Annotated in this window: 55 protein-coding genes and 2 tRNA genes (1 of these 57 only partly in view); 38 read left to right on the top strand and 19 right to left on the bottom strand. The window is 66.9% G+C overall.

The genetic code is table 11. The features are described from left to right. From mdcA to E9536_RS13575, 9 genes are all read left to right on the top strand, one after another. On the top strand, positions 1-71 hold the 3' portion of the coding sequence (mdcA, locus tag E9536_RS13535) for a malonate decarboxylase subunit alpha (protein WP_027787897.1). It extends 1,576 nt beyond the left edge of the window; the window shows 71 of its 1,647 coding nt (coding positions 1,577-1,647); the start codon falls outside the window, past its left edge; its stop codon occupies positions 69-71. A 10-nt stretch (positions 72-81) separates the two neighbouring features. Next, on the top strand, positions 82-396 hold the full coding sequence (gene mdcC, locus E9536_RS13540) for a malonate decarboxylase acyl carrier protein (protein ID WP_021162697.1): 315 nt from the start codon (positions 82-84) through the stop codon (positions 394-396). Then, entirely contained in the window at positions 393-1,328 is a 936-nt protein-coding gene (locus E9536_RS13545) for a biotin-independent malonate decarboxylase subunit beta (RefSeq protein WP_124840035.1), read from the top strand. Before mdcC ends, E9536_RS13545 begins: the two co-directional genes overlap by 4 nt. Beyond that, a complete protein-coding gene (gene mdcE / locus E9536_RS13550; protein ID WP_059681974.1) occupies positions 1,315-2,022 on the top strand; it encodes a biotin-independent malonate decarboxylase subunit gamma in 708 nt (235 codons plus the stop codon). The genes E9536_RS13545 and mdcE overlap by 14 nt, the downstream gene beginning before the upstream one ends. Continuing rightward, positions 2,009-2,677 carry a malonate decarboxylase holo-[acyl-carrier-protein] synthase gene (gene mdcG, locus E9536_RS13555; RefSeq protein WP_136469975.1) on the top strand — a complete coding sequence of 223 codons (669 nt, stop codon included), beginning with the start codon at positions 2,009-2,011 and terminating at the stop codon, positions 2,675-2,677. Before mdcE ends, mdcG begins: the two co-directional genes overlap by 14 nt. Next, the gene (gene mdcB / locus E9536_RS13560) at positions 2,674-3,540 is read left to right on the top strand and encodes a triphosphoribosyl-dephospho-CoA synthase MdcB (protein WP_136469976.1); all 867 of its coding nucleotides are present in this window, start codon (positions 2,674-2,676) and stop codon (positions 3,538-3,540) included. The genes mdcG and mdcB overlap by 4 nt, the downstream gene beginning before the upstream one ends. Continuing rightward, positions 3,537-4,469, top strand: a complete 933-nt coding sequence (gene mdcH, locus E9536_RS13565; protein WP_060357353.1) for a malonate decarboxylase subunit epsilon — start codon at positions 3,537-3,539, stop codon at positions 4,467-4,469. Before mdcB ends, mdcH begins: the two co-directional genes overlap by 4 nt. 105 nt (positions 4,470-4,574) lie before the next feature. Continuing rightward, positions 4,575-5,096, top strand: coding sequence for a phospholipase D-like domain-containing protein (locus tag E9536_RS13570; RefSeq protein WP_136469977.1), 522 nt, complete (start codon positions 4,575-4,577; stop codon positions 5,094-5,096). 125 nt (positions 5,097-5,221) lie between these two features. Then, a complete protein-coding gene (locus E9536_RS13575; RefSeq protein ID WP_060196205.1) occupies positions 5,222-5,866 on the top strand; it encodes a phosphoribosyltransferase family protein in 645 nt (214 codons plus the stop codon). A 7-nt stretch (positions 5,867-5,873) separates the two neighbouring features. Here the strand turns inward: E9536_RS13575 and phaZ are convergent, their stop codons facing one another. Next, the gene (phaZ, locus tag E9536_RS13580; RefSeq protein WP_136469978.1) at positions 5,874-7,091 is read right to left on the bottom strand and encodes a polyhydroxyalkanoate depolymerase; all 1,218 of its coding nucleotides are present in this window, start codon (positions 7,089-7,091) and stop codon (positions 5,874-5,876) included. 171 nt (positions 7,092-7,262) lie between these two features. Here phaZ and E9536_RS13585 point away from each other — a divergent pair, with 171 nt between their 5' ends. Beyond that, complete coding sequence (locus E9536_RS13585; protein ID WP_059695575.1) at positions 7,263-7,892, top strand: glutathione S-transferase; 630 nt, start codon at positions 7,263-7,265, stop codon at positions 7,890-7,892. A gap of 163 nt (positions 7,893-8,055) precedes the next feature. Further along, positions 8,056-8,262 carry a hypothetical protein gene (locus tag E9536_RS13590; RefSeq protein ID WP_080982016.1) on the top strand — a complete coding sequence of 69 codons (207 nt, stop codon included), beginning with the start codon at positions 8,056-8,058 and terminating at the stop codon, positions 8,260-8,262. 108 nt (positions 8,263-8,370) lie between these two features. Here E9536_RS13590 and proP read toward each other — a convergent pair whose 3' ends face one another. Next, on the bottom strand, positions 8,371-9,858 hold the full coding sequence (proP, locus tag E9536_RS13595) for a glycine betaine/L-proline transporter ProP (RefSeq protein ID WP_027787885.1): 1,488 nt from the start codon (positions 9,856-9,858) through the stop codon (positions 8,371-8,373). A gap of 539 nt (positions 9,859-10,397) precedes the next feature. On the opposite strand from proP, the gene E9536_RS13605 reads away from it, so the two are divergent. Then, positions 10,398-10,730: a YnfA family protein gene (locus E9536_RS13605; RefSeq protein WP_059527239.1), complete on the top strand. Its 333-nt coding sequence runs from the start codon at positions 10,398-10,400 to the stop codon at positions 10,728-10,730. 34 nt (positions 10,731-10,764) lie between these two features. On the opposite strand, the gene dnaQ is transcribed toward E9536_RS13605, so the two are convergent. From dnaQ to E9536_RS13620, 3 genes are read right to left on the bottom strand one after another with little or no spacing between them, the layout of a single operon-like run. After that, entirely contained in the window at positions 10,765-11,499 is a 735-nt protein-coding gene (dnaQ, locus tag E9536_RS13610; RefSeq protein WP_027787883.1) for a DNA polymerase III subunit epsilon, read from the bottom strand. 39 nt (positions 11,500-11,538) lie between these two features. Further along, positions 11,539-11,982 (bottom strand): ribonuclease HI, encoded by a 444-nt coding sequence (rnhA, locus tag E9536_RS13615; protein ID WP_021163370.1) that lies wholly within the window; start codon positions 11,980-11,982, stop codon positions 11,539-11,541. After that, positions 11,979-12,791, bottom strand: coding sequence for a class I SAM-dependent methyltransferase (locus E9536_RS13620; protein ID WP_027787882.1), 813 nt, complete (start codon positions 12,789-12,791; stop codon positions 11,979-11,981). The genes rnhA and E9536_RS13620 overlap by 4 nt, the downstream gene beginning before the upstream one ends. A gap of 18 nt (positions 12,792-12,809) precedes the next feature. Between E9536_RS13620 and gloB the strand changes: the two genes are divergently transcribed. The 8 genes from gloB to E9536_RS13665 all read left to right on the top strand — a co-directional run bounded on the left by gloB (position 12,810) and on the right by E9536_RS13665 (position 23,291). Further along, entirely contained in the window at positions 12,810-13,616 is an 807-nt protein-coding gene (gene gloB / locus E9536_RS13625) for a hydroxyacylglutathione hydrolase (protein ID WP_027787881.1), read from the top strand. A 151-nt stretch (positions 13,617-13,767) separates the two neighbouring features. Beyond that, on the top strand, positions 13,768-15,336 hold the full coding sequence (locus E9536_RS13630; protein WP_027787880.1) for a transglycosylase SLT domain-containing protein: 1,569 nt from the start codon (positions 13,768-13,770) through the stop codon (positions 15,334-15,336). A 157-nt stretch (positions 15,337-15,493) separates the two neighbouring features. Beyond that, positions 15,494-16,711 carry an MFS transporter gene (locus E9536_RS13635; RefSeq protein ID WP_136469979.1) on the top strand — a complete coding sequence of 406 codons (1,218 nt, stop codon included), beginning with the start codon at positions 15,494-15,496 and terminating at the stop codon, positions 16,709-16,711. 365 nt (positions 16,712-17,076) lie between these two features. Then, a complete protein-coding gene (carA, locus tag E9536_RS13645) occupies positions 17,077-18,222 on the top strand; it encodes a glutamine-hydrolyzing carbamoyl-phosphate synthase small subunit (protein WP_027787879.1) in 1,146 nt (381 codons plus the stop codon). A 37-nt stretch (positions 18,223-18,259) separates the two neighbouring features. Further along, positions 18,260-18,919: a leucine efflux protein LeuE gene (gene leuE, locus E9536_RS13650; protein ID WP_060196216.1), complete on the top strand. Its 660-nt coding sequence runs from the start codon at positions 18,260-18,262 to the stop codon at positions 18,917-18,919. A gap of 49 nt (positions 18,920-18,968) precedes the next feature. After that, complete coding sequence (gene carB, locus E9536_RS13655; protein WP_027787877.1) at positions 18,969-22,223, top strand: carbamoyl-phosphate synthase large subunit; 3,255 nt, start codon at positions 18,969-18,971, stop codon at positions 22,221-22,223. 118 nt (positions 22,224-22,341) lie between these two features. Then, positions 22,342-22,818, top strand: a complete 477-nt coding sequence (gene greA, locus E9536_RS13660) for a transcription elongation factor GreA (protein WP_021163362.1) — start codon at positions 22,342-22,344, stop codon at positions 22,816-22,818. A gap of 14 nt (positions 22,819-22,832) precedes the next feature. Beyond that, entirely contained in the window at positions 22,833-23,291 is a 459-nt protein-coding gene (locus E9536_RS13665; RefSeq protein WP_021163361.1) for a DUF4149 domain-containing protein, read from the top strand. Between the two features lie 79 nt (positions 23,292-23,370). Here E9536_RS13665 and E9536_RS13670 read toward each other — a convergent pair whose 3' ends face one another. Next, a complete protein-coding gene (locus E9536_RS13670; RefSeq protein ID WP_027787876.1) occupies positions 23,371-23,898 on the bottom strand; it encodes a YhbY family RNA-binding protein in 528 nt (175 codons plus the stop codon). A 193-nt stretch (positions 23,899-24,091) separates the two neighbouring features. Between E9536_RS13670 and E9536_RS13675 the strand changes: the two genes are divergently transcribed. From E9536_RS13675 to phoR, 11 genes are all read left to right on the top strand, one after another. Further along, positions 24,092-24,754, top strand: a complete 663-nt coding sequence (locus E9536_RS13675; RefSeq protein WP_091922295.1) for an RlmE family RNA methyltransferase — start codon at positions 24,092-24,094, stop codon at positions 24,752-24,754. A 166-nt stretch (positions 24,755-24,920) separates the two neighbouring features. Beyond that, positions 24,921-26,819, top strand: coding sequence for an ATP-dependent zinc metalloprotease FtsH (gene ftsH / locus E9536_RS13680; RefSeq protein WP_021163358.1), 1,899 nt, complete (start codon positions 24,921-24,923; stop codon positions 26,817-26,819). Between the two features lie 72 nt (positions 26,820-26,891). Continuing rightward, positions 26,892-27,791, top strand: a complete 900-nt coding sequence (folP, locus tag E9536_RS13685; RefSeq protein WP_136469980.1) for a dihydropteroate synthase — start codon at positions 26,892-26,894, stop codon at positions 27,789-27,791. 28 nt (positions 27,792-27,819) lie between these two features. Further along, positions 27,820-29,175, top strand: a complete 1,356-nt coding sequence (gene glmM / locus E9536_RS13690) for a phosphoglucosamine mutase (protein ID WP_021163356.1) — start codon at positions 27,820-27,822, stop codon at positions 29,173-29,175. 452 nt (positions 29,176-29,627) lie between these two features. Beyond that, complete coding sequence (gene pstS, locus E9536_RS13700; RefSeq protein ID WP_059681994.1) at positions 29,628-30,662, top strand: phosphate ABC transporter substrate-binding protein PstS; 1,035 nt, start codon at positions 29,628-29,630, stop codon at positions 30,660-30,662. Positions 30,663-30,756: 94 nt separating this feature from the next. Beyond that, the gene (gene pstC, locus E9536_RS13705; RefSeq protein WP_027787873.1) at positions 30,757-31,743 is read left to right on the top strand and encodes a phosphate ABC transporter permease PstC; all 987 of its coding nucleotides are present in this window, start codon (positions 30,757-30,759) and stop codon (positions 31,741-31,743) included. Next, positions 31,740-32,633 carry a phosphate ABC transporter permease PstA gene (pstA, locus tag E9536_RS13710; RefSeq protein ID WP_027787872.1) on the top strand — a complete coding sequence of 298 codons (894 nt, stop codon included), beginning with the start codon at positions 31,740-31,742 and terminating at the stop codon, positions 32,631-32,633. Before pstC ends, pstA begins: the two co-directional genes overlap by 4 nt. 15 nt (positions 32,634-32,648) lie before the next feature. Further along, positions 32,649-33,497: a phosphate ABC transporter ATP-binding protein PstB gene (gene pstB / locus E9536_RS13715; protein ID WP_027787871.1), complete on the top strand. Its 849-nt coding sequence runs from the start codon at positions 32,649-32,651 to the stop codon at positions 33,495-33,497. An 18-nt stretch (positions 33,498-33,515) separates the two neighbouring features. Next, entirely contained in the window at positions 33,516-34,220 is a 705-nt protein-coding gene (gene phoU, locus E9536_RS13720) for a phosphate signaling complex protein PhoU (RefSeq protein ID WP_027787870.1), read from the top strand. Between the two features lie 32 nt (positions 34,221-34,252). Next, positions 34,253-34,954 carry a phosphate regulon transcriptional regulator PhoB gene (gene phoB, locus E9536_RS13725; protein ID WP_027787869.1) on the top strand — a complete coding sequence of 234 codons (702 nt, stop codon included), beginning with the start codon at positions 34,253-34,255 and terminating at the stop codon, positions 34,952-34,954. A gap of 57 nt (positions 34,955-35,011) precedes the next feature. Continuing rightward, a complete protein-coding gene (gene phoR, locus E9536_RS13730; protein WP_027787868.1) occupies positions 35,012-36,331 on the top strand; it encodes a phosphate regulon sensor histidine kinase PhoR in 1,320 nt (439 codons plus the stop codon). Between the two features lie 135 nt (positions 36,332-36,466). On the opposite strand, the gene ppk1 is transcribed toward phoR, so the two are convergent. Continuing rightward, a complete protein-coding gene (gene ppk1 / locus E9536_RS13735; protein WP_027787867.1) occupies positions 36,467-38,530 on the bottom strand; it encodes a polyphosphate kinase 1 in 2,064 nt (687 codons plus the stop codon). 277 nt (positions 38,531-38,807) lie between these two features. Between ppk1 and ppx the strand changes: the two genes are divergently transcribed. Next, on the top strand, positions 38,808-40,322 hold the full coding sequence (ppx, locus tag E9536_RS13740) for an exopolyphosphatase (protein WP_027787866.1): 1,515 nt from the start codon (positions 38,808-38,810) through the stop codon (positions 40,320-40,322). Between the two features lie 80 nt (positions 40,323-40,402). On the opposite strand, the gene E9536_RS13745 is transcribed toward ppx, so the two are convergent. The 3 genes from E9536_RS13745 to E9536_RS13755 form a co-directional block, all read right to left on the bottom strand. Beyond that, on the bottom strand, positions 40,403-40,837 hold the full coding sequence (locus E9536_RS13745; protein ID WP_027787865.1) for a hypothetical protein: 435 nt from the start codon (positions 40,835-40,837) through the stop codon (positions 40,403-40,405). A gap of 178 nt (positions 40,838-41,015) precedes the next feature. Next, complete coding sequence (locus tag E9536_RS13750) at positions 41,016-41,453, bottom strand: DUF3592 domain-containing protein (RefSeq protein WP_081078976.1); 438 nt, start codon at positions 41,451-41,453, stop codon at positions 41,016-41,018. A gap of 40 nt (positions 41,454-41,493) precedes the next feature. Beyond that, positions 41,494-41,817 carry a hypothetical protein gene (locus E9536_RS13755; RefSeq protein WP_124815585.1) on the bottom strand — a complete coding sequence of 108 codons (324 nt, stop codon included), beginning with the start codon at positions 41,815-41,817 and terminating at the stop codon, positions 41,494-41,496. Positions 41,818-41,965: 148 nt separating this feature from the next. On the opposite strand from E9536_RS13755, the gene E9536_RS13760 reads away from it, so the two are divergent. Then, positions 41,966-42,556: a hypothetical protein gene (locus E9536_RS13760; protein ID WP_247873437.1), complete on the top strand. Its 591-nt coding sequence runs from the start codon at positions 41,966-41,968 to the stop codon at positions 42,554-42,556. A 97-nt stretch (positions 42,557-42,653) separates the two neighbouring features. Here the strand turns inward: E9536_RS13760 and E9536_RS13765 are convergent. Next, positions 42,654-42,730 (bottom strand) — tRNA-Pro (locus tag E9536_RS13765). 161 nt (positions 42,731-42,891) lie between these two features. Here E9536_RS13765 and sixA point away from each other — a divergent pair. Beyond that, complete coding sequence (gene sixA, locus E9536_RS13770) at positions 42,892-43,353, top strand: phosphohistidine phosphatase SixA (RefSeq protein ID WP_027787862.1); 462 nt, start codon at positions 42,892-42,894, stop codon at positions 43,351-43,353. A gap of 170 nt (positions 43,354-43,523) precedes the next feature. Continuing rightward, positions 43,524-44,330, top strand: a complete 807-nt coding sequence (locus E9536_RS13775; RefSeq protein ID WP_021157266.1) for a GNAT family N-acyltransferase — start codon at positions 43,524-43,526, stop codon at positions 44,328-44,330. A gap of 209 nt (positions 44,331-44,539) precedes the next feature. Here the strand turns inward: E9536_RS13775 and E9536_RS41405 are convergent, their stop codons facing one another. Beyond that, a complete protein-coding gene (locus E9536_RS41405) occupies positions 44,540-44,710 on the bottom strand; it encodes a hypothetical protein (protein WP_162922944.1) in 171 nt (56 codons plus the stop codon). Between the two features lie 136 nt (positions 44,711-44,846). Between E9536_RS41405 and E9536_RS41410 the strand changes: the two genes are divergently transcribed. Beyond that, positions 44,847-45,023 carry a hypothetical protein gene (locus E9536_RS41410; protein WP_091922310.1) on the top strand — a complete coding sequence of 59 codons (177 nt, stop codon included), beginning with the start codon at positions 44,847-44,849 and terminating at the stop codon, positions 45,021-45,023. A gap of 49 nt (positions 45,024-45,072) precedes the next feature. Here the strand turns inward: E9536_RS41410 and E9536_RS13780 are convergent, their stop codons facing one another. From E9536_RS13780 to E9536_RS13800, 5 genes are all read right to left on the bottom strand, one after another. Continuing rightward, a complete protein-coding gene (locus tag E9536_RS13780; protein WP_136469981.1) occupies positions 45,073-46,443 on the bottom strand; it encodes an MATE family efflux transporter in 1,371 nt (456 codons plus the stop codon). Positions 46,444-46,453: 10 nt separating this feature from the next. Continuing rightward, entirely contained in the window at positions 46,454-46,777 is a 324-nt protein-coding gene (locus E9536_RS13785) for a DUF2288 domain-containing protein (protein ID WP_059695605.1), read from the bottom strand. Positions 46,778-46,853: 76 nt separating this feature from the next. Then, positions 46,854-48,473, bottom strand: a complete 1,620-nt coding sequence (locus E9536_RS13790) for an acyl-CoA synthetase (RefSeq protein ID WP_136469982.1) — start codon at positions 48,471-48,473, stop codon at positions 46,854-46,856. Between the two features lie 368 nt (positions 48,474-48,841). Further along, on the bottom strand, positions 48,842-49,543 hold the full coding sequence (locus tag E9536_RS13795) for a peptidoglycan DD-metalloendopeptidase family protein (protein ID WP_027787858.1): 702 nt from the start codon (positions 49,541-49,543) through the stop codon (positions 48,842-48,844). 163 nt (positions 49,544-49,706) lie between these two features. Continuing rightward, positions 49,707-50,618, bottom strand: a complete 912-nt coding sequence (locus E9536_RS13800; RefSeq protein ID WP_136469983.1) for an aldose epimerase — start codon at positions 50,616-50,618, stop codon at positions 49,707-49,709. A gap of 477 nt (positions 50,619-51,095) precedes the next feature. Here E9536_RS13800 and E9536_RS13805 point away from each other — a divergent pair, with 477 nt between their 5' ends. Together E9536_RS13805 and E9536_RS13810 are read left to right on the top strand one after the other, a co-directional pair. Beyond that, positions 51,096-51,926 (top strand): undecaprenyl-diphosphate phosphatase, encoded by an 831-nt coding sequence (locus tag E9536_RS13805; RefSeq protein ID WP_021157259.1) that lies wholly within the window; start codon positions 51,096-51,098, stop codon positions 51,924-51,926. A 180-nt stretch (positions 51,927-52,106) separates the two neighbouring features. Then, positions 52,107-52,183 (top strand) — tRNA-Arg (locus tag E9536_RS13810). 45 nt (positions 52,184-52,228) lie between these two features. Here the strand turns inward: E9536_RS13810 and glmS are convergent. Both glmS and E9536_RS13820 read right to left on the bottom strand, forming a co-directional pair. After that, positions 52,229-54,046: a glutamine--fructose-6-phosphate transaminase (isomerizing) gene (gene glmS / locus E9536_RS13815; RefSeq protein WP_059695619.1), complete on the bottom strand. Its 1,818-nt coding sequence runs from the start codon at positions 54,044-54,046 to the stop codon at positions 52,229-52,231. Positions 54,047-54,095: 49 nt separating this feature from the next. Further along, on the bottom strand, positions 54,096-55,184 hold the full coding sequence (locus E9536_RS13820) for a hypothetical protein (protein WP_124535621.1): 1,089 nt from the start codon (positions 55,182-55,184) through the stop codon (positions 54,096-54,098). Between the last annotated feature and the right edge of the window lie 704 nt (positions 55,185-55,888).

Here is a 55,888-nt window from a genome sequence, read left to right on the forward strand (position 1 = left end):
GCTCGATCAAGGATCTCGTGCACTGGTCGGGCGGGCTTTATGCGCCGCCGGCCCGGTTCCGCAACTGGTGAGGAAGAGGGCATGGAACAGTTGAACTATCGCTTCACCGCGCGCGAGCGCGCGAAGGGCGAGCTGGCCGCAGCGCTCGTCGGCGTGGTGGCATCCGGCAATCTCGAGGTGCTCGTCGAGCGCGTGCTGCCGGGCAACGAATGCGAGATCGACATCCGCACCGCGGCGGTCGGTTTCGGTGCGGTGTGGCAGGCCGTCGTCACGGATTTCGTCGAGCGGCGCACGCCGGGCGGCCTGAAGCTGTCGATCAACGACGGCGGTGCGCGGCCCGACATGGTGTCGCTGCGGCTCGCGCAGGCCGTGCGCGCGATCGAGGGGGACGCATGATGAACGACGCGATCCACGATGCGCCCGCGTTCGTCGCGAATGGGGCGAGCTGGTACGAAGCGTCGGCGCGGCAGCGCGTCGACGGGCTGCTCGACGCGGGCAGCTTCGACGAATTCCTCGGGCCGGCCGAACGCGTGACGAGCCCGCACTTGCCGCTGTTCGACCTGCCGCAGCAGTTCGACGACGGGATGGTGGTCGGCCACGGCCGGCTCGACGGGCAGCCGGTGTTCGTCGCCGCGCAGGAAGGCCGCTTCATGGGCGGGGCGTTCGGCGAAGTGCACGGCGCGAAGCTCACCGGGCTGCTGCGTGCCGCGCGCGAAGTCGGCAAGCCGGTGCTGATCCTGTTCGATACGGGGGGCGTGCGGCTGCAGGAGGCGAACGCGGGCGAACTCGCGATTGCCGAGATCATGCGTGCGCTCGTCGAAGCGCGTGCGGCCGGCGTGCCGGTGATCGGGCTGATCGGCGGGCGCGCGGGCTGCTACGGCGGCGGCGGGTTGCTCGCCGCATGCTGCTCGGCGCTTGCGGTGTCGGAGCAGGGCCGTATCAGCGTGTCGGGCCCCGAGGTGATCGAAACCAATCGCGGCGTCGAGGAGTTCGATTCGAAGGACCGCGCGCTGATCTGGCGCACGATGGGCGGCAAGCACCGGCGGCTGATCGGCGGCGCGGACCGCTACGTGGCCGATACGCCGGACGCATTCCGCGCGGCGGCGCTCGAGCTGATCGGGCGCGCGCCGACGTTCGATGCGGCGATGCTGCGTGCCGAGCAGGCGCGTCTCGAGGCGCGTGTCGAACGGTTCGGCGCATGCAACGATGCGCTCGACGTCTGGCGCACGCTCGGGGCCGACGAGCCGGAAGCGATTCCGGGCATGCCGGACGACACGTTCGCGTCGCTCGCGGATCAATTGCAGGAGAGCACGCATGACGCTCGATGAAGTGCTGAACGCCTTGTTTCCCCAGGGCCATTCGATCGCCCGCACCGGCGGCCTGTTGACGGGGCATGCGGAACTGGCCGGTACACGCGTCGACGTGATCGGCGTCGCCGACCGCTTGCCGTTCGGCATCGACGAGGCGCTGACGCTCGCGGCCCGCGTGCTCGACACGATCGCGCGCGGCGGCGACACGCCGATCCTCGTGCTCGTCGACAGCGACAGCCAGCGGATGAGCAAGCGCGACGAACTGCTCGGCCTGAACGAGGGGCTGTCGCATCTCGCGAAGTGCCTGATGCACGCGGATCTCGCCGGGCACCGGACGATCGGCGTGCTGTACGGCCACACGGCCGCCGGCGCGTTCATCGCGACCGCGCTCGCGACGCGCACGCTGCTTGCGGTGCCGGGCGCCGAACCGGAAGTGATGGACCTGCCGTCGATGTCGCGCGTGACCAAGCTGCCGATCGACGTGCTGAAGGAGATGGCGCGCTCGACGCCGGTGTTCGCGCCGGGGCTCGACAATCTCGTGAAGATGGGCGCCGTCGACGCCGTGCTCGATCCGGCCCGCGCGCTCGACGCGCAGGTCGGTGAATGGCTCGGCAAGCCGGCCGAGCGCGTCGACCGGCGCGCTGCGCGCGGCCGGCCGGTGGCTGCCGATGTCGCGCGGCGCGTCGAGGCGCTCGCGCGTGCCGCGCGCTGAGATGCCGCTGCGCCGCCACACGCTCGTCACGTTGACGGCGGCGGGGTGGGGCGCGGCATTCGCGCGCGATCCCGCGCTCGCCGCCGATCCGCTCGTGCAGGCGTGGGCCGCGCGCGGCTGGCCGCTGATCGTGCGCCGCGCGTCGCCCGACGAGGCCGATGCCGGCCGCGTGCCGCTCGGCCTGCCGCTGCCGCCGTCCGCGGGCAAGCGGCGCATCGCGCTGAACGCAGCGGCCGATGCGCTCGCGACGGTCGGCCCGCTGCCCACGTTGTCCGACGTGCTCGCGGCCGCGCCCGACGCGTGGCGCACGCCGTTGCGCGAGCTCGATGCGCTCGGCGCGCGGTGCGGCGTGCAGGGCCGCGTGTTCGGCAGCCTCGCATGGCAGGCGCTGACGGGCGAGCCGTACCTGGGCGAGTCGTCCGACCTCGACATCGTGTTCCCGCTACCGGAAGCTGCATCGATCGCGACACTGCTCGACAGCCTCGCGGCGATCGACGGGCGCGCGCCCATGCGCATCGACGGCGAACTGCTGCGCAACGACGGCGCGGGCGTCAACTGGCGCGAACTGCATGCGCGGCAGCCTGAAGTCGCGGTCAAGACGGCGATCGCCGTCGAACTGATGCCGGTCGACGCCTTCACCGGGGGCGCGCGATGAGTGCATGGGCCGCCTGCCGCATACCGGCGCCGTCCGAAGCCGGGCGCATCGCCGAACTGGCCGAGCGCAGCCTCGTGCTCGAGATCGAGACCTATCCGAAGCCGGGGCTCGTCAGTCACGTCGACACCGGCAGTCACACCGACATGGATGCCGCGACGTTCGCGCGTAGCGCCGCCGTGCTGCGGCCTTACTTCGCGGAACTGGCCGACGCAGGCGCGCGCGATGCGGACATGGCCGTGCTGCGCAAGATCGGCCTGCGTGCCGAGCACGCGATGCTCGCCGCGACGGGCGGCGTCAACACGCATCGCGGCGCGATCTTCGGGCTCGGGCTGCTGTGCGCGGCGGCGGGCCGGCGTGCGATGCCGGGCGCCGTGCCGGGCGGGACGACGCTCGGCGCGTTCGTCTCCCGCCGCTGGGGCGCCGATATCCTCGGCGGTCCGCGCCTGCCCGACAGCCACGGCGAACGCGCGAGCCGCCGCTACGGCGTCGGCGGCGCGCGCCGCGAGGCGGCCGACGGTTTCACGACCGTCTATGCGGTCGGGCTGCCCGCGCTGCGCCGCGCGCGGCGTGACCTGCCCGGCGACCCGGAAGCGGCGCGCGTCGGCGCGTGCTTTGCGCTGATCGCCGCGCTCGACGATACGAACCTGCTGCACCGGGGCGGGCAGGACGGCCTCGAATTCGCGCAGGCGGCCGCACGCGCGTTCGTCGCACGCGGCGGCGTGCGGGCGCGCGACTGGCGGCTACGCGCGGCCGCCGTGCATCGTGCGTTCGTCGCGCGTCGGCTGAGCCCGGGCGGCGCGGCCGACCTGCTTGCGATGAGCGTTTTCGTCGATGCGCTCGAAGCCGACGGAGGCGCGCGATGACGCTGGCCATCCTCTGTTCGGGACAGGGCGCGCAGCGCGCCGACATGTTCGACCTGACCGGCACCGCGCCGCAGGCCGACGCGCTGTTCGCCCACGCCGGCCGGCTGCTCGGCGACGATCCGCGCGCGTGGGTGCGGCAGGCCGGGCCGGACGCGCTGCGTGAAAACCGTGCCGCGCAGATCCTCTGCACGCTCCAGGCGCTCGCGGCGGCCGCGCTGCTCGACGCGGTGTGGCCGCGCCGGCGCTGCGTCGCCGGCTACAGCGTCGGCGAAGTCGCGTCGTGGAGTGTCGCGGGGATGATCGAGCCGGACGCCGCGCTCGACCTGGCCGATGCGCGTGCGCGTGCCATGGATGCCGCGAGCGGCGGCGACGAGCGGATGGTGTTCGTGCGCGGCCTGACGCGCGCTCGGCTTGCGCGATTGTGCGACGGCCGCGACGCGGCGATCGCGATCGCGAACCCGGGCGACGCGTTCGTGGTCGCGGGGCGCCAGCCCGATGTGGATGCGGTGGCCGACGACGCATCGCGCGACGGTGCGCTGCGCGTCGCGCCCGTCTGCGTGCGGATCGCGTCGCACACGCGCCGACTCGCCGCGGCCGTGCCGGTGTTTCGCGCGTCGCTCGCCGCCGCTCACGTGCGGCGGCCGCTGCCCGGCACGCGGCTCTTTTCGGGAATCGACGGCGCGTCGGTGCTCGACGTCGACGCAGGACTCGACAAGCTGGCCCGGCAGATCGCGGAGCCGGTCGAGTGGGCGGCCTGTCTTGCCGCGTGCGTGGAGGCCGGTGCGACCGCGTTCCTCGAGCTCGGCCCCGGCCGCGCGCTGGCCGAGATGGCCGGTAGCGCATATCCCGCGCTGCCGGCGCGCAGCCTCGCGGATTTCCGTTCCGTCGACGGCGTCGCGAGCTGGCTCGCGCGCGTCGCGGCGGGCTGATCGACGGCCCGGAAGCCCCTCGCCGGAGTCGCCTTTCGCACTGTGTGTTGCGCCGGCGCAGCAGCCTTGCAGCCGGCGCTTGCCACACGAATTGGCGTCGCTAAAATGGCGCCCGCCATGAGACCAGCCGCTTTCCTTCTCGCCGCGCTCTGCTGCGCGGCGAGCGCCCACGCCAGCCAGATTCCGTCCGACGCCGCATCGGTCGGCACATACTTTTCGTACGACAATGCGGCGGCCGACGCGACCGTCGACCTGATCGAGCAGGCGCAGCGTCGCGTGTTGCTGGCCGGCTATACGCACGTGCCGCCGGCGGTCGCGAGCGCGCTGCGCGCGGCCCGCTCGCGCGGGATCGAGGTGCGTGTCGTGCTCGTGCGTTCGCCGCACGCGGGCCGGTACAGCGGCGCGGGCTATCTGAAAGCGTCGAGTATCGACGTGGCGATCGAGTCGCGGCACGGCGATCCCGCGCCGCGCTTCGTGATCGTGGACGACAGCGTCGCGCTGACGACGCTCTCCGAAGGGGCGGCTGCGCATGCGGAAACGGTGAACGTGTTCCAGCGCGCGCCCGAGCTCGCGCAATCCTATGCGCAGTCGTTCTGGCGGCTGTACCGGCAGGCCGGCGGCCTCTGACCCTTTCCTTCGGTGCCCCGCGCGCCGGTGTGACCCTGCTTGCATCGGCGCTGCCGATGAACCATGCTCGTTGACAGGCGCCGACGCGGGTTTCGCGCCTCCGGCGCAACGGCAGGGAGCCGAACGTGTTCGAGTGTTTTGCCGATCGTACCGATGCCGGCTGTCAGCTGGCCGGCGCGTTGCGCGATTATGCGGGCCGCGGCAATGTCGTCGTGCTCGCCTTGCCGCGCGGCGGTGTGCCCGTCGCGTATCCGGTCGCCTGCGCGCTGCACGCGCCGCTCGACGTGCTGGTCGTACGCAAGCTCGGCGTGCCGTCCGATCCCGAGCTCGCGATGGGCGCGATCGCGACGGGCGGTGCGATTCATCTGCAGCGTTCGGTGCTCCGCTCGATGGGCGTGTCCGACGCGCAGCTCGCCGATGTGATCGCGCGCGAGACGGTCGAACTGCATCGCCGCGAGGCGCTGTATCGCGGTGCCGCGCCGCCGCTGCCGGTCGAGGGCCGCATTGCGATCGTCGTCGACGACGGCGTCGCGACCGGCGCGTCGATGCGCGTCGCGCTGCAGACGTTGCGCGAGCGTCACCCGGCGCGCATCGTCGCGGCTGCACCGGTCGCGCCGGCGGGTGCGCGGCACGCGTTCGACGATCTGGCCGATGCGTTCGTCACGGTGTGGCAGCCGCTGCCGTTCTTCGGGATCAGCCAGTTCTACGCGCGCTTCGAGCAGACGAGCGACGACGAGGTACGCGCGTTGCTCGACGCGGCCCGGCCCTGACGCGGCATCACGTGCGCCTGATGCGGCGCGGGCGGGGGCGACGGGTTTCGGCCCAGGCGAACAGGCGCTGCAGCATCGGATGGACCTCCCCGCGCCAGCGCACCCCGGTAAACAGCCCGTAGTGATCGCAGTCGCCGATGTCGATGCGGTAGCGCTCGTCGTCGGCGAGGCCGCTGCACATGTCGAGCGCCGCATGCGTCTGGCCGGCGCCCGTGACCGCGTCGCATGCGCCTTCGACGGTCAGCAGCGCGACGCCGCGCAGCGCGGCCGGCTCGACGCGCCGCCCACCCACGTCCCAGGTACCGACCGCGAGGCTCATGCGCTGGAACACGATGTCGACCGTGTCGAGGAAATACTCGGCGGGCATGTCGAGCAGCGCCGTGTATTCGAGCAGCGCACGCCGTGCGCCGGCGAGCCCGGTCATGTCGAAGCGCGACGCGGCCAGCGCGTACGCTTCGATCAGCGACAGGAAGCGCTGCGGGTACACGAGCGCGATCTCGCCCTGCTGCAGATAGGTGGGAAACACGTGGCGGCCGTGCCCCGCGAAACCCGGCGGCACGACGTCGATCAGGTGGTGGCGGCACCAGCCCAGCGAATGGGTCGCGGCGGCGGTGCCGAGCGCACTCGGATTCCGGCGCGCGTCGAGCGGGCCGCCGATCAGCGTGACGCTCGCGGGCGGCGCGAGACCGCGAGCGGCGCGCAGCGCGAGCGCGCCGAGCACCGGCACGGTTGCCTGGCACACGGCGACGACATGCAGCGGCCGGTCGTCGTGCGCGAGCCCGTCGACGAAGCCGTCGAGCGTCGCGACATATTCGTCGAGCCCGAAGCGGCCCGCCGCGAGCGGCACGTCGCGCGCATTGCGCCAGTCGGTCACGCAGACGTCGCCGTCCGCGAGCAGCGTCTCGACGGTTTCCCGCATCATCACGGCCGCATGCCCGGCGAGCGGCGCGCAGAGCAGTACCGTGCGCCGCGCGTCGACGCGCGTGAAGCGCCGCAGGTCGCAGAACGGCGTGCGCGCGACGATGCGCTCGGCGACGGCCGGCCACCCGATGTCGAAGTGCGGGGGCTCGCCCGGCGGCCCGAGCAGCGGCTCGAACAGGTCGTCGTAGCACGACGATGCGGCGTGCGGCAGCGTGGCCGCGGGCCACGCGTCGAACGCATGCCGCGTCGCCGCGCGCCAGGCGCGCATCCATTCCCGCTGCTGCTCGACGAGGGCGTACCACATGGCGAACCTTGGGGCGGAGGGGGCGTGAACTTGCATTATGGTCACTGCGGCCGGACAACGTGAGCCCCGCGTGCGGCCGGCTGAGGCGCATCAGGCGCACGGGCGCGCTAGGCGAAGCCCTGCGGCGCTGCTACAGTCGTCGATCCCATTCCCTCAAGCGGAGCGTTTGCGATGAAGCTGATCGGCATGCTGGATTCCCCGTTCGTGCGCCGTGTCGCCATTTCGGCGAAGCTGCTCGACCTCCCGTTCGAACACGAGTCGCTCTCGGTGTTCCGTCATGTCGAGCAGTTCAGGGCGATCAATCCGGTCGTCAAGGCACCGACGCTCGTGACCGACGACGGTGCGACGCTGATGGATTCGTCGCTGATCGTCGATTATCTCGATCATCGGGTCGCGCCCGCGCGGCGGCTGCTGCCCGAGGATGCGGCCGCGCGCCTGAACACGCTCGTGCCGGTCGGTTTCGCGCTGGCAGCTGCCGAGAAGAGCGTGCAGGTCGTCTACGAGCAGGCGCTGCGTCCGGCCGACAAGCAGCACGCGCCGTGGCTCGAGCGCGTGCTGAGCCAGATCGAGGGCGCATACGGTGCACTGGAGCCGCTCGTCGCCGCCGCGAACGGCTGGTTCGGCGGCGCGCGCCTGCTGCAGTCCGACGTGACGGTGGCGGTCGCATGGCGCTTCACGCAGTTCATGGCGGCCGACTACCCGGTGCTCGCGCGGATCGATCCGGCCCGTTATCCGGCGCTCGCCGCGCATTCCGCGCGGGCGGAAGCGCTGCCGGCCTTCGTCGAAACGCCGCTTGCGTAGGCCCGCTGGCGGGCCATCCGGCTGCTGGGGGCAGCCCGCCGGGCCTTGCCAGGCAAGCATCGGCGGATTGTTCTCCGCGGCTGACAAGTGACTTCGCATTCGCGCGGTTTATCCGGCGGGCGCCGATCCCTAGAATCCACTCCATCGAATGACGCCTTGCCTGATGGAGCTGATGATGCGAACCCTGATCGAATCGAGCCTGTACCACCCGTCCGTCGTGTTGCCGCTTGCCGCGCTGACGCAGTTGATGGTCGAGCGCGATTTCAATCTCGGTCAGGTCGGGCTGATCGTCGCGACGCGTGGTGCACAGGCGGCCGTGTCGCGATCGCGCGCACTGCTGTTCTGCCGCAACTGCGAAGCGCACGCATGAGCGCGTACGCGGCGAGGGGATGAAAAAAAGCCCGGCCGGCGCAAGCCGGTCGGGCGGATCGGATTCGATCGGACCCCGGCTTCGGCCGGGGTTTTTCATGGGCGACGCTCAGGCGCGTGCGGTCGACACGGCAGGGTACATGCCCGAATCGTCGTCCTCGCGCATCTGGCGCACGAGCTGGTGGGCTTCGCGGCGCGTCGCGACGGCCGGCGGCGAGCCCTTGAGCGGCTGGCGTGCGGTTTCGGCGAGCGCGACGACCGACACGATGCCGATCACGGCGGCGCCCATCATGTAGTACGCGGGCATCATCAGGTTGTGCGTGACGTCGACGAGCCACGCGGTGACCAGCGGCGTCGTGCCGCCGAACAGCGACACCGACACGTTGAAGCCGATGGCGAGCGCGCCGTAGCGGATCTCGGTCGGGAACAGTGCCGGCAGCGCCGACGGCATCACGCCGGTAAAGCACGACAGCAGCACGCCGAGGATCAGCAGGCCGCCGAACACCGATGCCGTGGTGCCGGCATGGATCAGCATCATCGACGGGATCGACAGCGCGAGCAGGCCGACGCAGCCGGCGAGCATCACGGGCTTGCGGCCGATCCGGTCGGACAGGCGGCCGGCGGCGAGCGTCAGCGGCATCATCAGCACCATCACGATCAGCACGAGCACGAGGCTGTGCGATTCGTCGAAATGCAGCGTCGACGACATGAAGCTCGGCAGGTACGACAGCACCATGTAGTCGGTCACGTTGAAGATCAGCACGAGGCCGACGCACAGCAGCAGCGCACGCCAGTTGCGCATCAGCGTTTCGCGGAAGCGCGCCTTCGGCACGGCCTTGTCCTGCGCTTCGCGCTCCTCGGCCTGGCGCTTGAACGCCGGCGTTTCCTCGAGCTTCATCCGGATGTACAGGCCGATCAGGCCGAGCGGGCCGGCGATCAGGAACGGCACACGCCAGCCCCACGACAGCAGCGCCTCCTGCGACAGCGACGCGGTGAGCAGCGCGACGACACCGGCACCCATCACATAGCCGATCAGCGTGCCGAATTCGAGGAAGCTGCCCATGAAGCCGCGGCGCTTGTCGGTCGAGAACTCGGCGATGAAGGTGGCCGCGCCGCCGTATTCGCCGCCGGTCGAGAAGCCCTGCACGAGGCGGGCGACGAGCAGCAGCACGGGCGCCATGATGCCGATCGACGCGTAGCTGGGAATGAGGCCGATCGCGAAGGTGCCGACGGCCATCATGATCATCGTGGCGGCGAGCACGCGCTGGCGGCCGATGCGGTCGCCGAGCGGGCCGAACACCATGCCGCCGAGCGGGCGCACGAGGAAGGCGGCCGCGAATGTGCCGAAGGTGGCGAGCAGCTGCGCGGACGGGCTGCTGGACGGGAAGAACACCTTGCCGAGCGTGACGGCGATGTAGCTGTAGACGCCGAAGTCGAACCATTCCATCGCATTGCCGATGGCCATCGCGCTGACGGCGCGCTTGAGCAGGCTCTGGTCGACGACGGTGATGTCGTCCGCGACGAGCGGGGCTTCGCCGGACGACGAAGCGGAGGAAGAAGCAGCGGTCGGGCTGACGTGTGTTGCGGTCAAGGTCATGCACTCCTTTGACTGCGCCGAACGGGCGGGCCGTCCGACACGGTTTGCCGGCGAGCGCGGTGTCGTGTGCGGCGCGTCGGGGCAGACCATTAAGCACTTACTGCACAAGCGGCGGTAAAGGGCCGTAAGGGGCTGCTTCGACGCGGGCCCGATGGGCCGTCGCGACAGTGCGCTCATGAAGAATGGGCCGCGTGATGCAAGCGGCAGATGCCGGTGCGGACGATGTCCGGCGTTCCGGCAAGCGCCCCGGAGGGGCAACGAAACGAGAAAAGCGGGCCTGTCGGGCGGGCTTTCCTGTGGGTGCAATTTCGGTCGAAGGGCCGGCCCGCAACGCGCGGACGGACTTCTCTCGAAATCGAATAGACAGAGATTGAATGTTGAAACAGGCGACATGATAGCACGATGACGGATGATCGTGCAAATTGCCGGGAAACGCCCGTCTGGCGGGGCGTTCGGCGGGGGCGGCTCGGGTATGATCGGCGGCGCGCGGCGGGGCCGTGCCGCCTCGCGGTGGCGGGGGCGAATTCACGAGGAACCGGATGACCGAACTGATGAGGATCGCGGCGCTGTTCGCCGCCACCGCGCTGGCCGAAATCGTCGGCTGTTACCTGCCGTGGCTCGTGCTGAAGGAGGGGCGGCCGGTGTGGCTGCTGCTGCCGGCCGCGCTGTCGCTCGCGTTGTTCGCGTGGCTACTGACGCTGCACCCGAGTGCGGCGGGGCGCACCTATGCCGCGTACGGCGGCGTGTACATCGCGGTGGCGCTGGTCTGGCTGCGAGTGGTCGACGGCGTCGCGCTGACCCGCTGGGACGTGGCCGGCGCGGCGCTCGCGCTCGGCGGAATGGCGGTCATCGCGCTGCAGCCGCGCGCGTGAGCGCGGCCGCGGCGCATGCCGTGTGCCGTGTGTTTCAGGCCGTTTCGGCGGCGCCTGCGTCGGCGGACTGGCGCCATACGCAGGTGCCCTTGACCGACTTGTCGAGCTCGTCGAGCTGCGCCTGGTGCGCGGCGAGCTCGTCGTCGCTCGCGGCCACCACGGCCAGGTCGAGCGCGGCGAGCGACACGCGCTGGCCGTTTGCCGCGCCGCCGTCGGCACCCGCGTCGTCGAGCATGTCGATCACGAGGCTGTCCTGGCCGCGCGTCATCGCGAGATAGACCTCGGCGAGCAGCTCCGAGTCGAGCAGTGCGCCGTGCAGCGTACGGTGCGCGTTGCTGATGCCGAAGCGGTCGCACAGCGCGTCGAGCGAGTTGCGCTTGCCGGGGAACATCTGCTTGGCCTGCACGAGCGTGTCGATCACGCCGCCGCAATGTTCGGTGAACGGCGGCAGGCCGAGCCGCGCGAATTCCGCGTCGAGAAAGCCAAGGTCGAACGGCGCATTGTGGATGATCAGCTCGGCGTCCTTCACGAAGTCGCGGATCTGGTCGGCGACTTCCGCGAATTTCGGCTTGTCGCTGAGGAATTCGGTCGTGAGGCCGTGCACCGCCAGCGCGCCCGGATCGCTGTCGCGCTCGGGGTTCACGTAAAAGTGCAGGTTGTTGCCGGTGAGCCGCCGGTTCAGCAGCTCGACGCAGCCGATTTCGATGAGGCGGTCGCCCGTGCGGGCGTTCAGGCCGGTGGTTTCGGTATCGAGAATGATCTGGCGCATGTCGGGGAAAACGTAGGAAACAGGGGGGGCGGCCCGCGTTCAGGCCGTGAGCGATTCGACGCCGCGATTCGCGAGCGCATCCGCGCGCTCGTTTTCGGGATGGCCCGCGTGGCCCTTGACCCAGCGCCACTCGACCTCGTGCTGCGCGACGAGCGCGTCGAGCCGCTTCCACAGGTCGGCGTTCTTCACGGGCGTCTTCGCCGCGGTGACCCAGCCTTTTTTCTTCCAGCCGTGGATCCACTCGCTGATGCCTTTCTGCACGTATTGCGAGTCGGTGTGCACGATCACCTGGCACGGCCGCTTCAGCGCTTCGAGCGCGGCGATCACGCCCATCAGCTCCATGCGGTTGTTGGTCGTGTTCGGCTCGCCGCCGAACAGCTCCTTTTCCTTGTCGCCGTAGCGCATCAATGCGCCCCAGCCGCCGGGGCCGGGGTTGCCCTTGCAGGCGCCGTCGGTATAGATGTCGATCGTATCGATTGTCATGAATGTTCTTGATGGGTGGTCGGGGAGGCCGCCGGCGTCAGGCCCGGTGCGAGCACGGGTTTCTTCATCCGGATCTGGCCGACGAGGCGCATGCCGCGCACGCGCTTGACGGCCGTCACCATGTAGACGGCGCCGAAGATCGGCCACCAGCGGTCGCCGGCGGCTTCCATGAAGCCGTAGCGGGCCAGCCACTTGTCGGTGACGAGCGGCGGCCGGTAGCAGCCGAAGCGGCCGCGTTCGAGGTCGAAGCCGAGCAGCTTGATCCAGTCCTTGAGCCGGATGAACGCGATCTGGTCGCGCGTGGCCGGCACGAACGGACGGTTCGCCATGCGCCCGAACGATTGCCGCATGCCCCACAGGCTGAGCGAATTGAAGCCGGTGATCACGAGCTGGCCTTCCGGCATCAGCACGCGCTCGGCCTCGCGCAGCAGGCGGTGCGGATCGGACGTGAATTCGAGCGTGTGCGGCATCACGATCAGGTCGACGCTCTGCGACTCGAACGGCAGGTCGAGCAGGTCGCACCAGGTCGTGCTGCGATCGGCGGGCGCATGCTCGGGCGAATGGGCTTCGCGGGCCCACGGATACTGATAGGGCGCGCTCGCGCCGCTCGCCGGATCGAGCACGAGGCCGCGATACGGCATGCGGTTCTCGCGCAGCGCGTCGAGCTGCGGCAGGCCGAGCTGCAGCGCGTGGAACCCAAAGACGTCGGACACGATCCGGTCGAGCTGCGCCTGCTCCCAGCCCAGCACGTAGCGGCCGGGAGGCGAGTCGGTCCAGGCGGGCCAGTCTATAATTTGACGGTCAGACATAACGATGATTGCGCGCCCATGAACGAGCTGGAATACGTGCCGGTTCCGGCATTCGATGACAACTATATCTGGCTCGTCTCGGACGGCCGCGATGCGATCGCCGTCGATCCGGGTGAAGCCGCGCCGGTGCGCCGGGTTCTTGCCGAACGAGGCTGGCGGTTGACCGCTATTTTACTCACGCACCATCATGCCGACCACGTCGGCGGTGTCGCGGCACTGCGCGATAGCCAACCGGACGATGCTCCGCTCGCGGTTTACGGCCCTGCGGCCGAGGCGATCGGCGTGGTCACGCGGCCGCTTGCAGGCGGCGATCGCGTGACGCTCGACGCACCGTCCGTCGCATTCGACGTGCTCGACGTGCCCGGTCACACGCGCGGCCACATCGCCTATTTCCAGGCGGCCGGGCCGCGCAACGCGGCGCCGCACGTGTTCTGCGGCGATACGCTGTTTTCGTGCGGCTGCGGCCGCCTGTTCGAGGGCACGCCCGCGCAGATGCTCGCGTCGCTCGACGCGCTCGCCGCGCTGCCGGGCGACACGCGCGTGCATTGTGCCCACGAATACACGCTGTCCAATATTCGCTTCGCGCTCGCATGCGAGCCCGGCAATGCGGCGCTCGCTGCGTGGCGCGACGAAGCGCAGGCGCTGCGCGCGCGGGGCGTGCCGACGCTGCCCACTACGATTGCTCACGAGCGTGCCGTTAACCCGTTCATGCGGGCGGACAGCGCGGCGATTCATGCCACGCTCGAGGCCGAGTTGCATGAAACGGTGCCGGATCGTCTGACGGCGTTCACGCTGATGCGCGAATGGAAAAACCGGTTCCGATGACGATTTCCGGAGGACTCCAAAGCTCAAGCGGTGTCTGTAAAAATTGCTCCAAATGTAGGATTTCGCTGAGTTTTCGGTGTTTTTATTGACGTGAAGCACGCACTTCCGTAGTATCGCCTGCAATTTCCAGCCGTCGGAAGCCGAGATTTTCATGCGACTTATATTGAGTGCGATGGTGGTTCTGCTGCTCGCCGCTTGTGCGAGCCAGGCCCCTGTCGCCAACAACGCCGCCGATTCGCAGGCGACGTCCAACTACCTCCGTAAATCAGCCACCGCCAAAGAAACTGTCGACGTCGACAAGCAATCCGTCGGCGACCTGACCAGTGCAGACTCCGATCTCTGGGGGCGCATCCGCCGCGGTTTCCAGATGCCCGACCTGCAGAGCGACCTCGTCGACATGCAGACGACCTGGTACACGCAGCGGCCCGACTACGTGCAGCGCATGACCGAGCGCTCGCAGAAGTACCTGTATCACATCGTCGAGGAGCTCGAGGCGCGTCACATGCCGACCGAGCTCGCGCTGTTGCCGTTCATCGAGTCCGCGTACAACCCGCAGGCGCTGTCGGTCGCGAAGGCGGCCGGCATGTGGCAGTTCATGCCCGGCACGGGTCGTACCTACAACCTGAAGCGCAACATGTGGCAGGACGAGCGCCGCGACGTGCTTGCGTCGACGAGCGCCGCGCTCGACTACCTGTCGCGCCTGCATGACATGTTCGGCGACTGGTATCTCGCGCTGGCCGCGTACAACTGGGGCGAGGGCAACGTGCAGCGTGCGATCGCGCGCAACCAGGCGGCCGGCCTGCCGACCGACTACCAGAACCTGCGGATGCCGAACGAGACGCGTAATTACGTGCCGAAGCTGCAGGCGGTGAAGAACATCATCGCGAGCCCGCAGCAGTACGGTCTGACGCTGCCGGACATCCCGAACCACCCGTATTTCGTGACGGTCACGACGTCGCGCGATATCGACGTGGCGGTCGCCGCGAAGCTCGCGAACCTGTCGCTCGACGAATTCCGCTCGCTGAACCCGTCGTTCTCGAAGCCGGTGATCCTCGGCGCGACCGAGCCGCAGATCCTGCTGCCGTTCGACAACGCGTCGGCGTTCGAGAAGAACCTGAAAGCCTACAACGGCCAGCTTTCGTCGTGGACCACCTATACGGTCAGCGAACGCGCACGGCCGGCCGCGATCGCCGAGAAGATCGGCGTGGACGCCGATACGCTGATGTCGATCAACAAGATTCCGGCCGGCATGCGCCTGAAGCCGGGCTCGACGATCGTCGTGCCGCGCGGCGATGACGACGACGAGGACATCAGCGCCGACGTCGCCGAAAACGGCGCGCTTGCAATGGAACCCGATGTGCCCGACACGCGCAAGATGCTGATCCGCGTGCGTCGCAAGCAGTCGATGGCGGCGATCGCCGGCCGCTACGGCGTGTCGGTCGGCCAGCTCAAGGCGTGGAACCGCACGCACCGCGATCTCGTGATGCCGGGCCAGGCGCTCGTGCTGCACGTGCCGGTCGGCCGTTCGGTGCCGGCGGAGCCCGGTCCGGAACGGATCGCAACGTCGGCCGCCGGTGCGCACATCGAGCGCGCGAGCCTGGCGGTGGGCGGCAAGTCGCACGGCGCGAAGCGCGGCGCGGCGAAGCCGGCGGCCAAATCGACGAAAGCGACGAAAGCGGCGCCGGCCAAGGCCACAACGCACAAGGGCAAGAAGAAATAACGCAGTCGCGAGCGCATCGCGCGGCCGGCCCGGTTCGTGCGATTGCGTTATCATCCGACGAAATGCGACGAAACGCCGTCACCGAGGTGACGGCGTTTTTGTTTGTGCGCGGCGCGGGGGTGCCGCGTTGAATGCCTTCATATAACAAGGAGAGGCGATGTCGTCGGTGCAGGTGAGGGTGCTCGCGCTGTTTTCGGTCGGGTATTTCGTGTCGTATGTGTTTCGCGGCGTCAATCTGGGCTTCGCGCCGTTCGTCACGCACGAGCTCGGGTTGTCGGCCGCCGATCTCGGCCTGCTCACCAGTCTCTATTTCCTCGGCTTCGCGGGCGCGCAGATCCCGGCCGGCGTGATGCTCGATCACTTCGGCCCGCGCCGCGTGACGGCCGGCATGCTGCTGTTCGCGGCCGCCGGTGCGGCCGTGTTCGGCGCCGCGCACAGCCTCGGCACGATGATGGTCGGCCGGCTGCTGGTCGGCGTCGGCGTATCGGTGTGTCTCGGCGCGGCGTTCAAGGCGCTCGCGCAGCATTTCCCGGTCGGCCGGCTGCCGCTCGTGAACGGCCTCGTGATGGCCGTGGGCGGCCTCGGCGGCGTGATGGTCGGCTCGCCGCTGACCTGGCTGCTCGGCTGGGCGAGCTGGCGCGCGATCTGTTTCGGCCTCGCGGTGCTGACGGTGGCCGTCGCGGCGTCGATCGGCCTGGGCGCACCGGAGGCGAAGCAGGTGCGTCACCAGGGCGGGCTCGTCAGCCAGTTCAAGGGCACGTGGCATATCCTGAGCAGCCGTGCGTTCTGGAAGATCTCGTCGTTCTCCGTTGTCACGCAGGGGGTGTTCTACGCGATGCAGTCGCTGTGGGTCGGGCCGTACCTGCGCGACGTCGCGGGGTTCGATGCGCCGCATGCTGCGCGCCTCGTGTCGGTGCTCGGCTTCGCGATGATGGCCGGCTGCGTCGGCTTCGGCGCCGCGGCGCGCGTGCTCGAGCGGCGCGGCGTGTCCGTGTACGCGTTCTGCGGCATCGGCATGGCGTTGTTCGTCGCGACGCAGGTTGCAATCGTGGCGCGCGTGCCGTTGCCGCCGGCCGTTCTGTGGGCCGCATACGGGATGTTCGGCGGCGTCGGCATCCTGACCTACGCGGTGATGGCCGGGCATTTTCCCGCGCATCTGATCGGCCGCGCGAACACGACGCTCACGCTCGTGATCTTCCTGCTGATCTTTGCGTTCCAGATCGGTGTCGGCGCGGTGCTGTCGCACTGGCCCGCGGTCGACGGCCGTTATCCGGCCGCCGCGCACGTCACCGCATGGGGCGTGTTGTTGGCTCTGCAGCTCGCGAGCGCGGTCTGGTACGTATGGCCCGCGCGCGGCGCTGGCCAAGTGCACTGATCCGGCGGTACGCTCGGGGCAGGGCGGCCGCGTAAAACGGGGCCGCAGCGCGCTGCTTCGCGCCGCCGCGCGTCGCGCACGCACGATCGGACGGCCGTATCGATTGAAGATAAGGCCATTTTCAGGCTATAATTTGAAAGTTTGTGCTGATCAACCTCGCACCCTAGCGCCTACCTCATACATCCCGTTCATCCGCCGCACGCCGCCTGCCGGGCGATGCCGCGAAGCCTCGTGCGCCACGCGCCGGGTTCGCGTCTCGACAACGCAGGCCGCGTTCAGCTAGCGACCACGCGCGCCCACGCAGCGCGGCGCTCGCGCGGCAGGGTAAACAGGTCGGCAGCAGGGTGTTCCCCAAGGAGCCTCCCGTGTTGCCGTCTTTTACTCCCGCCTTGCTTGCACTCGCCGACGGCACGGTCTTTCGTGGTTATTCGATCGGGGCCGAAGGCCATACGATCGGCGAAGTCGTGTTCAATACCGCGATCACCGGCTATCAGGAAATCCTGACCGACCCGAGCTACTCGCGCCAGATCGTCACGCTCACCTATCCGCATATCGGCAACGTCGGCGTGAACGCCGAAGACGTCGAAGCCACGAAAGTCCATGCCGCCGGCCTGATCATCCGTGATCTGCCCACGCTCGCATCGAACTTCCGCATGGACCGCACGCTCGGCGACTACCTGCGCGACGAAGGCGTCGTCGCGATCGCCGGCATCGACACCCGCAAGCTGACCCGCATCCTGCGCGACAAGGGCGCGCAGAACGGCTGCATCCTGACGGGCTCGGACGACGAAGCGAAAGCGATCGAACTCGCGCGCTCGTTCCCGGGTCTCGCGGGCATGGATCTCGCGAAGGTCGTGTCGACCACGAAGCCGTTCGAGTGGAAGCAGACCGAATGGCGCCTCGAAGGCGGCTACGGCATGCAGGAAGCGCCGAAGTACCGTGTCGTCGCGTACGATTTCGGCGTCAAGTACAACATCCTGCGCATGCTCGCGGAACGCGGCTGCCACGTGACGGTGCTGCCGGCCGAGGCGAGCGCGGAAGATGCGCTCGCGCTGAATCCGGACGGCATCTTCCTGTCGAACGGCCCCGGCGATCCGGAACCGTGCGACTACGCGATCGCGGCTACGAAGCAATTCATCGAGCGCGGCGTGCCGACCTTCGGCATCTGCCTGGGTCACCAGATCATGGGTCTCGCGGTCGGCGCGAAGACGCTGAAGATGAAGACGGGCCACCACGGAGCGAACCACCCGGTGAAGGATCTCGGCGACGGCCGCGTGGTGATCACGTCGCAGAACCACGGCTTCGCGGTCGATGCAGATTCGCTGCCGGCCAACGCGCGCGTGACGCACGTGTCGCTGTTCGACGGCACGCTGCAGGGCTTCGAGCTGACCGACAAGCCGGCATTCTGCTTCCAGGGCCACCCGGAAGCGTCGCCCGGCCCGCACGACATCGGCTATCTGTTCGACCGCTTCACCGCGCTGATGGACGCGGCGAAGCAGCGCAACGCTTAACGCAACCGACGCAACCGAAGGACGGGAGATTCGCATCATGTTCGGCCACGCACTCGGCATCACGGATATCTGGACCTACGTGTTCGGCGTGATCTTCATCATCCTGCTGCCGGGGCCGAACTCGATGTACGTGCTGTCGCTCGCGGCGCAGCGCGGCGTGAAGGCCGGCTATCGCGCGGCGTGCGGCGTGTTCGTCGGCGACACGGTGCTGATGGTGCTGTCCGCCGCCGGCGTCGCGTCGCTACTGAAGGCGAACCCGCTGCTGTTCTCCGTCGTCAAGTACGGCGGCGCCGCGTATCTGCTCTACATCGGCACCGGCATGCTGCGCAGCGCGTGGCAGAAGCTGCGCGCGCGCACCGATGCGCCGGCCGATGTACCGCCCGCGGTCGACGGCGAGCGTCCGTTCCGCAAGGCGCTGATCGTGAGCCTGCTGAATCCGAAAGCGATCCTGTTCTTCATCTCGTTCTTCATCCAGTTCGTCGACCCGGCATTCCCGCATCCCGCGCTGTCGTTCGTCGTGCTCGGGGCGATCGCGCAATGCGCGAGCTTCCTGTACCTGAGCACGCTGATCTTCGCGGGTGCGCGGCTCGCCGAGCACTTCCGCCGCCGCCGCAAGCTTGCAGCAGGCGCGGCGAGCAGCGTGGGCGGCCTGTTCATCGGTTTCTCGGTGAAGCTCGCGCTCGCCACGATGAGCTGAGCGCAGCCGGCCGACCCACGACAACGATTACTTATTGAATTCACAAGCCATGCCAAAACGCACAGACATCAAGAGCATCCTCATCATCGGCGCCGGCCCGATCATCATCGGCCAGGCGTGCGAGTTCGACTATTCGGGCGCGCAGGCTTGCAAGGCGTTGCGTGAGGAGGGCTACAAGGTCGTTCTCGTCAACAGCAACCCGGCGACGATCATGACCGACCCGAACACGGCCGACGTGACCTACATCGAGCCGATCACGTGGGAAGTCGTCGCGCGCATCATCGAGAAGGAGCGCCCGGACGCGATCCTGCCGACGATGGGCGGCCAGACCGCGCTGAACTGCGCGCTCGACCTGCACCACCACGGCGTGCTCGAGAAGTTCGGCGTCGAGCTGATCGGCGCGTCGCCGGAAGCGATCGACAAGGCGGAAGACCGCCAGAAGTTCAAGGAAGCGATGACCAAGATCGGTCTCGGTTCCGCGAAGTCGGGTATCGCGCACTCGATGGAAGAAGCGACCCAGGTGCACGCCGAGATCATGGCCGGCACCGGCGGCAGCGGCTACCCGGTCGTGATCCGTCCGTCGTTCACGCTCGGCGGCTCGGGCGGCGGCATCGCGTACAACCGCGAAGAGTTCGAGGAGATCTGCAAGCGCGGTCTCGACCTGTCGCCCACGCGCGAGCTGCTGATCGAAGAGTCGCTGCTCGGCTGGAAGGAATACGAGATGGAAGTCGTGCGCGACCGCGCCGACAACTGCATCATCGTCTGCTCGATCGAGAACCTCGACCCGATGGGCGTGCACACCGGCGACTCGATCACGGTCGCGCCGGCGCAGACGCTCACCGACAAGGAATACCAGATCCTGCGTAACGCATCGCTCGCGGTGCTGCGCGAGATCGGCGTCGACACGGGCGGCTCGAACGTGCAGTTCTCGATCAACCCGAAGGACGGCCGCATGGTCGTCATCGAAATGAACCCGCGCGTGTCGCGTTCGTCGGCGCTCGCATCGAAGGCAACGGGCTTCCCGATCGCGAAGGTCGCGGCGAAGCTGGCCGTCGGCTACACGCTCGACGAGCTGAAGAACGAAATCACCGGCGGCCAGACGCCGGCGTCGTTCGAGCCGACCATCGACTACGTCGTCACGAAGATCCCGCGTTTCGCGTTCGAGAAGTTCCGTGAAGCCGATTCGCGCCTGACCACGCAGATGAAGTCGGTCGGCGAGGTGATGGCGATCGGCCGTACGTTCCAGGAGTCGTTCCAGAAGGCGCTGCGCGGCCTCGAAGTCGGTGTCGACGGTCTCGACGAGAAGTCGACCGACCGCGACGAGATCGCGATCGAGATCCACGAGCCGGGCCCGGATCGCATCTGGTACGTCGGCGATGCGTTCCGCATCGGCATGACGGCCGAGGAAATCTTCGCGGAAACCGCGATCGACCCGTGGTTCCTCGAGCAGATCGAGCAGATCATCCTGAAGGAAAAGGCGCTCGCGGGCCGCACGCTCGCATCGCTGACGTTCGACGAGCTGCGCTACCTGAAGCAGAGCGGCTTCTCCGACCGCCGCCTCGCGAAGCTGCTCGGCGCGACGCCGGAAGACGTCCGCAAGCGCCGCATCGAACTCAACGTGCGCCCGGTCTACAAGCGCGTCGACACGTGCGCGGCCGAGTTCGCGACGAAAACCGCGTACATGTACTCGACCTATGAGGAAGAGTGCGAGGCGCAGCCGACCACCAACAAGAAGATCATGGTGCTGGGCGGCGGCCCGAACCGGATCGGCCAGGGCATCGAGTTCGACTACTGCTGCGTGCACGCGGCGCTCGCGATGCGCGAGGACGGCTACGAAACGATCATGGTCAACTGCAACCCGGAAACGGTGTCGACCGACTACGACACGTCCGACCGCCTGTACTTCGAGCCGCTGACGCTCGAAGACGTGCTCGAGATCGTCGACAAGGAAAAGCCGGTCGGCGTGATCGTCCAGTACGGCGGCCAGACGCCGCTGAAGCTCGCGCTCGACCTCGAGGCGCACGGCGTGCCGATCGTCGGCACGTCGCCGGACATGATCGACGCGGCCGAAGACCGCGAACGCTTCCAGAAGCTGCTGCAGGACCTCGGCCTGCGCCAGCCGCCGAACCGCACCGCGCGCGCCGAAGACGAAGCGCTCGCACTGGCGGCCGAAATCGGCTATCCGCTGGTCGTGCGCCCGTCGTACGTGCTGGGCGGCCGCGCGATGGAAATCGTCCACGAGCCGCGCGACCTCGAGCGCTACATGCGCGAGGCCGTGAAGGTGTCGAACGATTCGCCGGTGCTGCTCGACCGCTTCCTGAACGACGCGATCGAGTGCGACGTCGACTGCATCTGCGATGGCGAAGCCGTGTTCATCGGCGGCGTGATGGAGCACATCGAGCAGGCGGGCGTCCACTCGGGCGACTCGGCATGCTCGCTGCCGCCGTACTCGCTGTCGAAGGAGACCGTGGCCGAGCTGAAGCGCCAGACGGGCGCGATGGCGAAGGCGCTGAACGTGGTCGGTCTGATGAACGTTCAGTTCGCGATCCAGCAGGTGCCGCAGGCTGACGGTTCGAAGCAGGACATCATCTACGTGCTGGAAGTGAACCCGCGCGCATCGCGCACGGTGCCGTACGTGTCGAAGGCGACCAGCCTGCCGCTCGCGAAGATCGCGGCGCGCGCGATGGTCGGCCAGAAGCTCGCGCAGCAGGGCGTGACGAAGGAAGTCGAGCCGCCGTACTTCAGCGTGAAGGAAGCGGTGTTCCCGTTCGTCAAGTTCCCGACCGTCGATCCGGTTCTCGGGCCTGAAATGCGTTCGACCGGCGAAGTGATGGGCGTCGGCCAGACGTTCGGCGAAGCGCTGTTCAAGTCGCAGCTCGCGGCCGGTTCGCGCCTGCCGGAGTCGGGCACGGTGCTGCTGACCGTGATGGATGCGGACAAACCGAAGGCGGTCGAAGTCGCGCGCATGCTGCACGACCTCGGCTACCCGATCGTCGCGACGAAGGGCACGGCTGCCGCGATCGAGGCGGCCGGCGTGCCGGTGAAGGTCGTGAACAAGGTGAAGGACGGCCGTCCGCACATCGTCGACATGATCAAGAACGGCGAGATCGCACTTGTGTTCACGACGGTCGACGAAACGCGCCAGGCGATCGCTGATTCGCGTTCGATCCGCATGAGCGCGCAGGCGCACAAGGTCACGTACTACACGACGATGTCGGGCGCGCGCGCGGCAGTCGAAGGCTTGCGCTACCTGAAGGATCTGGAAGTCTATGATTTACAAGGTCTTCACGCTCGCCTAAACTAAGCAGTCAGTTACCTGTAGAAGCAACACGTGCCGCGATTAGGCGGTGTTTCCAGTGCATCGGAAACGCGCTTAATCGCGGTGATTTTTTTTATAGCCGTTTTTAGCGATTGAGCCGTTTATGAGCACCATTCCGTTGACAAAGCGTGGCGCAGAGCAACTGCGCGATGAATTGCAGCGCCTCAAGTCCGTCGAGCGGCCGGCCGTGATCAACGCGATCGCGGAGGCCCGCGCACAGGGCGACCTGTCCGAAAACGCCGAATACGATGCCGCGAAGGAAAAGCAGGGCTTCATCGAGGGTCGTATCGCGGAAATCGAATCGAAGCTGTCGGCCGCGCAGGTCATCGATCCGACCGTGCTCGACGCCGAAGGCCGCGTGGTTTTCGCCTCGACCGTCGAACTCGAGGATCTCGAGTCGGGTGACACCGTCAAGTACCAGATCGTCGGTGACGACGAAGCCGATATCGACCACGGCCTGATCTCGGTCAGCTCGCCGATCGCGCGTGCACTGATCGGCAAGTCCGAAGGCGACGTCGCGGCCGTGCAGGCGCCGAGCGGCGTGCGCGAATACGAAATCATCTCGGTCAGCTACATCTGAAGCGGGGCGACACGATGCCGCATCGCGTGTTCCGTCTGCTGTCGGCCGTGTGGGTCGGCAGCCTGCTGACGATCGGGTATGCGGTCGCGCCCGTGCTGTTCAAGACGCTGGAGCGGATGACGGCCGGTTCGGTCGCCGCCCAGCTGTTCCGTATCGAGGCGATCCTCGGTGTCGTATGCGGCGTGCTGCTGCTCGCGCTGTCGAACCAGCAGGTTCGACGCGGCAGCAGCGAATATCGCCGCGTGCGCTGGGTCGTCGCCGCGATGGTTGTATGTGTGCTGGTCGGGTATTTTGCGCTGCAGCCGTTCATGAACGCGCTGCGGGTCGCCGCGATGGACGCGGGCACCGATATCGCGAATTCGCCGTATGCGAGCCGCTTCGGGATGCTGCACGGCGTCTCGAGCGTGTTCTACCTCGTCGAGAGCGTACTGGGGCTGATGCTGATCTGGCGTCTGCCGGCGCGCGACGCCTGACGCGTGTGCCGCGCAGGCCCGGTCGATGCCGGGCCCGCGGGCAGGGTGGCGGTACGGCGCAGCCGTGCCGCCCCGATGCTTACTTGTCCTGGAACGGACGCTTCGTGCTGGCCTGGCGCTTTTTCGCACGCTTCACGGTACCGCCCGCCGTCACGCGTTCGTTGCCGCGCACCGTGACCTTGACCGGCCGCGGACGGCGCACGGGGCTCGCGTTCGGCGACACCTTGACGACCTTGACGGTGCGCGGGGCACGGCCTTTCTTGTCGTCCACGGCTTCGGCCGCGCTCGGCAGCGTGCCGGCACGACGGCCGCGGGCCGGGGCCGCAACGGCGGCTTCGGGTTTCCAGATCACCAGCAGCTTGCCGATGTGCTGGATCGGCGCCGCGCTCAGGCGATCGCAGATCTCGTCGTAGATCGCGATGCGCGCGTCGCGCTCGTCGCCGAACACGCGGATCTTGATCAGTTGGTGCGCGTCGAGGTGCACCTTGATTTCCTTCAGCACGGCGTCGGTGAGCCCTTCGGCGCCGATCAGCACGACGGGCTTGAGCGCATGGGCCTGGGAGCGCAGCGCGGAGCGCTCGGCGGGAGAAAGCGAAAGGGCGGGCATGGAAATGTCGAAATCTAAATAAGGGCGCGCTGACTGAAAAGCGATCGCGGGTAGTTACCGCGTCAGCCGTGCGCCGAAACCACGTAAAATCGCGGCTTGGGCCCGAAAAGGGGCCGCAGCCGCGCGAAGAAGACGCGTATTATCCGCTAAAAGCGCGGCTTCACGAAGCAATTGGCAGCAATCTCTCTTTCGAATGGCAAAAAACCGCTTCAACCAGCACTGGCTGCACGACCACATCAACGACCCGTACGTCAAAATGGCGCAGCGGGAGGGCTATCGCGCGCGCGCCGCGTACAAGCTGAAGGAAATCGACGAGCAGGACAAGCTGATCCGTCCGGGCCAGGTGATCGTCGATCTCGGCGCGACGCCGGGCAGCTGGAGCCAGTATGCCCGCAACAAGCTCGCGCAGGGCAAGAAGCGCGATGCGGAGCGCGAAGGCGGCATCGACGGCACGATCGTCGCGCTCGACATCCTGCCGATGGAGCCGATCGCCGACGTCCATTTCCTCCAAGGCGACTTCCGCGAGGATGAAGTCCTTCACCAGCTCGAGGAATTGCTCGAAGGCCGCGCGGTGGACCTTGTTATTTCCGACATGGCCCCCAACCTCTCCGGCGTGGCCTCGGCGGACGCGGCGCGCATCGAGCATCTCTGCGATCTGGCGCTCGAATTCGCGCAGAACCATCTGAAGCCGGATGGTGCGTTGCTCGTGAAATGTTTTCACGGCAGCGGCTACAGCCAGATCGTCGAGAAATTCAAACAGCAGTTTAAGACCGTCGCGCCGCGCAAGCCGAAGGCGTCCCGCGACAAATCGTCCGAAACGTTCATTTTGGGTCGGCATCTGAAACGTCCGCGCTGATGCGCGGCGGGGTGCCGCAAACGGGCTCCGGCCCTTGCCAGACAAGCGAAGCGCTATCGCGGCGGTTGTCAATGCTTATGGCGAGGGTGGTCGGACTGGATTAGAATGACCGAGGGGCGCCGCAAGGAAAATGTAGGCGCTCGTCTACGAGTGAAGGAGTGGTGCTTTGAACAACAATATGTTTTCGAAGGCAGCGGTGTGGCTGGTGATCGCACTGGTGCTGTTTACGGTGTTCAAGCAGTTCGACAAGCCCCGCGTCCAGGAAGGCGTGTCCTATTCGCAGTTCATGGACGACGCCAAGAACGGCAAGGTCAAGAACGTCATCGTTCAGGGGCGCAACCTCACCGTCACTCCGGCTGATGGCCAGAAATACCAGATCGTGTCGCCCGGCGACATCTGGATGGTTGGCGATCTGATGAAGTACGGCGTGCAGGTCAGCGGCAAGGCCGACGACGAGCCGAACGCGCTGATGTCCGCGCTGTACTACCTCGGGCCGACGATCCTGATCATCGTGTTCTGGTTCTACATGATGCGGCAGATGCAGGGAGGCGGCAAAGGCGGCGCGTTCTCATTCGGCAAATCCCGCGCGCGGCTGATCGACGAGAACAACAACGCGGTGAACTTCTCCGACGTCGCGGGCTGCGACGAAGCGAAGGAAGAAGTGTCCGAGCTCGTCGACTTCCTGCGCGATCCGCAGAAATTCCAGAAGCTGGGCGGCCGCATTCCGCGCGGCGTGCTGCTCGTCGGCCCTCCGGGTACCGGCAAGACGCTGCTGGCCCGCGCGATCGCGGGTGAAGCGAAAGTGCCGTTCTTCAGCATCTCGGGTTCGGACTTCGTCGAAATGTTCGTCGGCGTCGGCGCGGCCCGTGTGCGCGACATGTTCGAACAGGCGAAGAAGCATGCACCGTGCATCGTGTTCATCGACGAAATCGACGCGGTCGGCCGTCATCGCGGCGCCGGCATGGGCGGCGGCAACGACGAGCGCGAACAGACGCTGAACCAGATGCTCGTCGAGATGGACGGCTTCGAGGCGAACTCGGGCGTGATCGTGATCGCCGCAACCAACCGTTCCGACGTGCTCGACAAGGCGCTGCTGCGTCCGGGCCGTTTCGACCGCCAGGTCTACGTCGGTCTGCCGGACATCCGCGGCCGCGAGCAGATCATGCGCGTGCACCTGCGCAAGGTACCGATCGCGAACGACGTCGATGCGGCAGTCATCGCGCGCGGCACGCCGGGCTTCTCAGGCGCCGATCTCGCGAACCTCGTGAACGAGGCTGCGCTGTTCGCCGCACGCCGCGGCAAGCGCATCGTCGAGATGCAGGATTTCGAAGACGCAAAGGACAAGATCTTCATGGGTCCGGAGCGCAAGTCGGCGGTGATCCGCGAGGAAGCGAAGCGTGCGACCGCTTATCACGAGTCGGGCCACGCGGTGATCGCGAAGCTGCTGCCGAAGGCCGACCCCGTGCACAAGGTCACGATCATTCCGCGCGGTCGCGCGCTGGGTGTCACGTGGCAGTTGCCGGAGCATGACAACGAAACGTACTCGAAGGACTACCTGATGGACCGCCTCGCGATCCTGTTCGGTGGCCGGGTGGCGGAAGAGTTGTTCATGAACCTCGTCAGCACCGGTGCGTCGGACGACTTCAACAAGGCAACCCAGACGGCGCGCGCGATGGTCGCCCGTTTCGGCATGACCGATGCGCTCGGGCCGATGGTCTACGTCGATGACGAAAACGATGCATCGCCGTTCGGCCGTGGCTTCACGCGCACGATCTCGGAAGCGACGCAGCAGAAGGTCGATTCGGAAATCCGCCGCGTGCTCGACGAACAGTACGGCCTTGCGCGCCGCCTGCTCGAAGAGAACCGCGACAAGGTCGAAGCGATGACCGCCGCGCTGATGGAGTGGGAGACGATCGATGCCGATCAGATCAACGACATCATGGAAGGCCGTCCGCCGCGCTCCCCGAAGAGCTCGCCGGCTGTCGGCGGCGATTCGTCGGGTGGCGGCAGCAGCGCCGAGGTGAAGGCCGGCAACGCGCCGGCGCCTGCTTCGCCGGCGGCATAATCTCCGCTCTTTAGCACCGTTCACGGGCTGGTGTGTCTTCACACCGGCCCGTTTTGCATTCATTCACGCCAGTTGCCCGTGTCCGATTCCGCTGTTTCCCCCCAAATTCCCGCGCCACTCCGGTGCGGCCGCTTCGAACTGACGTTCGAGCGCCCGCTCGTGATGGGCATTCTCAACGCCACGCCCGATTCGTTCTCCGACGGCGGCCGCTTCCTCGCGCGCGACGATGCGCTGCGCCAGGCCGAGCGGATGATTGCCGAAGGCGCCGATCTTCTCGATATCGGCGGCGAATCGACGCGCCCCGGCGCGCCGCCGGTGCCGCTCGACGAGGAACTCGCGCGCGTGATCCCGCTCGTCGAAGCGCTGCGCCCATTGAACGTGCCGCTGTCGATTGATACCTACAAGCCGGCCGTGATGCGCGCGGCGCTGGCCGCAGGCGCCGACCTGATCAACGACATCTGGGGGTTCCGCCAACCGGGCGCGATCGACGCGGTGCGCGAGGGCAATTGCGGGCTGTGTGCGATGCACATGCTCGGTGAGCCGCAAACGATGCAGGTCGGCGAACCCGATTACGGCGACGTCGTGACCGACGTGCGCGATTTTCTCGCCGCGCGCGCGCAGGCACTGCGCGACGCGGGGATTGCGCCGGAGCGGATCTGCGTCGATCCCGGTTTCGGGTTCGGCAAGGCGGTCGTCGACGACAACTATGCACTCCTGGCCGCACTGCCGGAAACGGCGCCCGCGCGGCCCGACGGGCGCGCGTATCCGATACTCGCAGGCATGTCGCGCAAGTCGATGCTCGGCGCGGTGATCGGCGGCAAACCGCCGATGGAGCGCGTCGCGGCGAGCGTGGCGGCCGCATTGTGCGCGGTCGAGCGTGGGGCGGCGATCGTGCGCGTGCACGATGTCGCGGCGACGGTCGATGCGTTGAAGGTCTGGAATGCCGTGCGCGAAGCCGCGCGGCAACGATAAGTCAGAAGACGAAGGAGGAAGATTCGCTATGGGACGTCGATATTTCGGCACGGACGGCATTCGCGGCACGGTGGGCGAGGCACCCATCACGCCGGATTTCGTGTTGCGTCTCGGCTACGCGGCCGGCAAGGTACTGGCCAGCTCGGCCGATGGCGCGGCCGGCTCGCGGCCGACCGTGCTGATCGGCAAGGACACGCGCGTGTCGGGCTACATGCTTGAAGCCGCGCTCGAGGCAGGGTTTTCGGCGGCGGGTGTCGACGTGATGCTGGCCGGCCCGATGCCGACGCCAGGGGTCGCCTACCTGACGCGCGCGCTGCGCCTGTCGGCGGGCGTCGTGATCAGCGCGTCGCACAATCCGTATCGCGACAACGGGATCAAGTTTTTCTCCGCTGACGGCAACAAGCTGCCGGACGACACCGAAGCCGCGATCGAAGCGTGGCTCGACAAGCCGCTCGAATGCGCATCGTCCGACGGTCTCGGCAAGGCGCGCCGCCTCGACGATGCGGCCGGCCGCTACATCGAATTCTGCAAGAGCACGTTCCCGGCCGCGTTCGACCTGCGCGGGCTGAAGCTCGTGATCGACTGCGCGCACGGTGCCGCGTACCAGATCGCGCCGCACGTGTTCCACGAACTCGGCGCGGACGTGATCCCGATCGGCGTTGCGCCGAACGGCTTCAACATCAACGACGGCGTCGGCGCGACCGCGCCGGACGCGCTGGTGCGCGCGGTGCGCGCGAACCACGCCGATCTCGGCATTGCGCTCGACGGCGATGCGGACCGCCTGCAGGTCGTCGACGCGACCGGTCGCCTGTACAACGGCGACGAGCTGCTCTACGTGCTCGTGAAGGACCGGATCGCGACCGACGGCAAGGTGGAGGGCGCGGTCGGCACGCTGATGACGAATCTCGCCGTCGAAGTCGCGCTGCAGCGCGCGGGCGTGAAGTTCGTGCGGGCGGCGGTCGGGGATCGCTACGTGCTCGAGCAGTTGCGCGAGCACGGCTGGCAACTCGGCGCGGAAGGCTCGGGCCACATCCTGTCGCTCGATCGCCACTCGACCGGCGACGGCATCGTGTCGGCGCTGCTCGTGCTGGCTGCGCTGAAGCGCAGCGGCCAGACCCTCGCGCAGATGCTCGACGGCGTCACGCTGTTCCCGCAGAAGCTGATCAACGTGCGGATGAAGCCGGGTGCCGACTGGAAGGGCAGCACGTCGATTCGCGCAGCGATCGACGCAGCCGAAGCCGCGCTCGCCGGCAGCGGCCGCGTGCTGATCCGCGCATCGGGCACCGAGCCCGTGTTGCGCGTGATGGTCGAAGCGCAGCAAGCGGCCGACGCGGTCCGCCATGCGGAGACGATCGCCGACGCGGTGCGCGCGGCGACGGCCTGACGCGCGGGCCCGGTGCGAGGGCGGTCGGCCGCCCGCGCGCCGGCGTTCCGGTGAACCGGCATGCGGCGCCTTCGGGCGCCGCGATTTCGTCAGACGCAAAGGTTTGCGATACCTATAAGTAACGCGTATCGACTGCCGCATTCCCCGGACGAAAAATCGTCCGACCCCGAGATCGGGCCAGCCGCCGGCGGAGGCTTTTCGTACCACCGACGCGGCGCTGCGATCCCGTCACACAGTGAGAAACGGGGCGTCATCCTGTCCCTTCCGGGCCGGCAATTCCTGCCGCCATCGCCCCTCCGGTGCCGTCTGCGCGACACGCGCGCCGACCCTGTTACTCCCTTTCAACCAGTCATGTTACTGTCACGCCAGTTTCATCGATTGTCACATTACCGTCATGAGGAGCCCCTAACCTTCGCGGTGCCGTAGTCATCCGCTCACACACTGGAGGTCTCATGAAATTGATGCAAACCGCGATTGCCGGCCTGGCTGGCGCGCTTTTCGCCGTCGCCGCCCACGCTGCCGACATCACGGGCGCAGGCAGCACGTTCGCGATGCCGATCTATACGAAATGGGCTGCTGACTACCAGCAGACCGGCGGCGCGAAGGTCAACTACCAAGGTATCGGTTCGTCGGGCGGCCTGAAGCAGATTATCGCGAAGACGGTCGATTTTGCCGGCTCGGACGCTCCGCTGAAGGATGACGAGCTCGCGAAGGAAGGCCTGTTCCAGTTCCCGACGGTGGTCGGCGGCGTGGTGCCGGTCGTCAACGTGCCGGGCGTGAAGGCCGGCGAACTGACGCTGTCGGGCCCGGTGCTCGGCGACATCTACCTCGGCAAGATCAAGAAGTGGAACGACCCGGCGATCGCCGCGTTGAACCCGAAGGTCAAGCTGCCGGACACGGACATCGCCGTGGTCCGCCGCGCTGACGGCTCGGGCACGAGCTTCATCTGGACGAACTACCTGTCGAAGGTCAACGACGAGTGGAAGTCGAAGATCGGCGAAGGCACGACGGTCAACTGGCCGACGGGCACGGGCGGCAAGGGCAACGACGGCGTCGCGGCTTTCGTGCAGCGCCTGCCGGGCGCGATCGGCTACGTCGAGTGGGCGTACGCGAAGAAGAACAACATGATCTACACGGCCCTGAAGAACTCGACGGGCACGGTGGTCGAGCCGAAGACCGAAACGTTCAAGGCCGCTGCCGCAGGCGCGAACTGGTCGAAGTCGTTCTACCAGATCCTGACGAACCAGCCGGGCAAGGAAGCCTGGCCGGTCGTCGGCGCGACGTTCGTGCTGCTGCACGCAAAGCAGGAAAAGCCGGAGCAGGGCGCGGAAACGCTGAAGTTCTTCAGCTGGGCGTTCAAGAACGGCGAGAAGGCTGCTGACAGCCTCGACTACATCTCGCTGCCGCCGGCAGTCGAAGCGGAAATCCGCAAGCAGTGGAAGGTCAAGGTGACGGACGCGTCGGGCAAGTCGGTCGCCGCAGAGTAAGCATTGCAGCGGTTCGCTGCCCGGCCGTGCCGGTCGGGCAGTGTGTGCGGTAAAGCCGGGCGTTACGGCGCCCGGCAATCAAAAGCAGGCACCCATGTCTGATATTTCCTATACGTCCTCACGGTCCGCCGACGTTGCGCAGCAACGCGCGCCGAGCCGCCTCGGGGATGTCGTATTCGGCGGTCTTGCACGGCTCGCCGCCATCGTGACCCTGCTGCTGCTCGGCGGGATCATCGTTTCCCTGATCATCGCGTCGATGCCGACCATCCAGAAGTTCGGCCTCGGCTTCCTGTGGCAATCCGAGTGGGATCCCAACTCGGACCTCTACGGCGCGCTCGTGCCGATCTACGGCACGATCGTGACGTCGATCATCGCGCTCGTCATCGCCGTGCCGGTCAGCTTCGGCATCGCGCTGTTCCTCACCGAGCTGTCGCCCGTGTGGCTGCGCCGCCCGCTCGGCATCGCCATCGAGCTGCTCGCCGCGATTCCGTCGATCGTGTACGGCATGTGGGGCCTGCTCGTGTTCGCGCCGATCTTCGCGGAATACTTCCAGAAGCCGATCGGCCGCCTGTTCAAGGACGTCTGGATTATTGGCCCGCTGACCGCCGGCCCGCCGATCGGTATCGGCATCCTTGCCGCCGGCGTGATCCTCGCGATCATGATCATCCCGTACATCGCATCGGTGATGCGTGACGTGTTCGAAGTCACGCCGGTGCTGCTGAAAGAGTCGGCATACGGGATCGGCTGCACGACCTGGGAAGTGATGTGGAAGGTCGTGCTGCCCTATACGAAGACCGGCGTGATCGGCGGCGTGATGCTCGGCCTCGGCCGTGCACTCGGCGAGACGATGGCCGTGACCTTCGTGATCGGCAACACGAACCTGCTCGACAGCGTGTCGCTGTTCGCACCGGGCAACAGCATCACGTCGGCGCTGGCCAACGAATTCGCGGAAGCGCAACCGGGCCTGCATACGTCCGCGCTGATGGAGCTGGGCCTGATCCTGTTCCTGATCACGTTCATCGTGCTGTCCATCTCCAAACTGCTGCTGCTTCGTCTCGAGAAGGGAGAGGGCAAGAAATGAGCGAGCCCATCATGAATTTCCCGGGGCCGGACGGCGCCGTGCTCGACGCGATGCGCAACCGCCTGCAGCGCAAGCGCAAGGCCGTCAACGCGATCGCGCTGGCCGCGTCGCTCGGCGCGATGGCCTTCGGGCTGCTGTGGCTCGTGTGGATTCTCTACACGACGGTGCATCTCGGCGTCAGCGGCCTGTCGCTGCAACTGTTCACGGAATCGACGCCGGCACCGAACACGGAAGGCGGCGGTCTCGCCAACGCGATCGTCGGCAGCCTGCTGCTGTGCGGTTTCGGCACGCTGGTCGGCACGCCGATCGGCATCCTCGCGGGCGTCTATCTCGCCGAATACGGTCAGAAGAACCTGCTGGCGAGCACGATCCGCTTCATCAACGACATCCTGCTGTCGGCGCCGTCGATCGTCATCGGCCTGTTCGTGTATGCGATCGTCGTCGCGAAGTCGGGGCGCTTCTCGGGCTGGGCCGGCGTGATCGCGCTTGCCCTGCTGCAGATTCCGATCGTGATCCGCACGACGGAGAACATGCTGAAGCTCGTGCCGAACGCGCTGCGCGAAGCGGCCTTCGCGCTCGGTACGCCGAAGTGGCGCATGGTGCTGAAGATCACGCTGCGCGCATCGGTCGGCGGGATCGTGACGGGCGTGCTGCTCGCGGTCGCGCGGATCGCCGGCGAAACGGCGCCGCTGCTGTTCACCGCGCTGTCGAACCAGTTCTTCTCGTGGGACATGAGCCAGCCGATGGCGAACCTGCCCGTCACGATCTACAAGTTCGCGATGAGCCCGTTCGCGGAATGGCAGGCGCTCGCATGGGCGGGTGTGTTCCTGATTACGCTCGGTGTGCTCGGACTCAACATCCTGGCGCGCACGATCTTCTCGAAAAAGTAACGGCGGAGCAATCCGATGAATATGGCAGAAAGCCACCTGAATCCTGTCGAGCGCACCGCTGCGCCGGCCGGCACGCACGAAGCGGCGCACGGCCGTCCGCTCGAGCCGCTGAACGCGAAGATCGAGGTCAACAACCTCAACTTCTTCTACAACAAGTTTCATGCGCTGAAGAACATCAACCTGAGCATTCCCGAAGGGAAGGTGACGGCGTTCATCGGCCCGTCGGGCTGCGGCAAGTCGACGCTGCTGCGCACGTTCAACAAGATGTTCGCGCTCTATCCGGAGCAGCGCGCCGAAGGCGAAATCCTGATGGACGGCGAGAACCTGCTGACGACGAAGCGCGACATCTCGCTGCTGCGCGCACGTATCGGCATGGTGTTCCAGAAGCCGACCCCGTTCCCGATGTCGATCTACGACAACATCGCGTTCGGCGTGAAGATGTTCGAAAAGCTCACGCGCTCGGAAATGGACGACCGCGTCGAGTGGGCGCTCACGAAGGCCGCGCTGTGGAACGAAGTGAAGGACAAGCTGAGCCAGAGCGGCTACGGCCTCTCGGGCGGCCAGCAGCAGCGTCTGTGCATCGCGCGCGGCATCGCGATCCGTCCGGAAGTGCTGCTGCTCGACGAACCGTGCTCGGCGCTCGACCCGATCTCGACCGGCCGAATCGAAGAGCTGATCGCGGAGCTGAAGAGCGACTACACGGTCGTGATCGTCACGCACAACATGCAGCAGGCGGCGCGCTGCTCGGATTTCACGGCCTACATGTACCTGGGCGAGCTGATCGAATTCGGTGAGACCGAAAAGATCTTCATCAAGCCGGTGCGCAAGGAAACGGAAGACTACATCACCGGCCGTTTCGGTTGATGACGGAGAACAACAGCCATGTCGGATAAACATCTGTCGAGCCAGTTCGACGCGGACCTGAATGCCGTGTCGTCGAAAGTGCTGGAAATGGGCGGGCTCGTCGAGTCGCAGATCGTCGGCGCGATGCACGCGCTGAACGAGTTCGATCGCGATACGGCCGAGAAGGTGATCGCGGCCGAGGAAACGCTGAACGCGATGGAAGTCGACATCGACCAGGAGTGCGGCAACATCATCGCGCGGAGGCAGCCTGCCGCGCGTGACCTGCGTCTTTTGATGTCGATTTCGAAAACGATTACGAACCTCGAGCGCGCAGGCGACGAGGCCGAGAAGATCGCCAAACGCGTGCGCCGCCTGGTCGACGAGCCGGCCGCGCGTGCGGTCAACATCGCCGAGATCAAGGTGTCGGGCGAGATGGCCGTGACGATCCTGCGCCGCGCGCTCGACGCGTTCGCGCGTCTCGATACGGTGGCCGCCGCGCAGATCGTCAAGGACGACAAGGAGATCGACCTGGAATTCCGTGCGTTCGTGCGCAAGCTCGTGTCGTACATGCAGGAAGATCCGCGCACGATCTCGGTCGGCCTCGAATACCTGTTCATCGCGAAGGCGATCGAGCGGATCGGCGACCACGCGAAGAACATCGCCGAATTCATCATCTACATCGTGAAGGGCACGGACGTGCGGCACCAGCCGCGCGACACGCTCGATCGCGAAGCCAACAGTTAATCGACTCCGTACAGGGGAAAAAAGAGGTGCCGATGCCCAGCAACATTCTCGTCGTTGAAGATGAGCCCGCGATTTCCGAACTGATCTCGGTGAATCTCCAGCACGCCGGTCACTGCCCGATTCGTGCGTACAACGCCGAACAGGCGCAGAACCTGATCAGCGATGTGCTGCCCGATCTCGTGCTGCTCGACTGGATGCTGCCGGGCAAATCCGGTATCGCGTTCGCGCGCGACCTGCGCAACAACGAACGGACCAAGCACATCCCGATCATCATGCTCACCGCCCGCGGCGACGAGCAGGACAAGGTGCTCGGCCTCGAAATCGGCGCGGACGACTACGTGACGAAGCCGTTCTCGCCGAAGGAACTGATGGCGCGGATCAAGGCCGTGCTGCGCCGCCGTGCGCCGCAGCTGACCGAGGACGTCGTGTCGATCAACGGGCTGCGCCTCGACCCGGCCACGCATCGGGTCGCCGCGCATGCGGAAGGCAGTGAGATCAAGCTCGATCTCGGTCCGACCGAGTTCCGCCTGCTGCATTTCTTCATGACGCATCCGGAGCGCGTGCACAGTCGCACGCAACTGCTCGACCAGGTGTGGGGCGACCACGTGTTCGTCGAGGAGCGGACCGTCGACGTGCACATCAAACGATTGCGCGCGGCCTTGAAACCGGCCGGTTGCGATGCGATGATCGAGACCGTGCGCGGCAGCGGCTACCGGCTCGCCAAGCACGCGTAACGTATTCGGGCCTGCCGTGTGCCACGGCATGCCGTTCATTCTTTCGGGCGCTGAATCATGAACATCATCTGGGCGCGCTTTCTGGTGTCGCTCGTGCTGCTCGTGCTGATCGGCGTATTGGTCGGCGTGTTCGCCGGCCCGACCGCGGGCCTCGTGTTCGTCGTCGTGATGCTGGTCGCGCAGGGCTTTTTCAGTACCTTTCACACGCAGCGTCTGTGGCGGCTGCTCGATGCGCCGGTCTACGGTGAAGTGCCGAGCGCGCCGGGCATCTGGGGCGAGATCTACTATCGTCTGCACAAGCTCGCGAAGCAGTGGCATGCGCAGGTGCGGCAGGTCGAGCAGCAGCATTCGCGCTTCATCCAGGCGATCCAGGCGTCGCCGAACGGCGTCGCGATGCTCGACGATCACGACCAGATCGAGTGGTGCAACGCGATCGCCGAGGTCCATTTCGGCCTGGATGCGAAGCGCGACCTGCGCCAGCACATCACCAACCTGGTACGCCATCCCGATTTCGTCCGCTACCTGAACGCGCAGCATTACGACGAGACGCTCGTGATGCGTGGCATGGGCGACTCGCGGCAGAACGTGCTGGAAGTGCAGGTGTTTCCGTACGGCGAGAACCGCAAGCTGCTGCTCACGCAGGACATCACCGAGCTCGAGCGGACCGACGCGATGCGGCGCGACTTCGTCGCGAACGTGTCGCACGAACTGAAGACGCCGCTCACCGTGCTGTCGGGCTTTCTCGAGACGATGCGCGAGCTGCCGCTGAACGAGGAAGACCGCGCGCGCTATCTCGAGATGATGGAGCAGCAGGCGTCGCGGATGCGGCACATCGTGACCGACTTGCTGGTGCTCGCGAAGCTGGAGGGCGAAAGCAAGCCGCCGGTCGATCGCGCGATCGACATGCGCGCCGTGTTCGACCACCTGAAGGAGGACGCGCAGACGCTGTCGAACGGGCATCACGACATCGCGTTCTCGATCGACGAGACGCTCGGCGTCACCGGCGCGCAGACGGAACTGTTCAGCGCATTCGCGAATCTCGTCACGAACGCGATCCGCTATACGCCGGACGGCGGGAAGATCGTCGTGACGTGGCGGCGCGAAGGCGCGCAAGGCGTGTTTTCCGTCACGGACAGCGGCTTCGGGATTCCGGCCGCCGACCTGCCGCGGCTCACCGAGCGCTTCTATCGCGTCGACCGTAGCCGTTCGCGCGACACGGGCGGCACGGGGCTCGGGCTCGCGATCGTCAAGCACGTGCTGCAGCGGCACGACGCACACCTGTACGTACAGAGCGAGGAAGGGCGCGGCAGCACGTTCACCGCGCGGTTCCCGGGTTCGCGCGTCATCGCGATCCGGCCGGCCACGTACGAGGCATGATCGCGTAACGGCATCCGTCGCTCGTTCGGCGAGCGGCGGCATGCCGGATCCGCAACGAAAAAGCGCAGCCCGCGGGCTGCGCTTTTTCGTTGGCGACGCTGGTGCGCGGCGCGCAACTCGCGCCGCGTTGCCGGTTCAAGAGCAGAACTTCGCGAGCAGCCCGAGTTGCGCGTTGCGGATCGTCTTGCCGGCGCGGCGCCGGCGGTAGTGGCCGTCGCTGTGCATCTGCCATGCCGACTGGTTGTCGCCGAGGCACACCGACAGCCCTTCGGCCAGCACGCGCCGCTTGAGCTTGCGATCGCGGATCGGGAACGCGACTTCGACGCGGCGGAACAGGTTGCGGTCCATCCAGTCGGCGCTCGACAGATAGACATCCTCGGCACCGTTCGCGTGGAAATAGTAGATCCGGTGGTGCTCGAGGAAGCGGCCGACGATCGAGCGCACGGTGATGTTTTCCGACAGCCCCGGCACGCCGGGCTTCAGCGCGCAGACGCCGCGCACGATCAGGTCGACCTTGACGCCGGCCTGCGACGCTTCGTACAGCGCGGCGATCACCGTCGGTTCCAGCAACGCGTTCATCTTCGCGACGACGCGCGCGCGCTTGCCGGCACGCGCATTGTCGATCTCCGCGCGGATCGAGTCGATGATGCGCGGATGCAGCGTGAACGGCGACTGCCACAGCTCGTGCAGCGTGAGTTCGCCGCCGATGCCGGTCAGTTGCTGGAACACGTGATGGACGTCCTCGCAGATCTTCTGGTCGGCCGTCATCAGCCCGAAGTCGGTGTAGAGGCGTGCCGTGCGCGGGTGGTAGTTGCCGGTGCCGAGGTGCACGTAGCGGCGCAGCGACGCCTTGCCGCCCTGCACGACGCGCCGCACGATCAGCATCATCTTCGCGTGGCACTTGTGGCCGACCACGCCGTACACGACATGCGCGCCGACGGCCTCGAGCTGCGACGCCCAGTTGATGTTGGTTTCCTCGTCGAAGCGCGCGAGCAGTTCGACGACGACGGTCACTTCCTTGCCGTTGCGCGCGGCTTCCATCAGCGCGTCCATCAGCGGCGAATCGGTGCCGGTGCGGTAGATCGTCTGCTTGATCGCGACGACGCTCGGGTCCTTCGCGGCCTGCTGCAGCAGTTCGAGCACCGGCTGGAAGCTCTCGTACGGGTGGTGCAGCAGGATGTCGCCGTTGTCGATCGCGTCGAACATCGTCGGCGCGTTCGTGATCGCGGCGGGCGTCGATGCGGTGAACGGCGTGAACTTTAGGTCGGGGCGGTCGACGAGATCGGGAATCTGCATCAGCCGCACGAGGTTCACCGATCCGGCCACGCGATAGCAGTCCTTGTCGCCGAGCTCGCTTTCGTCGAGCAGGCGTCGCACGATGTGCGGCGGCGTGTCGGCCGACACCTCGAGGCGCACCGCGTTGCCGAGGTGGCGCGCGGGCAGTTCGCCCTGCAGCGCGACGCGCAGGTTCGTGATCTCGTCTTCGTCGACGAACAGTTCGCTGTTGCGCGTGATACGGAACTGGTTGCAGCTCTTCACGACGAGTTGCGGGAAGAGTTCGCCGACGAAGCGCTGCATGAACGAGCTCAGCAGCACGAAGCCGTGCTCGAAGCCCGACAGCGCGTGCGGCATGCGTACGACGCGCGGCAGCGCGCGCGGCGCCTGCACGATGCCCATCACGGCCTGACGGCCGAATGCGTCGCGGCCTTCGAGCTCGACGACGAAGTTCAGGCTCTTGTTCAGCACGCGCGGGAACGGGTGGGCGGGATCGAGGCCGATCGGCGTCAGCACGGGCAGCAGCTCGTCGAGAAAGTAGTGCCGCGCCCATTCGAGCTGCTCGTCGTTCCACGTGTCGCTCGCATGGAAGTAGATGCCTTCCTGCTCGAGCGCGGGCAGCACGGTTTCGTGCAGCATCGTGTACTGTCGATGGACGAGCCGCTGCGCGCGCTCGACCACGAGATCGTAAGCATGTTGTAACGACATGCCGTCGGGCGTCAGGGCGCCGGGGTTGTCGCGGATCTGCTCCTGAAGGCCGGCCATGCGGACTTCGAAAAATTCGTCGAGGTTGCTGCTGGTGATGCAGATGAAGCGCAGGCGCTCGAGCAACGGGACTTGCGGATCGGCTGCCTGGGCCAGCACGCGCTCGTTGAAACCGAGGATGCCGAGTTCACGATTGAGAAGCGGATAACGGACGGACATCGGCAGAGTAGGGGGGGATTCGGGCGATGATTCGAAAGGACGCTCGGAAACTCTCACGGTACGATGACGTGCTGATGACAATGATGTATTTATATCGGGAAATTCTACGCTGTAATCGTTTCGTCCCATAAATGTTTCGACGATATGCAAACGAGCAGTATGCATGCCCGTGAAGCGTGGCAACGGCAAGCGTTCCACGCTTAAAATGTCGCCTTTGATTGATCGCCCAAGGCTGTCGCACCGGCCGCCGCGGGCGAACGCGCACGGAGCCCCTCTGATGGTTACAACCCCCCACTTGCTGGCTGCCGTGGATCTCGGCTCGAACAGCTTCCGGCTGATCGTCGGACGCGTCGAGGAAACGCCGGCGGGCAGCCAGATCTATCCCGTCGATGCGCTGCGCGAGCCCGTCCGGCTGGCCGCGGGCCTGTCGAGCGACAAGATGCTCGATCGCGCGTCGCAGGAGCGTGGCTGGGAGGCGCTCAAGCGGTTCGGCGAGCGCCTGCGCGATTTCCATCCCGATCATGTGCGCGCGGTGGCCACCAACACGCTGCGCGTCGCGAAGAACGCGGGCGAGTTTCTCGGCGAGGCGGAAGCGGCGCTCGGTTTTCCGATCGAAGTGATTGCAGGCCGCGAAGAAGCGCGCCTGATCTACGCGGGCGCCGCGCACTCGGTGCCGGCGAGCGCCGGCAAGCGGCTCGTCGTCGACATCGGCGGCGGCTCCACCGAATTCATTATCGGCTCGCACTACACGCCGATCGTGATGGAGAGCCTCTACATCGGCTGCGTGAGCCACAGCCGCGCCTTCTTCCCCGCCGGCAACGTCGACGAATACACGATGCGGCAGGCCGAACTCGCGGCCAAGCGTGAGATCCAGATCATTTCGAGCGAGTACAAGAAGGCCGGCTGGGACCAGGCGATCGGTTCGTCCGGCACCGCGCGTGCGCTCGCGGAACTCGTCGAGGCGAACGGCTTCAACGATCCGGGCATCACGCACGGCATTTCGCGCGGCGGCCTCGAGCGCCTGAAGCGTGCGCTGATCAAGTCGGAGAACGTCAACCGGCTGAAGCTGATCGCGCTGAAGCCCGACCGCGTGCCGGTGCTCGCGGGCGGCCTCGCGATCATGCTCGCGGTGTTCGAGGAACTCGGGGTCGACTACGTCGATACGACCGACGGCGCGCTGCGCCTCGGGGTGCTGTACGACCTGCTCGGCCGGACGCAGCACGAGGACATGCGCGCGGTGACCGTCGAGGGCTTTACGCGCCGCTACGGTGTCGATCGTGCGCAGGCCGAGCGGATCGGCGCGCTGGCGGGGCGTTTCTACGACGAACTCGAGGAAGCCGACGACGAAGCGCGCGAGGAAGGGCGGATGTTCCTCGGCTGGGCGGCCGCGTTGCACGAGATCGGCCTGTCGATCTCGCACAGCGCGTATCACAAGCATTCGGCCTATATCGCGAGCAACGCGGACATGCCGGGTTTTTCGCGCACCGACCAGGCGCGGCTCGCCGCGCTGGTGCTCGGTCATGCGGGCAAGCTCGGCAAGCTGTCGCAGGCCCGCGAAGTCGAGTGGCCGCTGCTGTTCTGCCTGCGGCTCGCGGCGCTGCTGTGCCGGCGCCGAACCGACGCGGGGCTGCCCGACATTTCCGTTTCGCAGATGAAGAAGGGCGGGTATGAAGTGCGCCTGCCGAGCGCGTGGGTCGAGCAGAACCCGCTGACCGACTACAGCCTCAGCCAGGAGGCGGCGGAATGGGAGAAGGTCGGAATCCCGTATCGCGTGGTGTATACGGGCGCGTAAAAGGCCGATAGCGGGGCCGGGACGGGCGGCAGGCTGGCTTGCCGCCCTCAGGATTGCCGCATGATCGTCCTGACGGCCGCTCAGTCCGACGAGCAGACGATCGCGGTCAGGAACGGAAACGCCTGCCTGACGGTCGCGTCGCTGCCGGCCTTGCGCACGGCTTCCTCCACCGCGCTTTTCGTGCCGCGCACCACGACGCCATAGGCCCAGTCGCCGATCGGCGTGCCGTCGCCGGTGCGGAAGATCGGGTCGTTCGCCTGGTAGCCGAGCACGACGTAGACGCCGAAGCCGTATGCGGTCAGCGAGTGGCTCGTGCGGAATGCGTTGACCGAGTTCGATTCGACGTGCATCGGCTCCGACTGGATATCGCCGGCGGCGAGCAGCGGCGCGACGAACTTGTGCCCGGTCGAGTGGCAGTCGAGTGCGTCGTCGAGTGCCTTGGCCGATGCGGTGCCGGCGGTCGCAAGCGCGAGCAGCGATGCGCACAGGGCGGTCTTGAGAATGTTGTTTGTCATGCGCGGATGCAGGTTGTCCACGCGCATTATCGCGTGTTCCCGGAAGTGTCGTATCCGGGTCGCGGCGGCGAGGCCGGCCACCTCGTTCGATTCGTGACCTTTGCAAGCGTGATCGATGACGAAAGCGTCCGGACTTGCCGCGAATGCCCGGACATCGCATGAATCCGTTCGTCGCCGCTCAACGGCTTATCGCGTTCCCGTACCGCCCGGTGAGCACGAACCGTGCGCCGAACAGCGGCAGGACCAGAAAGCCGAGGCCTGCCGGCAATCCCCACAGCACATCGCCCCATATCGCGAGGAACGTGGCGGCCCGGGCTGTTTCCGCGGGCGCGGCAGGGTCGTACGCGACTTGCACGACAGTTCCGGGCGGACCGTCCATGCCGCCGTTCTGCACGAACTCGATGCGCTGGCCCTGGGCCGTTTCGAAGCGTATGGTCGGGTGTCCGCTCGACTTGACGACTACACCGGGTGCACGAGAGGCGTGCGAAAGGAAGACCATCGTCCGGTAGGCCTGCACGACGCAGAAAGCGAGTACGGCGGCGCCGATGATCATGGCGATGACGGTCGCGATATTCATCGCCGGTTTTGCCGGGCGATCAGTCGAGGAGGCTGTCATGCGAGGTCCGGATGGTGTAGGTGGCGGCAAGTGTGTTCATTCACGCATCGTACGCATTGCGGAGGTAACCCGAGCTGCCGTCGTTGGTGCCGGTGAGCTGGGCCGAGATCTCCTGTCTCTCGCGGGACCAGGAGGCCGCCCAGCTGCGGAAGCCGAAGCGGTCGGCGGACGAAGCCCGCTCGTCGCCGCCGAAATGGCGCTTGACGAAGGCTGACAACCGCGACACGGCTTCGTCGAAAGGTAGATCCGTTTCGAGCATCCACATCTCGTATGTTTTCCGTTCATCCTCGACGAACTCGACAGCCAGATTCCCGATGGTGCCGAGGCCTTCGGGCAGTTGCAGGGACGACAGGGATGTCGGCATGGTCGACGAAACTCCGGTTTGGCATTGGGGCGCTGATAATGGTACCGCTACGGGTTCGAGTTGGCCTCGTTGAGGCGCCGGTTTGTCCCTGGGAAAAGGTGATTCGTGCGAGCGTACCGAAGTGGATAACCCGCGATGCTGCGACTCAATGAGTCGATTCGCGACGCAACTGACCGGTAAAGGTCGATTGAGAGCGCTCGCCGTCGGTCTTTTATCGGTGGCGACAGCGACGTTCGGCGCGACGCCGGGAATCGATGAGGCCGGTGTCCTGCGTCAGGTGCTTTCCTGCCCGCTGGCGGACGGGAGCCGCATTGCGCTCGACGCCCGCTCGCATGGGTTGGACGGCGATGCGCTGTTCGTGCGGCGGGGGCACAAGACCGGGCGTGCGTTCCTTGACATGCCGGAGACCGATTTCGTGGGCAGGATTGCGTTGTCGAGGTGCGTCGGCAAGGCCCTCGTCTTCGTACTGGACTACGGATCGCCTTACGTGAAGGGCGTCGCAATCCGGCTGAATCCGATCACGCATGTCGAAGAGCGGATCTATTTCGCGGAGAAGGCGCTTCCGCGGTGGCTGTATTCGGGGCGTCGGGAGATGTGGGTGATCATCCCCAACGAAGGCGGCGAGACGGACGGGAAGTATCTGGTTTATCGATATTCCGGATCGAAAGGGCGGCCATCGGAAAGCACGCCTGCCGATCGATTGCCGCTCGCGACGCGTAATCTCGTGCGGATCGAGTGACTACGTGGCGCGAAATGCGGCGGTTGCCCGGGATCTTTCACGGGCCAGAAATGGAAAAGGGATTACAACACTTCGTGTTGTAATCCCTTGATTCCGGTGGTCGGAGCGAAAGGATTCGAACCTTCGACCCTCTGATCCCAAATCAGATGCGCTACCAGGCTGCGCTACGCTCCGACGAGCCAAAGATTCTATCTTTGAATGGCTGATCCGGTCAATCCCTATATGCGGGTAAATGCCGCGGCGGCGAACGAGCCGCAATTTGCGACAATTCGCACGGTAATCGGCCGGCCCGCACGCATGGGCGCGGGGCCACTCGCCGAAGCAAGGAGAACATCATGATGAACCTGATCCTGTGGCGCCACGCCGAAGCCGAAGACTACGCGACGAGCGATCTCGCGCGGCAGTTGACCGTCCGCGGCCGCAAGGACGCACAGGCGATGGCCAAGTGGCTGCGTGGCCGGCTCGAGACGAACACCGTGATCCTCGCGAGCCCGGCCGCCCGCACCGTGCAGACCGTCGAGGCGCTGACCGACCAGTACCGGACGGTCGAGGCGCTCGCGCCGGGCGGCAGCGTCGACGACGTGCTGGCGGCGGCCGGCTGGCCGGACGGCATCGCGCCGACGGTCGTGATCGTCGGCCACCAGCCGACGCTCGGCAGCGTCGCCGCGCAACTGATCGCCGGCGGCGACGACAGCTGGAGCGTCAAGAAGGGCGGAATCGTGTGGCTCGCGAGCCGCACGCGCGACGGCAGCCGGCAGGCCGTGCTGCGGGCAGTATTGACGCCCGACCTGGTGTGAGGCCCGCCTGAAGCGCTTTGAAGGGTTTCGTCATACGGTTTCGCAAGCTTTCTGCTAAAGTCAATTCGGCGACACGTCATTGAAAGGACACGGTCGTGCCACATAACGGTCACGGCCGATTACTACATTGGCGGGCATGTCGTCCTATTCCTTACGATCAGGAAAGCCTAATGCGAGAACTGCCGACGCCTACGCTCCCTTTTGCCTCGCTGCCCCTCGACACGTCGCGGCGCCTCCTGCCGCGCGCTGCTGAAACCGTCACATCGGAGTATCGCCTGCGCGCCGCGTGGGCGCGTACGGAAGACGAATTGCGCGAAGCCCAGCGCCTGCGTTACAGCGTGTTCGCCGAAGAGATGGGCGCGCAGGTCAGCGGCCCCTCCGGTCTCGACGTCGATCCGTTCGATGCGTACTGCGACCACCTGCTGGTTCGCGATCTCGACACCCTGAAGGTCGTCGGCACGTATCGCGTGCTGCCGCCGCACCAGGCGGCGCGTGTCGGCCGCCTGTACGCCGAAGGCGAATTCGACCTGTCGCGCCTCACGCACCTGCGCGGCAAGATGGTCGAGGTCGGCCGCTCGTGCGTGCACAGCGACTACCGCAGCGGCGCCGTCATCATGGCGCTGTGGGGCGGTCTCGGCACGTACATGATGCAGAACGGCTACGAGACGATGCTCGGCTGCGCGAGCGTGTCGATGGCCGACGGCGGTCACTATGCGGCGAACCTGTACCAGTCGCTGTCGGCAGGTTCGCTGACGGCGCCCGAGTATCGTGCGTTCCCGCATACGGCCCTGCCGGTCGACGAATTGCAGACGGGCACCGTCGTGGCGCCGCCGCCGCTGATCAAGGGTTACCTGCGTCTCGGCGCGAAGATCTGCGGTGCGCCGGCCTGGGATCCCGACTTCAACTGCGCGGATTTCCTGACGCTGTTCCGTCTGTCCGACATCAACGCGCGCTACGCCCGCCATTTCCTGGGCTGAGCCGTCTGAACCGCGTCGCGCCCGCCTGCGGGTTCCGGCGCGTACACGCGAACGCCGTCGTGCGGCATGAGCCGCGCGACGGCGTTCGTCCATTTGATCGACGCGTGTGAATCGGGCCCCGTTAATTTCGGCGATACGCGATCACCGGCGTGCCGTGAGACGGCACGTTCGGGAACGGCCCGGGGGAGGGCCGGACGGCAGCGGCGCGCTTAGTGCTTGCGCCGCCAGTCGAGCAGGTGGTGTTCGGCCATCCAGTGATGGATGATCCCTTCGCCGCCATGGCTGCGCTTGTATTCGCGCGACTCGAAGAACGACAGGGCGACGAACACCATCAGGCCGATGAACAGGCCGATCAGGCCGGCAATTTCCTCAGACGACATGGCAGCCTCCTTTCCACGGCACAGCGCCATGCGTACATAGTAGGACATGCGCGGCGCGACTCCGAAGCGGGATTTCCGCTAGACTCGGCGCGGTCCCGGCGTGCGATGGGCGCGCCGATTTCCGGAGCCTTACCCGATGACCCGTTTCATGCTGGCCGTGCTGGCCGCATCTTTTCTCGCTGCCTGTACCAGCGATCCTCATCAGGCCCGTCGCGGCCATCCGCCGGAAGATCCGGCCGACTATCACGGCGTGCCGACCGACATGACGCCGCCGACGATGCTCGATGCGCCGCCGCCCAAACCCGCGCAGTAACGGATGTTTAAGGCCGCTCAGACCCGCTTAGGGCCGGTTCGGCGCGCCATCAGGCGCGGGCCGCGGGTGTATCGGTGCCGATGCGCCGCAATAGCCCCGGCAGGTAGCGCGCCAGCGTCGCGCCGCGCGCGGCCATGAACAGCAGCAGCGCGAACCAGAGGCCGTGATTGCCGAAGGTGCCGACCGCGGCGAGTGCGGCGACAACGAAGATCGAGAGCGACGCGACCATTGCGCGCATCAGCGATTGTGTCTGCGTCGCACCGATGAAGACGCCGTCGAGCAGGAAGCCCCAGACCGACACGATCGGTGAAATCGCGGCCCACGGCAGGTAGCGCAGCGCAACCTCGCGGATCTCGGCCTGGTCGGTCAGGCGCGCGACGATCCAGCCGCCAGCGGCCCAGTACACCAGCGCGAACAGCAGCGCGCCGAGCGCCGACCAGAGCAGGGTGACGCGCACGGCCTGCCGGAAGGCACTGCGGTTGCGTGCGCCGGCCGCCGCGCCGACGAGTGCCTCGGCCGCATGCGCGAAGCCGTCGAGGCCGTACGCCATGAACGTCTGGAAATTCAGCAGCAGCGCGTTTGCCGCAAGCGTCGCATCGCCCTGTTTCGCACCGAGGTGCGCGAACCAGCCGAATGCGCCGAGCAGGCACAGCGTGCGCAGGAAGATGTCGCGATTGAGCGCGATCAGCCGCTTGAGTGCGACGCGGTCGGCGAGTGCACGTACCGCGATCGGCGCAAGGCCGCGCGGCCGTAGCCGCCACAGCATCCATGCACCGAGCGCGAAGCCGCATGCGTCTGCCGTGGCCGTCGCGGCGCCGATGCCGGCAATGCCCCAGCCGAAGCCATACACGTAGAGCAGGACGGCGCCGATGTTGACCGCATTGATGAACACCTGCGCGACGAGCGCGAGCCGCACGCGCTGCACCCCGAGCAGGTAGCCGAGCACGACGTAGTTCGCGAGCGCGAACGGTGCGCTCCAGATCCGCGCGTGGCTGTAGGACAGCGCCGTCGCGCGGACGGCATCGCTGCCGCCGAGCGCCGACAGCGCAAACGACAGCAGCGGCACCTGCAGCGCCAGCACCGCGGCGCCGAGCGCGAACGCGACGATCAACGCGCGCAGCACGTTCAGGCGGATCCCGGCGGCGTCGCCGGCACCGTGCGCCTGCGCGACGAGACCGGTCGTCCCCATTCGCAGGAAACCGAATCCCCAGAACACGAAATTGAAGAACAGCCCGCCGAGCGCGACGCCGCCGAGATACTGCGCGCCGTCGAGGTGGCCGGCGACGGCCGTGTCGACGGCGCCGAGGATCGGCTGGGTCAGGTTCGCCAGGACGATCGGAAACGCGAGCGCGAGGACGCGCCGGTGCGTGACGGTGGCCGAGCCCGTGCCGGCCCCGTGCGGTAACGCGGATTCGGACATGGCGGACGCGTCAGGCGCGTTCCTGCACGCACACCCACGGCGAGACGACGACTGCCCACAGCTCCGGGTTGCGCGCCGCGTAATCGGCGGCGGTTTCGGCCGGCATGCGCGCGACGAGACCCGCGGACAGCCAGCGCGTGACCTGTTCGGCGTCGTCGGCGGCAACCGCTTCCGCGACGCTGACGAGATCGAGGTCGCGCGCAACGGACAGCAGCTTGCCCTGCGCGAAGAAGCGTTCGAGATCGCACCAGTCGATCTTGGCGGTTTCGCCGAGGAGTTTGGCGTAGAGGGGGCTGTGCGACGCGCCCGCGGCGGCGTGGTGATCAGAGGACATCGTTTTCTTGGAAAGACTGCGTGGTGGCGCCACTATAAACCATCCGGCCGGGCGGGCGGCGCGGGTGGCGGCCCGCTTACGCGTCGCGCAGCGCGCGGCGCACGATCTTGCCGGTCGCGGTCATCGGCAGGCTGTCGACGAACGCGATCGCGCGCGGATACTCGTAGGCGGCGAGGCGCGTGCGCACGTGGGCCTGCAGTGCCTGCACGAGCGCATCGTCGCCGGCGTGACCGGGATTCAGCACGACGAACGCCTTGACGATCTCGGTACGCGTCGCGTCGGGCACGCCGACGACGGCCGCCATCCGCACCGCCGGATGCGTGAGCAGGCAGTCCTCGATCGGGCCCGGGCCGATCCGGTAGCCGGCGCTCGTGATCACGTCGTCGTCGCGGCCGACGAAGCGGACGAAACCGTCGGCGTCGATCATGCCTGTATCGCCGGTGAGCAGGTAGTCGCCCGCGAACTTGTCGCGGGTCGCGTCGGCGTTGCGCCAGTACTCGAGGAACATCACCGGATCGGGGCGGCGCACCGCGATGCGCCCTTCGACGCCGGGCGGCAGCGGCGTGCCGTCCGCGTCGACGATCGCGACCGCATGGCCGGGCACCGCCTTGCCGATTGCGCCGGGCTGCGCATCGAACAGCGCCGCGCACGACGACAGCACCATGTTGCACTCGGTTTGCCCGTAGAACTCGTTGATCGTCACGCCGAGCGCGTCGCGTCCCCAAGCCGTCAGTTCGGTGCCGAGCGTCTCCCCGCCGCTCGCGACCGATTTCAGCGACAGCGCGTAGCGTTCGCGCGGTGCCGGGACGGTGCGCATCAGCTTCAGCGCGGTGGGCGGCAGGAACGCGTGGGTGACGCCGTGCCGGGCCATCAGCGCGAACGCGGCGTCGCCGTCGAATTTCTCGAAGCGACGGGCGAGCACGGGCACGCCGTGATGCCATGATGGCAGCAGCACGTCGAGCAGGCCGCCGATCCATGCCCAGTCGGCGGGTGTCCAGAACAGGCGCGCGTCGCGCGGGAAGCACTGCTGCGACATCTCGACGCCCGGCAGGTGGCCAGGTAGCACGCGATGCGCGTGCAGCGCGCCTTTCGGCTTGCCCGTCGTGCCGGACGTATAGATGATGAGCGCCGGATCGTCGGCGGCCGTATCGGCCGGCACGAAGTCGGGCGTCTCGGCGGCGAGCGCCGCGTCGTAGCGCAGCACGCCGGGAGCGTCGGGCGCATCGTCGCCGATGCAATAGATGGTGTGCAGTGCCGGCAGCTGCGCGCGCAGCGATGCGATTTTCGCGTAGCCGGCCGCGTCGGTAACGAGCGCGGCCGCCTCGCTGTTCGCGAGCCGGTATTCGAGCGCATCGACGCCGAACAACGTGAAGAGCGGCACCGCGATGGCGCCGAGCTTGTACGCGGCGAGGTGCGCGATGGCCGTTTCGGGGCCCTGCGCGAGAAAGATGCCGATGCGGTCGCCGCGCCGCAGGCCGGCGCGCACGAAGCTGTTCGCGAGCCGGTTAGAGGCATTCCTCAGGTCGTCGAACGTGATGCGGGACACGTCGCCTTGCGCCGTTTCGTGGATCAGCGCGAGGCGTCCGCTGCCGTCCGCCCATTTGTCGCAGACGTCCACGCCGATGTTGTAGCGGGCCGGAACGTCCCACGCGAAGCGGGAGAGCAGGTCGTCGTAGCGGTCGGTGGCGGGCAGCATCGCAGTGTCTCCTGGGTGGCGGCGTGGTGTCAGGCGAACGGCTTACATCAGGGTTTCACGCAGGGGAATCCACAATGACGCCTGAGGGTAGGGAATCCTCGCACTCGTCCAATTGCTGCGGCTCAGTGCACGATTCCGCAATGACGCATAAGATCACTTAAAAATCAGTGTGTGACCATGGATTTGCTTCTGATAGCTGCGGGGTTCAGCCTGATCGGAATCGGCGTGCTGGTAGCGTTCGCTTGTCGCGTCGATCCGTTGTCCGGCCGTTTCACCGGACGTCTGCGCAAGCGCTGACATCACCTTTCCCGATTTTCACCGCGACGGCACGCGATGCGTGCCGGCGTCGCGTGTCGTCCGTCGGGCGCTCAACGCGCCGGCAGGTAGCGTGACGGGTCGATCGACCGGCCGCCGTAGCGCAATTCGAAATGCAGCGCGACGCGATCGCTGTCGCTGTTGCCCATCTCGGCGATCGATTGCCCCTGCGTGACCGACTGGCCTTCCTTCACCAGCAGCGCACGGTTGTGCGCGTAGGCGGTCAGGTAGTCGGCGTTGTGCTTGAGGATGATCAGGTTGCCGTAGCCGCGCAGCCCGTTACCCGCGTAGACCACCACACCCGGCGCGGCCGCGACCACCGGTGTACCCGGCGAGTTCGCGATGTCGATCCCCTTCGATTTCGAGCCGTCGAACGTGCGGACCACGTTGCCGGCCGCAGGCCAGATCAGCGCGATGCTCGTGGCCGGCTTGACGGCCGATTCAACCGGTGCGGAAGGCGCGGGGCGGGCCCGGCCGGCACTGCCGGTGCCGGTGGTCGACGGCGTCGATGCGGTGGTCGTGCCGGGCGGCGGCGCGACGCGCAGCACCTGGCCGACTTCGATCGCATCGGGGTTCGTCATCTGGTTCCAGCGCACGATGTTCGATACCGACGTGCGGTTGTCGCGCGCGATCTTGTAGAGCGTATCGCCGCGTTCGACGCGATAGAACCCGGGGCCGACGGGCGCGGAGCCGCACGCGACGAGCAGGGCGGCGCAGGCGGCTGCGAAGAGTCGCTTCGTTGTTGTTCCGAACATTGAACCTCGCAAGACCCTGCCGCTCGTGACGCGGCAGGCAATACAAAACGTCCGATTTTAACGGGTTCGACCCGCGCACCGCAGTTTGTGCCGTTGCCGGGGGCCGTCGGACGCCGGTTCGGCCGGCGTCTCAGCCCGCGTGGCCGGCGTCTCGGCCCACGTTTCAGCCGGCGAGCGGGAGGACGCGAATCCGCAGCGTGGCCGTTTCGGTCGCGCCCGGCGCGAGCATGCGCAGCCCGAGGCCGTTGTGGATTGCATCCGGCAGGCCGAGCCACGGTTCGACGCAATAGAAGTCGGAATCCGGCTTTTCGGTCCAGGTCGTGACCGCGTACCACGGGATCGAGCCCGGCACGTCGAGCGCGATCTCGATCGTGCGGCGCCGGCCCGGCATCACGATGCGCACCGGCGTGGCCGGCACGCCGTCGAGGCAGTGGAAGCGGTCGAGAATCTCTTGGTTGTCGAGGCGATAGCGCGCTTCGCCCGGCTCGGGCGGGCTGATCGAACCGTCCGGCTGCTGCGCGCAGCGATGCGTGGGCGGCAGTTCTAGCGTGGTTTCCGCGCGTTCGCCGTGCGGCAGCGCGAAATAGAAATGGTGACCGGCGTAGTAGGGCAGCGGCGTGTCGCCGCGATTGGTCGTCGTCAGCGCGACTTCGAGCGTGTGCGCGTCGGCCAGCCGGTAGGTCGTTTCGAACCGGAAATCGAACGGGTAGCTCGCGCGCAGTGCGTCGGTCGCGTCGAGCGTCATCGACAACGCGGCGCCGTCGGCCGACGGTTGCGCGGCGAACGGCAGGTCGCGCGCGAAGCCGTGCATCGGCAGGTCGCGTACCACGCCGGCGGCGTCGCGCCAGCGGCCGAGCTCGCCGTCGACGCGGTGACGGCCGAGGAACGGGAACAGCAGCGGGTTGCCGCCGCGCACGCGCGCGAGGTTGCTCCAGTCGGCCGTTTCCGGCCAGAAGATGACCGGTTCGCCGTCGACATCCCATGACAGCAGGCGGCCGCCGAATTGCGGAGCGACCCGGACGAGCGACGGGCCGGCGTGAAGTTCGTGAATGTCGTGTTGCTGGAAGGTCGGCATGGCGAATCGGGTTGTGCGGGTGAACGGGAACGGCGCGCCCATTATCGGGCCGCGGCGGCTTGGGGAAAACCCTTCTCGGGAAATCGCGAGTTTTTAAGACCGTCAACGGTCGGGATAATGCCTCTAAACCGGTGAGGTTGCCGGGTCATGACACTTCGTGGAGGGGGCCATGGATCTGGCAATGGCAATGGGACTCGCACTGTTCGGCATGTTCACGGGCAGCACGGTATTATTTTTCTATCAGCTCGGCCGCTGACGGCAATTCCTGCCGAAATCGAAAGGCCCGCCATGCAAATGGCGGGCTTTTTGCTTTCCGGGCGCTTACAAGTTGCAAGCGTTTGTGTGCATTGCCGCAATATCCCGCCAAATGCCTTGGCGCAGTAATCCGGGCTCGGCATAATCGGGGCGCGTTTTTTCGGACGCGCATCGCGTCGTCCGCTTCTCTTCCCGCTCAATCTTCATTAAAAGGACCGACGCGTGAGTCTCTGGTTTCTGGTATTCCTGAGCGTCCTGCAGGGCGTCACCGAACTCTTTCCCGTCAGCAGCCTTGGCCATACGCTGCTCGTGCCGGCGCTGTTCGGCATGCACATCGACAAGCACGCACCGCAACTGCTGCCGTTCCTCGTTGCGCTGCACCTCGGCACCGCGCTGGCGCTGCTGTGGTACTTCCGCGCGCGCTGGATCGCGCTGATCGGCGGCTTCTTCGCGCAGCTCGGCGGCCGCAAGAACGACGACGGTCACCTGATGTGGGCGCTCATCATCGGTACGATCCCGACCGGCATCGTCGGGCTGCTCCTCGAGAAGCGCATCGAACGCGTGTTCCACGACCTGCGGATCGTCGCGATCGCGCTGATCGTGAACGGCGTGCTGCTGTGGCTCGGCGATCGCATCCAGCGTAGCCGCGCGCATCAGGCGCCCGAAAAGATGACGTTCAAGCAGGCGTTCTTCGTGGGTCTCGCGCAGATCGGCGCGCTGATTCCGGGCTTCTCGCGCAGCGGGCTGACGATGATCGCCGGCAATGCAGCGGGCCTGACGGCGGAGAAGGCCGCGGAATTCTCGTTCCTGCTCGGTACGCCGATCATCTTCGCGGCGGGCGTGCTCGAACTGCCGAAGCTGTTCCATGCGCGCGACCAGCTCGCCGATGCGCTGCTCGGCGGCGTGCTGACGGCGATCGCCGCGTACCTGAGCGTGCGGTTCCTGATGCGCTATTTCGAAGGGCGTGGCCGGCTGGCTTCGTTCGGCGTGTATTGCGTGATCGCCGGTGTGTTCTGCCTCGGCTGGTTCATGCTGCATCCGCAGCCGGTCTGAGGCTGCGTTGACCGGTCTCGCATGATGTGACGCGATGATCGGGTATAATTTCGGGCTCGGCTTCATGCCGGGCCCGTTTTGTTTCGGGGCTTCGAGTCCGGTTTGTGGTTTGCCGGTTTTGCCGGTGCTCGAAGTCTTGCGTCAGATGCGGCTCGTGCAGGCCGTGTCTTTTCTCCCCGACCGCCCTTAGCTCAGCTGGATAGAGCAACGGCCTTCTAAGCCGTAGGTCACACGTTCGAGTCGTGTAGGGCGGGCCAGTCTCAGCACCTGAAGACCTTCACCAGTCCGCCCGGGCTACCCCCTCACTCCACCGTAACCGATTTCGCCAGATTCCTCGGCTTGTCGATATCCGCCCCACGCAGACACGCCGCGTGATACGCGAGCAACTGCAGCGGTACGACGTGCAGGATCGGCGACAACAACCCGTAGTAATCCGGCATCCGCAACACCGACACGCCTTCGCTGTTGTCGATCCGCGTATCTGCGTCGGCGAACACGTAAAGCTGCCCGCCGCGCGCCCGCACTTCCTGCATGTTCGACTTCAGCTTCTCGAGCAGCGCATCGTTCGGCGCGATCGTCGCGACGGGCATCGTGTGCGTCACGAGCGCGAGCGGCCCGTGCTTGAGCTCACCCGCGGGATACGCCTCCGCATGGATGTACGAAATCTCCTTCAGCTTCAACGCACCTTCGAGCGCGATCGGGTAGTGCAGCCCGCGTCCGAGGAACAGCGCATTTTCATGCTGCGAGAATTCCCCCGCCCAGCGCTCGATCTGCGGCTCGAGCCCAAGTACGTCCTCGAGCGCGCCGGGCAGCCGCCGCAATTGCATCGTGTAGCGCGCGAGCTGTGCATCGTCGACGTAGCCGCGCAGCCGCCCGAGCGTGACGGCGAGAATGAACAGCGCGACGAGCTGCGTCGTGAACGCCTTGGTCGACGCGACGCCGATTTCCGGGCCGGCCCGCGTCAGGAAGCGCAGGCCTGCCTGACGCATCATCGCGCTGGTCGGCACGTTGCAGATCGCCAGCGTATCGATATGGCCGAGCGCCTGCGCATACTTCAGCGCGGCGAGCGTGTCGGCGGTCTCGCCGGATTGCGACACGCTCACCACCAGCGTATTCGGCGTTGCGAGCGCGTCGCTGTAACGGTATTCACTCGCGATCTCGACCTGGGCGGGCACGCGCGCGATCGTTTCGAGCCAGCGGCGCGCGGTCAGGCCGGAATAGTGGCTCGTGCCGCACGCGAGAATCAGCACGTTGTCGATCTGCTCGAACGCGCGCGCGGCGTCGGGGCCGAATACGGCCGGATCGAACAGCCCGGCATCCGGGATGGTCGCGGCTACGGCCTGCGGTTGCTCGAATATCTCTTTCTGCATGAAATGCCGGTACGGCCCGAGCTCGACCGCGGCCTGCGCGGACGAAATGGTCTGTACCGCGCGCTCGACCGGCGCGCCGCCGCGATCGAGTACGCGCACGCCGCCCGGCGTCAACTCGACGATGTCGCCTTCCTCGAGAAAGATGAAGCGGTCGGTGATGCCGGCGAGCGCGAGTGCGTCGGACGCAAGAAAGCATTCGCCATCCGTCACGCCGACGACGAGCGGCGAGCCGACCCGTGCGCCGATCAGCCGCTGCGGCTCGTGCTTGCTGAACACCGCGATCGCGTAGGCACCGTGAAGTTGCGACGTTGCCGCGCGCACGGCGGCGAGCAGGTCGCCGCGATACTTGCTGTGGATCAGGTGTGCGACGACCTCGGTGTCGGTCTGGCCGTCGAATTCGTAGTGCGCGTCGGAAAGTTGCTTGCGCAACGTTTCGTGGTTCTCGATGATGCCGTTGTGCACGAGCGCGATTTCGTCGCGCGAGAAGATCGGATGCGCGTTGCAGGTGGCCGGCGCGCCGTGCGTCGCCCAGCGCGTGTGCGCGATGCCGGTGCTGCCGGTCAGGCCGGCGGTGCGCACGTGCGCGTCGAGATCGGCGACGCGCGACACACTGCGCTCGCGGCGCGCCTGGCCGTCGACGACCGTCGCCACGCCGCATGAATCGTAGCCGCGATATTCGAGGCGACGCAAACCTTCAATCAGAATCGGGACGATGTCCCGTTGCGCGACTGCGCCGACGATGCCACACATGACACGCCTCCTTCCCGTTTAGTGATCATGGACCGCACGCGCCGTTGCGTCAGCGCGATGCGGTTGCCGTTGCCGCCGCCGTCGTGAGCCCGCATCGAGCGGGGATGACGGGATCGGCCATCCGGCTTTCGAATGCCAGATAAAGCGACTCTTCCAATACGTTCCAGTGCGCGCCGTGCCGGTATGGCCCCGATCGCGCTTGCCAGCAGGCAACCGTGCTCCAATCGTTCATCTTGACCGCGACCAGCGCGATCAGGCTCCACGGGTAGTCGGTGTTGGCAAGTTGCGGCCAGCTCCTGCCGTACTTCCGGATCCACCGTGCATAGATCACCTCGCCGGATTGTTCGGGAACCTGAATACCGGACAGGAGCGGGAGGATCTGCGCGATCTTCGCCGGGTAAAAACTCGCATCGCTGACCTGCTGCGTGCTGGCGCGAAAACCGGATGCCGTGCCGCGCCAGAACACCTTCAGGATCGCGGAGGCAAGCTGGTCGGCGCGCAGGCTCCACGGGCCCGCATGCGTGTAGTCGGCGCGCCGGACGTAGTACGCCGCGAGTGCCTGGAACGCGCTGTGTACCTCGACGTTGTCCATCAGCAGCGCGACGTGCAGTGAAGACGAGATCTGATACACGCCGGAGGGCTTGTCGAGCAGCGTCTCCAGATGCATGGCGGCGCGGTTCAGGCTGAGTTCCCACGCGGCGGGCAAGCCGCCGGGCGGCGCGAAGCGGGCGAGCAATTCGATCCAGGTCGCCGTCATCGCGTCGTCGGTTTCCGCTTCGGCACATGAGCGGTAGCGGCCGTCCTTCACGCAGTAGCGATCGAAACCGCCATCCGGGCGCTGGCGCGGCAGCAACCATGCGATCCACGCGAGTGCGGCCTGACGGGCGTCGAGTTGCGCGTCGGACGCGGCGAGCAGCGCTTTTGCCGCGAAATACGGATCGATGCCGACGCCGTTCAGGCGCACGGTGATCGCACCGTCGGTGCGCTGGTACAGCCCTTCGAGCCGGAGCTCGGCGGCGCTTGCGTGCAGTGCGAAGCCGCACGCGGCGAGACAGCAGGCGACGTGCCACAGGCGGCACAGCGCGATGGTGGCCGCGACGCGCGAGCGTGCGGTCGGGGAAAGCGCGGGCCGTTTCATGTCTTGGGCTCCTGCGCGGGGTCCTGTGCAATCGTCGCCGGGCGCGGCGTTGGCCGCGTCGCGCCTGGCGAGCGTGTCGACGTTGCGGCTCGGTTCACGGTGATGCGGGTGAACCCGAGGCTCATACCGGGATACGCGTCCACGAGGCAGTTCCCTGCATCGGAGCCTGAACCTGGCCCGCGGATCGCGTATTGCAACAGGACACGTCGGCACGCGCGGTGCGCAGGAGCGCTTGTTTTTCGCTCCCGGCGGACGCGTCGCGTTTCCTCCCGGCTTCGTTGCTTGGGCGTCCCCGTTCGTCCGCTGTCCGGCGCGTGCTTCGAGGTACACCTGACTGTCATTAAGCAAGGCGTGAGCCATCGGCCGCGATGCCGCGCGCAGCAAGGAGCAGGGGCGGAGGCCGGGGGCGTGGCGCGGACGGCGGCGGCGGATTTTGATTCATCGAAGAATCAGCCCGCGTGCAGGCCGATTGCCCGCGCGCGACCGGGATTGCAGCCCGCACGTTCGATGGGTCCAGCGAATTGTCTGTCGAACGTGTGCCGCGCCGGCAGCGTGACTTTGCGCGGTGATGCGCGCGGTGTCGTTCGTTGTGTGCGCATCGGCCGGGGTGCCGATGCGATTCATGCAGGCGCATGCGCTGCATTGGCCGCGCGTCGATGTATCCGCCCCGTTTCGGATCAGCGTTACACATTCGCAACATTTCG

This window comes from Burkholderia sp. LS-044, assembly GCF_004803625.1.
Classification (GTDB): domain Bacteria; phylum Pseudomonadota; class Gammaproteobacteria; order Burkholderiales; family Burkholderiaceae; genus Burkholderia; species Burkholderia cepacia.

Bases quoted from the DNA above. Each gene is read 5' to 3' on its own strand.
- E9536_RS13780 (WP_136469981.1), bottom strand. From the start codon at position 46,443: ATGTCCGAATCCGCGTTACCGCACGGGGCCGGCACGGGCTCGGCCACC.
- pstC (WP_027787873.1), top strand. From the start codon at position 30,757: ATGTCTGATATTTCCTATACGTCCTCACGGTCCGCCGACGTTGCGCAG.
- rnhA (WP_021163370.1), bottom strand. From the start codon at position 11,982: ATGACAATCGATACGATCGACATCTATACCGACGGCGCCTGCAAGGGC.
- E9536_RS41405 (WP_162922944.1), bottom strand. From the start codon at position 44,710: ATGTCGTCTGAGGAAATTGCCGGCCTGATCGGCCTGTTCATCGGCCTG.
- glmM (WP_021163356.1), top strand. From the start codon at position 27,820: ATGGGACGTCGATATTTCGGCACGGACGGCATTCGCGGCACGGTGGGC.
- E9536_RS13785 (WP_059695605.1), bottom strand. From the start codon at position 46,777: ATGTCCTCTGATCACCACGCCGCCGCGGGCGCGTCGCACAGCCCCCTC.
- glmS (WP_059695619.1), bottom strand. From the start codon at position 54,046: ATGTGTGGCATCGTCGGCGCAGTCGCGCAACGGGACATCGTCCCGATT.
- E9536_RS13795 (WP_027787858.1), bottom strand. From the start codon at position 49,543: ATGTTCGGAACAACAACGAAGCGACTCTTCGCAGCCGCCTGCGCCGCC.
- E9536_RS13745 (WP_027787865.1), bottom strand. From the start codon at position 40,837: ATGACAAACAACATTCTCAAGACCGCCCTGTGCGCATCGCTGCTCGCG.
- phoB (WP_027787869.1), top strand. From the start codon at position 34,253: ATGCCCAGCAACATTCTCGTCGTTGAAGATGAGCCCGCGATTTCCGAA.
- mdcB (WP_136469976.1), top strand. From the start codon at position 2,674: ATGAGTGCATGGGCCGCCTGCCGCATACCGGCGCCGTCCGAAGCCGGG.
- E9536_RS13620 (WP_027787882.1), bottom strand. From the start codon at position 12,791: ATGTCTGACCGTCAAATTATAGACTGGCCCGCCTGGACCGACTCGCCT.
- carB (WP_027787877.1), top strand. From the start codon at position 18,969: ATGCCAAAACGCACAGACATCAAGAGCATCCTCATCATCGGCGCCGGC.
- sixA (WP_027787862.1), top strand. From the start codon at position 42,892: ATGATGAACCTGATCCTGTGGCGCCACGCCGAAGCCGAAGACTACGCG.
- E9536_RS13790 (WP_136469982.1), bottom strand. From the start codon at position 48,473: ATGCTGCCCGCCACCGACCGCTACGACGACCTGCTCTCCCGCTTCGCG.
- ppk1 (WP_027787867.1), bottom strand. From the start codon at position 38,530: ATGTCCGTCCGTTATCCGCTTCTCAATCGTGAACTCGGCATCCTCGGT.
- E9536_RS13775 (WP_021157266.1), top strand. From the start codon at position 43,524: ATGCGAGAACTGCCGACGCCTACGCTCCCTTTTGCCTCGCTGCCCCTC.
- E9536_RS13800 (WP_136469983.1), bottom strand. From the start codon at position 50,618: ATGCCGACCTTCCAGCAACACGACATTCACGAACTTCACGCCGGCCCG.
- E9536_RS13820 (WP_124535621.1), bottom strand. From the start codon at position 55,184: ATGAAACGGCCCGCGCTTTCCCCGACCGCACGCTCGCGCGTCGCGGCC.
- E9536_RS13755 (WP_124815585.1), bottom strand. From the start codon at position 41,817: ATGCCGACATCCCTGTCGTCCCTGCAACTGCCCGAAGGCCTCGGCACC.
- E9536_RS13585 (WP_059695575.1), top strand. From the start codon at position 7,263: ATGAAGCTGATCGGCATGCTGGATTCCCCGTTCGTGCGCCGTGTCGCC.
- leuE (WP_060196216.1), top strand. From the start codon at position 18,260: ATGTTCGGCCACGCACTCGGCATCACGGATATCTGGACCTACGTGTTC.
- E9536_RS41410 (WP_091922310.1), top strand. From the start codon at position 44,847: ATGACCCGTTTCATGCTGGCCGTGCTGGCCGCATCTTTTCTCGCTGCC.
- phoU (WP_027787870.1), top strand. From the start codon at position 33,516: ATGTCGGATAAACATCTGTCGAGCCAGTTCGACGCGGACCTGAATGCC.
- dnaQ (WP_027787883.1), bottom strand. From the start codon at position 11,499: ATGCGCCAGATCATTCTCGATACCGAAACCACCGGCCTGAACGCCCGC.
- phaZ (WP_136469978.1), bottom strand. From the start codon at position 7,091: ATGTGGTACGCCCTCGTCGAGCAGCAGCGGGAATGGATGCGCGCCTGG.
- E9536_RS13750 (WP_081078976.1), bottom strand. From the start codon at position 41,453: ATGACAGCCTCCTCGACTGATCGCCCGGCAAAACCGGCGATGAATATC.
- E9536_RS13605 (WP_059527239.1), top strand. From the start codon at position 10,398: ATGACCGAACTGATGAGGATCGCGGCGCTGTTCGCCGCCACCGCGCTG.
- E9536_RS13635 (WP_136469979.1), top strand. From the start codon at position 15,494: ATGTCGTCGGTGCAGGTGAGGGTGCTCGCGCTGTTTTCGGTCGGGTAT.
- E9536_RS13545 (WP_124840035.1), top strand. From the start codon at position 393: ATGATGAACGACGCGATCCACGATGCGCCCGCGTTCGTCGCGAATGGG.
- mdcC (WP_021162697.1), top strand. From the start codon at position 82: ATGGAACAGTTGAACTATCGCTTCACCGCGCGCGAGCGCGCGAAGGGC.
- pstS (WP_059681994.1), top strand. From the start codon at position 29,628: ATGAAATTGATGCAAACCGCGATTGCCGGCCTGGCTGGCGCGCTTTTC.
- phoR (WP_027787868.1), top strand. From the start codon at position 35,012: ATGAACATCATCTGGGCGCGCTTTCTGGTGTCGCTCGTGCTGCTCGTG.
- E9536_RS13670 (WP_027787876.1), bottom strand. From the start codon at position 23,898: ATGCCCGCCCTTTCGCTTTCTCCCGCCGAGCGCTCCGCGCTGCGCTCC.
- pstA (WP_027787872.1), top strand. From the start codon at position 31,740: ATGAGCGAGCCCATCATGAATTTCCCGGGGCCGGACGGCGCCGTGCTC.
- mdcE (WP_059681974.1), top strand. From the start codon at position 1,315: ATGACGCTCGATGAAGTGCTGAACGCCTTGTTTCCCCAGGGCCATTCG.
- E9536_RS13760 (WP_247873437.1), top strand. From the start codon at position 41,966: ATGAGTCGATTCGCGACGCAACTGACCGGTAAAGGTCGATTGAGAGCG.
- E9536_RS13630 (WP_027787880.1), top strand. From the start codon at position 13,768: ATGCGACTTATATTGAGTGCGATGGTGGTTCTGCTGCTCGCCGCTTGT.
- mdcH (WP_060357353.1), top strand. From the start codon at position 3,537: ATGACGCTGGCCATCCTCTGTTCGGGACAGGGCGCGCAGCGCGCCGAC.
- greA (WP_021163362.1), top strand. From the start codon at position 22,342: ATGAGCACCATTCCGTTGACAAAGCGTGGCGCAGAGCAACTGCGCGAT.
- gloB (WP_027787881.1), top strand. From the start codon at position 12,810: ATGAACGAGCTGGAATACGTGCCGGTTCCGGCATTCGATGACAACTAT.
- pstB (WP_027787871.1), top strand. From the start codon at position 32,649: ATGAATATGGCAGAAAGCCACCTGAATCCTGTCGAGCGCACCGCTGCG.
- E9536_RS13570 (WP_136469977.1), top strand. From the start codon at position 4,575: ATGGCGCCCGCCATGAGACCAGCCGCTTTCCTTCTCGCCGCGCTCTGC.
- proP (WP_027787885.1), bottom strand. From the start codon at position 9,858: ATGACCTTGACCGCAACACACGTCAGCCCGACCGCTGCTTCTTCCTCC.
- ppx (WP_027787866.1), top strand. From the start codon at position 38,808: ATGGTTACAACCCCCCACTTGCTGGCTGCCGTGGATCTCGGCTCGAAC.
- E9536_RS13675 (WP_091922295.1), top strand. From the start codon at position 24,092: ATGGCAAAAAACCGCTTCAACCAGCACTGGCTGCACGACCACATCAAC.
- E9536_RS13665 (WP_021163361.1), top strand. From the start codon at position 22,833: ATGCCGCATCGCGTGTTCCGTCTGCTGTCGGCCGTGTGGGTCGGCAGC.
- E9536_RS13590 (WP_080982016.1), top strand. From the start codon at position 8,056: ATGGAGCTGATGATGCGAACCCTGATCGAATCGAGCCTGTACCACCCG.